This window comes from Rahnella sp. PAMC25617 (assembly GCF_050606005.1).
Lineage (GTDB): Bacteria > Pseudomonadota > Gammaproteobacteria > Enterobacterales > Enterobacteriaceae > Rahnella > Rahnella variigena.
This window is the reverse complement of record NZ_JBOCUM010000006.1, coordinates 704201-761871: the sequence shown is the minus strand read 5'-3', so window position 1 is coordinate 761871 and position 57671 is coordinate 704201. Positions and strand designations below refer to the sequence as shown.

The window sequence follows — 57671 nt, the reverse complement described above, 5'->3', positions numbered from 1 at the left end:
GCACCGATGCGGTAAATTTTGTCTTCCCAGATAAATTCGAACTGATTGATTTCACTCACCAGTTTCGAGAGGGTGTTCAACCCCTGTTCCACCGGACAATCAAATAAGATCAGCGCAAACTCATCGCCGCCCAGCCGCGCGAGGCGGTCACTGTTGCGCATGTGTTCCTGCATCAGCGTACTGATCTGACGTAACAGTTCGTCACCGGCGGCGTGCCCGGCCGTGTCATTAATCGCTTTGAAATGATCCAGATCGATAAACGCCAGACAGTGCGACTGACGCGCAGTGGCTATCAGATTCAGTGCTTTTTTCAGGCTGGATTCAAAACTGCCACGGTTCGACAATCCGGTCAGTAAATCGTGGGACGCGCTGTAGCTCAGCCTGCGCATCAGCTCGCGCGATCTGCTGACGTCCTGCAATACCAGCACGATGCCGATCGGTTCATCTTTCAACGTACGCAGCGGAGACACCGCCAGCTGGACATCAAACAGACCGGTATGATGGCCATGCAACACCAGTGAACGCTCAACGGAAGAGTGAAGATTTTCGTTGATATCAAAGTGCAGCAGATTATCGATAAGCGGGCCATCCTGCCCTTTGCTGATGAGTACAATGCGGTTCACCGGCTGGCCCTGCGCCTGTTCCTCTGTCCATCCGGTCATTTTCTCCGCCACCGGATTCATGAACGTGATATTCATATTCCGGTCGGTGGAAATCACCGCCTCGTTGATGGAATTGAGGGTGATGTGCATGAGTTCTTTCTCTTCATGCAGCGCTTCCGAAAGACGCTTATTGGTCATTTCGGTATGTTTGAGCTCGTTGATATCTTCAATCTGAGAAATAAAATACAGCGGATTGTGTTCTTCATCGCGCACCAGCGACACGGCGAGTAATGCCCATATCACTTCTCCGTTACGGCACAGGTAGCGTTTTTCCATGGTGTAGGTCTGGATTTCATCGTTAAGCAGTTGCTCCAGCATCGCCAGATCCTTGCCCAAATCCTCCTGATAAGTAATTTCCTGGAAGGTCAGCGTGGTGAGATATTCCGCCTCATACCCCAGCAGATTGCACAGCGATTTATTGACCTGCAGCAGCCTGCCTTGCGGGGATACCAGCGCCATGCCGATTGCCGAGTATTCCATCGCGTTGCGAAAACGATTTTCACTTTGCGTGATATGCGATTTCTCTGCCCGCAGGGCGTGCATCGCCATCGCCATGGCGTTTGCCGGAGTCAGGATCAGCAGCAGTGGCAGGAAAATCAGCCCCTGAGGAATTTGTACGACGGTATGCGGCTGCACGGAAACAATGCCGCTGGTGTGCAGTAAAGCAATCATCAGCGTCATGCACAGGAAAATAATGAACGCTTCGATGCGGGGTAAACGAATGGCGCACCACAACAGTGGAATGGTGATAAAGGCGAAGGTATAAGGCAGCCATTTGAGCGCCAGAAAACCCGCCGCCAGCGTGATGATGAGCGTCAGAAGCAATCCGAAAAAACGCCCGGAAGTCAGGTTTTTCCTGAAATAACCGCGCTGATAAACCAGCCCGAGCGGGGTAAGCGCCAGGATTGCGACAGCTTCAGACATGAACCAGGTGGCAAAACGACTTTGCAATTCCACCGGCGATTGAATGTGCAGGATAAACAGCATCATGATTAATGAGCTGACCAGCGGACAGAAAATGACCGCAACCATTAGGAATCTGACCCAGTAACCGAGGCCGGTAAGGGGATCCTGCTCCGGCAACAATCGCCGCAACAATGCCGCGCAAAATGCGGCTTCAAAAAGATTGTTAAGCAGGTAAGGCAGATAGCGCAGGAAAGGCGTGCCCAGAACGGTATGTGCGGCAGCAATGCCCAACGCGCTGGCACACAGTAACGGCAGCCAGTCGCGGTAGCGATGGCGAAACAGAACCGGGATCATCAGCGCTGTTGGCAGCCACAAGCCTGCAAGGCTGGACGATTTCTGGATCACGCTCATACAGGCGAGCGCCAGCAGGCAGACAGAAATGCCTAACAGTACGTGAGATGTCCAGTTCGCCCGGCTTATTGTGATCGGGGGTGGTTTGCTTTTTTCCACGGTGAAAACCTTTTTCTGACTGGTGTTTGGATCCAGAACAGTTGCAGTGATGGTCGTTTTTGTATTTTTTTATCACTCAGGCGTCACCATGAGCACAAACGATGACACGTACTCTCAGTATCGTTATCAGTATCGGAAAAGCGTGACTAATTATTAATATAAATTTTACGTTACGTTGGAATAGTTGACGAATATTCCGGCCGGATGGCCGGAATAAGAGGGTCAGAGCAGGAAAATGGTGGCGAGGCCGAGGAAGATAAAGAATCCGCCGGTATCTGTCAGGGCAGTTATCATCACGCTGGAACCGACCGCAGGGTCGCGCCCCAGACGCACCATGGTCAGCGGAATGACCACACCCATCAGTGCTGCCAGCAGCAGATTCAGCACCATCGCCAGCGTCATTACGGCGCCCATTTCCCAGTCGCTGTACAGCAGCCAGGTCACCACGCCCATCAGTCCGCCCCAGACGAGGCCGTTAATCAGCGCGACGCCCAGTTCCCTGAACATCAGGAACTTCAGGTTACCGAGCTGGACATGGTGCAGGGCCAGTCCGCGGACAATCATGGTGATGGTTTGATTGCCTGTATTCCCGCCGATGCCGGCAACAATTGGCATCAGGGCAGCCAGCGCCACCAGTTGTGAAATCGTATGTTCAAACAAACCTATCACGCGCGATGCAACGAAGGCCGTACACAGATTGATCGCCAGCCACGCCCAGCGATTACGCACCGCTTTAGTGACCGGTGAAAAGACATCCTCTTCCGGGCTCAGCCCGCCCATGCGGCGTAAATTGCTGTCGGTGTCGTTATTGACGAAATCGACGATTTCTTCCACCGTCAGACGTCCCATCAGCTTGCCTTTTTTGTCCACCACCGGCGCAGTGATCAGGTCATAACGTTCGAACGCACTGGCGGCGTCTTCGGCTTTATCTTCTGGCTCAAAACTGGTGAGATCGGTGACCATGACGTCTGAAACCAGCGTATGCGGCGGGTTAAGCAAAATCGCCGTCAGCGGCAGTTCGCCTAATAACGTGTTTTTACGGTCAGTGATAAACAGCTTATCGGACGCTTCCGGGATGGCTTTATTCAGGCGCAGAAAGCGCTGCACGGTGCCGAGAGAAACATCAGGGCGAACCGTCAGCAGCTCGAAGTCCATGATCCTGCCGACGCACTCTTTATTGAATTTCATCACCTCGCGCACTTTATCGCGCTGACGCGGATCCAGTGAGGTAAGCACGCGGCCCGTCAGGTCACGCGGCAGATATTCGGCCAGATAGACCTGATCATCCACATCCAGCAGAGACATGGTTTTCAGCAGGTCTTTGTCGCTCATTTCCTCAATGAGACTGTCCCAGACGGTTTCAGAGACTTCGACCAGCGCCTTACCGCGGGCAGCGGGTTCAACCAGCCGCCACAACGCGAGGCGTTCGTGAATGGGTAACGCTTCCAGCACATCCGCCACGTCAGCGGCATGGAGTTTCTGCACCCGCGAGCTCAGCTCCGCGGTGTAATCCATCAGCCTGGCGCGGGTGGCATCATCAACGTCAATTTCTTCACCGAGAATGCTGTCAGCAAGATCATCGGTGTTAAGCAGGAGATCGAGGATCCGGCCACGACTCTCGGCGAGTTTTTGTCCGTAACTTTTTGGTTTTTCGGCAGACATTCGGGATCCTTAGTCCTTATGGTAGCGGCAGGTCTTGAGTGTGCCGGTACAAGTTTTGTCGGAAGTCGGTTCCTGAGGTGCGACGGTTTGCCCATCTGTTTGCTGTTGTTTTTGGTTCTGATGGTGGGAATACGCGCCGATACCGGAATAGACCAGACGTCCTAACAAAATAATGAAGCTGATCGATAAAACGATTTTCGTCATTGTGATGTTGGTTTTTCGAGACATAATTTGATCGCTTAAGTAAATCGTTGCTCCGGTGGAAGGATGAAGAACTGCAAATGATAACGTTTACAATATATAACACATCTAAACGAGCAGCCAGATAATCAAATAAAAGCGAATTTCCGTAACGTCCATTTTTGTAAACGAGTAATTTTCCTTTTTCCTCGGATTATTCTATATCACTGGATATAAAAACCATTCTGTTAGTCACGCGATGAATTTGTTTAAGATGATTTTTACGTTAAAACACAAAGATTGTGTTTAATGATCTGCATCAAGGGATTTAAGATAAGTGACATTAGAATTCAGTCTTATTTTGAAGCGTTGTACTCTGACCTCCGCTGTATTCTTTTTTCTTCAGTTATTTTGTGTGAAGTGACGTTTTTACTACGATAATTTTAGACGACGTCTGCAACTGCGGTTGTCAGCCAGCTTGTCTGGCGTCCGTTACACGATGAATCACTCACCGCGGCATGAAGTTCATGCGCAAAACTTAGATGGACTGAATGCGTAAAATTTTTTCCTGGCATGAGATTCGCCATAAATGGTGGGGACTTCCCGTCATTTGCGCGCTGGTCTTGATCCCCGTTACCTCATGGCTTTCTCCGATCATATTTTTGCCTGAAGGTCGTACCTATCTGATTTATATGCCGTTGGCGACGTGTGTTGCGCTGCTGATGGTATTTGACTGGGCTGCATTACCCGGGATCGTCCTGACGTTGTTCCTGCGTTATTATTTCAGGGTCGGCGCAGAAATGGCGACGTTGCTGACGGTTATTTATTTCACCTCGCTTTTTCTGGCCTGGCTCGGATACCGCTGGCAAGCAGGAAATCGCTGGTCAGCGCCATTAGGTCTGATGAATCTGGCGTGGATGCGTGTCGGCTGGTTGCTGGTGTTCCTCACTGTCTTCTTCATGACTGTATTGCAGATTGTGGTGGAAAGCGGGTTGCTGCCGGGTTATCTGGGGCTGGTCACGGCTGATTTTGTGACGTTGCGGACACTCATCAATTTGCAGGCGATGATCATCGGCATTTTGCTCAATTCGCACGTCATTTACCTGGTGATCCGCATGATTCGCCAGCCACGCTACTGGCGCGTGTTGCGGATGATGTTGCGTAAGCAGCGGGCGCCGGGCGTGAAAACCACCGAAATGGTGGTCTGGTTTCTGGTCATGGCCACCATGGTCACGCTGCTCAGCGTGCCCAGTATAAGCGAGCCGTTCACAAAAATTTTGCTGAGTGATTACACTCTGACGCTGCTTTTCCCTGTGATGCTGTTCGGGGCGTTACGCTATGGCTATTACTTCATCAGTATCGTATGGAGTATTACGCTCACTGTATTATTCTACAATTATCAGGGGTTTATCTCAGAAACCGGCTTTGTTCATAATCTGGTCTTTGTTTCTGCGCTGATGCTGGTTTACACCATTACGCTGTTGCTGATGTCGGCGCTTTCTTCGCGCCAGCGACTGCTGATGAAAAAATTCAAATCAGCCGCCCTGCTGGATCCGGTGTTTGGTTTGCCTAATCTGCGTGCCTTTAACCGCGATTTAGCCCGCCATCCGCGTTCCATGCTTTGTTTCATCCGCGTGTCGGATATGGACGTTCTCAGCCGTAACTACGGGATGCAGCTGCGGATCCAGTTCAAACAGCAACTGGCGGTCGGGCTCAAACCTTTCCTTCAGTCCGGCGAGCGTGTGTATCACTTACCCGGCTATGATCTGGTTCTGCGCCTGAACTGTGAAGATGCAGATATGAAATTGCAGGGGCTGCATGATTATCTCGAGGATTTCCGCCTGCTCTGGAACGGGTTGCCGTTGCATCCCAACATTGGTTTGTCGTACTGCACGGTATATTCGCCAGTCGAGCATCTGCCTATTTTACTGGGTGAACTCAGTGGTATTGCGGAAGTTTCACTGACCACCGGTCAGCCTGAGTCGAACAAAAGCGACCACAGTCAGGTTCAGCTGGAGATCAGAGACAAAGTTGACATGCTGCACAAAATTCAGCGTGCGTTAGATGACGACCGCTTTGTGCTGATGGCTCAGCCGATACTGGGTGTTCGCGGCGACAGCTATTACGAAATCCTGCTGCGCATGTTTGATGGTTCGCAGGATACCCTGATCACGCCGGATAAATTCCTGCCGGTGGTTCACGAATTCGGCCTGTCTTATCAGATGGATATGTGGGTACTCCGGCATGCGCTGATGTTTATTAATCAGAACCGTGTACGTCTGCCGAGCCTGCGTTTTGCCGTGAATTTCACGCCATCGACGTTATGTCGTCCGACGTTTACCCGCGATTTTAAATCGCTGATGCTGGAATATGAAATTGAGCCGTTCCAGATCGTTCTGGAAGTCACCGAATCGCATCTTTTGCAGAATATGAAATATGCCGACTTCGCGATGCGGGAACTGCGTGCTTATGGCTGCCGGATTGCAATAGACGATTTCGGCACCGGTTACGCCAGTTACGGACGTCTGAAAGCTATTCAGGCCGACATCCTGAAAATTGACGGCAGTTTTGTGCGCAATATGCTCACAGATTCACTGGATGCCTACATTGTGCAATCTATCTGCCAGGTCGCACGTATGAAGCACCTGTCTATTGTGGCGGAGTATGTGGAGACGGAAGAACAGAAAGCTGCGCTCCATGCGCTGGGCGTCGATTACATGCAGGGATATCTGGTGGGTAAACCGGAGCCACTGGCCACATTGCTCGATTTCCCTGCTACCTGATTTCGCGGGTGATTGGGGCATAGAAAATAAAAAGCCCTCTGAGCACATTGTGCCGGAGGGCTTTTTTATAGCGACAAACGAATTAGTCTTCCGCTGCGCCGTCTTCTTCTTCGAGCATCAGTTTCCAGCCCGTGACGTCATCCCAGTAGCTTTGTTCTTTTTCAAAATCCAGCTGAACCAGGTTGTTCTGCGCCAGATATCCGGCCGGGAAACGCAGCGTCCAGTGATTATCATCGGTAGATAACCGCAGGGATTCCGGCGTGGTTGTGGACTGGCGCTGGTTATTGAGTAATGCGCCAAGACGCAGCAGCTGAATAAGAGGAATGTAGTGTTTCTTCTTAAACAGATTCAGGCGTGGCAATTCTTCCAGCTTGATGGCTTTACGATGGAAACGTACCAGCGTCGCCAGCAGCGTTTGCTGTTCCTGATTAAAGCCCGGCAAATTAGTGTTTTGCAGGATATAAGAAGAGTGGCGATGCATTCCGGAGTGGTTAATGCTCAGACCCACTTCATGCAGCATGGCGCTGAATTTCAGCAGTGATTCCAGCTGCGGCTGCACCAGTTTAGTATTTTGTGCTAACCACTGGCTGTAAAGCTGCTCGGTGGTTTCCAGCACGCGGCGCGCCTGTTCCCGGTCGATATTGTAATGGTCGGCCAGACTTTTCGCGGTACGCGTGCGGATGTCCTGGTGACGGAAACGACCTTCCATCTCATACAGCACACCTTCACGCAGCGCGCCGTCTGAAAGACGCAGCTCTTTGACAGCCAGCGCATCAAATACGCCACGCAAAATCGCCAGTCCCGGCACAAACACTGACTGACGGTCTTCCGATAAGCCCGGTAAATCCAGATCACTGAATTTTTTGAAATTCAGCACCGCTTCGGTCAGCATTTCCAGACGCTCAGGGGTGATCAGTCCGTCTTTCTCCCCCATTGCGACCAGCACTTCGTAAGCCGCTTTGATACTGCCGGACGCGCCCAGCGCATACTGCCAGCCTTGCAGACGGTACTGCCAGGCCAGTGTTTCCAGCTTCTGCGCGGCAGCGAGTTGCGCACGTTTGAAGTTGCTGCGACTGATTTCGCCTTCCGGGAAAAACATCTGCGCAAAACTGACACAGCCCATACGGCGGCTTTCTGCCAGCAAAGGTTCGAAATCTTCGCCGATGACCAGTTCCGTAGAACCGCCACCGATGTCGATGACCAGCTTGCGACCTTTTTCCGGCTGCGTGTGTTCAACACCCATAAAAATCAGACGTGCTTCTTCCTGCCCGGAAATAATTTCAATCGGGTAGGGGATCACTTCTTTCGCACGCCTGAGGAACTCCTCGGCGTTCACCGCCTGACGCAGGGTATGCGTGCCGACGATGGTGACGTTGCTGTCCGGAAAACCTTGCAGACGTTCTGCAAATAAAGCCAGGCAATCCAGCCCACGTTGCATGGCTTCTTCACTGAGCACACTTTTATTGTCGAGACCATCGGCCAGATGAACGCGTTGTTTCAGGCGACCTAAGACCTGCATCGCGCCGTTAACCACGCGCGCGATGACCATATGGAAACTGTTCGATCCGAGATCGATAGCCGCAATTTCCTGTGGCTTGGCGTTCATTGGGCTGTTTTTAAGGGGCATAGTTGTGTAGCGCTCCAGAGATTCAGGCTTGCTGACTTTGTTGTTCCAGATCTTTCAGATATTCGTAAATCGCCAGCTGCGCACGCACTTTGCGACGATTTCCGCGTGGAACATACCGGTTGCTCAGTTCTTTATCAATCACTCTGGCTTTTACCGTGTCACTAAACAGCAGTTCTAGAATATCCAGAACGCGCTGTTTAAGGCGTGGATCGAGCAGGGCGACAGCAACCTCAATTCGGTAATCGATATTACGGGTCATCCAGTCAGCAGAAGACAGGAATACTTTGGTATCGCCACCATTTTCAAAGACATAAACACGGTCGTGCTCAAGATAGCGGTCAATAATACTGGTGACCTGAATGTTTTCGCTAAAGCCCGGTAAATTCGGGACCAGCGAACACATACCGCGGATCAGGAGACGGATTTTCACCCCGACGTTAGACGCGACGTACAGGCGGTCGATCAGTCCTTTATCCACCAGATTATTGATTTTCAGCGTAATACCGCCTGTGCCGCCAGCCTGTACATTGGCAATTTCTTTGTCGATCAGGCGATACAGCATGTCGCGCGAGTTTTGCGGTGACACCATCAGATGCTCGAAAGAGACCGGCCGGTACGGGTTCTCAATAAAGTTAAACACCCGGCGGACTTCGTTGGTGATGCGCGCATCCGCCGTGAGCAGCGAATAGTCGGTATAAAGGCGGGCGGTTTTCTCGTTAAAGTTACCGGTCCCAATATGAGCATAGCGGACAATTTCATCGCCTTCGCGGCGGGAAATAAGAAAGAGTTTTGCGTGAATTTTCAGGCCCGGCGCAGAGAAAATAACGTGTACACCGGCTTCTGTCAGACGTTTCGCCCAGTGAATGTTGGCTTCTTCATCAAAGCGCGCCTGAAGTTCGACGACGACGGTCACTTTCTTGCCGTTGTGCGCCGCGTGGATCATCGATTCGATGATGCGTGAATCTTTCGCAACGCGGTATATATTGATTTTTATGGATAAAACGTTCGGATCGAACGACGCCTGGCGCAGCAGTTCCAGCACGTGTTCAAACGTATGATACGGATAATACAGCAGCACATCCTGCTCGCGGATCGCCGCAAAGCCATTGCGGAATTTATCGAACCATAAATGGCGCAGACGTGGCAGCGGGCGGTTGACCAGATTGGCTTTACCGACATTCGGGAAACTGATGAAATCTTTAAAGTTATGGTAACGGCCACCGGCGATCACAGAATCATAGTTCGAGATACCCAGCTTGCCGCGCAGCAATTCCACCATTTCATCGGGCATATCGCGCTGATAAACAAAACGCACCGGCTCGGCGGTCAGACGCTGTTTCAGGCTCGATGACATCAGTTCCAGCAGGCTCGATTCCATTTCCGTGACCAGATCGTATTCGGCGTCACGGGTCATTTTCATCGAATAGGCATTCAGCGCGTCGTAATCAAAGAAGCCTTTGAAAATATCGTCCAGGCAATAACGCAGAATGTTATCAAGCAGGATCATTGGCTTGCGGCGGCGCGGAGCTTCCGGCGGCAGATTGACGAAGCGCGGCACTTTATCTGAGGGGATTTCCAGCAGCGCATAGTGAATTTCTTCGCCACGGATAATTTCGACCGCCAGATAGGTGTAATCGTCTTTAAGGAACTGCACCAGATTGGTGTCGTGATTAATCAGAATGGGCGTGATGTGCTGGCGCAGATGATGTTTGAAATACTGACGCAACCAGGCTTGCTGATTCTCAGAAACCTGCCGTTCGTTAATCAGGAAGATCTGATTACGCGCCATTTCCAGCAGCAAATCGTTGTAAAGGCTGTCAAATTCCTGATCAATACGCAGAACTTTCGCCTGAATTTTTTTCAGTAAATGACGGGAGGCACCCAGAAAGCCTTGTTCTTCACTGATGAGGATCCGTCGCTTTAAATCGGCAAAACGGACTTTATAGAACTCATCCAGGTTATTGGAGTAGATCCCTAAAAAACGCATCCGTTCGATCAGGGGATTGCTTTTGTCTGCCGCTTCCTGCAACACGCGCTCATTGAAGGACAGCCAGCTTAGTTCTTTCTCGATATAAAGCTTTTCCTGACCCATTTTCACTCCGTTCATTTAGCTTGCAACCTGGCCCATACAGGCAAATTTGCCCGAAAACACCGCAATTTAGCTCAGCTTATTCCTCGTGTTACGGGCCGTTTTTTCAGGTCAGCGTAACAGGAAGCTGTCAGTGAGAGGGGCCTAGTGTCTGCTATCAATATTGCGAAAGATTGACAGGAAAGTCCAACATAACTGGGGATGATTTCAGGAGAGTTTATATCAGGGGAACAAATGAGAGAAAAAGGCGGGAAAAGTCTTACCGGTGAAGGAGTTCTTTTCCCCTCACCGGTAATTTATGGCCTGATTTTTAACGCGCTAAACTGTACAGCACTAAACTACACCGCGCTGGCGCCAATCAGTGATTCAGTTTTGACCTGAACCGGTTTGGTTTTGTACTTCGCCAGGAATTGCGGCTGGAAAATACACATGCGGATGGCACTGCGGTATTCGCCGTTCACAAAGAATTCCTGTTTCAGTTCACCTTCGATCTCAAACCCTAATTTGCTGTAAATGTGGATCGCCTTTTTATTTTCTTTATCGACGATTAAATACAGTTTGTAGAGGTTCAGAACTGAGAAGGCATAATCCATCGCCAGACGCACGGCATCACCGGCAAAGCCTTTGCCCTGATGTTGCGGGTCAATGATTATCTGAAATTCCGCGCGGCGGTGAATATGATTAATTTCCACCAGCTCCACTAAGCCGACCGGTCCGCTTTCGAATTCTATAATAAAGCGGCGTTCGCTCTGGTCATGGATGTGTTTGTGATACAAGTCGGTCAGTTCGACGAAAGCCTCGTAAGGTTCTTCAAACCAGTAACGCATGATGCTGGCGTTATTATCAAGACGGTGAACAAACGACAGGTCGTCCTTTTCCAGTGGACGTAATCTGACGCTGTTATGGCTAAACATGGGGTGTTCCTCAACTATAAAAGCCGTTTTATGAGGGTAACCTTCGTAAATATGAGGTCTGAAACAACTGTGTTTCAGATGAAGGTCGGCGCACAAACGACGTTTAAACGTGCGCCGGGATGTGCATTATATCGGGTAAAATGTAAACAAATGTCAAATGATGGAAAATAAAAAACCGGCACGTGGCCGGTTTATAGTGAAATCGTGAGGCAAGTACAGATTAATCTTCTGCGTATCCGCGTTCAGAAAGCGGTTTGTTATCCAGAAACGCCTGACCGTTTTGCAGTGATAAACGTCCGTCAACAAACCAGCTGACCACCAGCGGATAAATGCTGTGTTCCTGCGTTTGCACGCGGGCAACCAGCTCTTCTTCCGTATCCTCAGCAAAAACCGGCACTTTAGCCTGTAAAATTACCGGGCCACCGTCGAGTTCTTCCGTCACGAAATGTACGGACGTGCCGTGTTCAGCATCCTGATTTTCAATCGCCTGACGGTGAGTATGTAAACCCGGATATTTCGGCAGCAGGGAAGGGTGGATGTTAATCATGCGCCCTGCAAAGCGCTGAACGAATTCGGCGCTCAGGATCCGCATGTAACCGGCAAGAACCACCAGAGAGGGCTTAAAGGTTTCAATAGCATCAGCCAGTGCAACGTCAAAGGCGATGCGGTCTTCGTAAGCTTTTACATCCAGCGCATGTGCCGGAATATCGGCTAAACGGGCTCTTTCAAGCCCGTATGCAGCGATTTTATTACTGAAGACTGCACTGATTTCTGCGTTGATTCGTCCCTGCTGGCAGGCATCGATCAGGGCCTGTAAGTTGCTTCCCTCGCCCGATACCAGAACCACAATCCTTTTCATATCCCTACCTGTCGTCTTCAGTGAATAGAGTGACCTGACTGATTACTCAATAACGACGCGCTCAGCGGAGTCAGAGGCCTTAACATAGCCAATTTTCCACGCTTTTTCACCCTTGTCATTCAGTAACGCAATCGCCTGGTCGGCACGTTCTGCCGGAAGTGCGACCACCATGCCCACGCCACAGTTAAAGGTGCGGTACATTTCGTGACGGCTGACGTTACCGGTAGTCTGCAACCAGGTGAAGACGTCCGGCCATTCCCAGCTGGCTTCTTCGATGATGACCTGAGTGTTTTCCGGCAGTACGCGCGGAATATTTTCCCAGAAGCCGCCACCGGTCAGGTGAACGATACCGTGAACGTCCACGTTTTCGATCAGATTGAGGATCGACTTCACGTAAATTTTGGTTGGTGCGAGCAGGTGATCAGCCAGGGATTTGCCTGCCAGTGTGGTGGTTTCCGGGTCAGTGTTGCTGACTTCCAGAATTTTGCGCACCAGGGAGTAACCGTTGGAGTGCGGGCCACTGGCGGCGAGGCCGATCAGCACATCGCCGTCAGCTACTTTGCTGCCGTCGATAATTTCTGATTTTTCCACTACGCCAACACAGAATCCGGCGACGTCGTAATCTTCGCCGTGGTACATGCCCGGCATTTCAGCGGTTTCGCCGCCGACTAACGCACAGCCAGACTGTTTACAGCCTTCTGCAATACCGGTGATCACACTGGCGGCGATATCGACGTCCAGTTTGCCGGTGGCGTAATAGTCGAGGAAGAACAGAGGCTCAGCGCCCTGAACGATCAAATCGTTGACGCACATCGCGACCAGGTCGATACCGATAGTATCGTGGCGTTGTAAATCCATCGCCAGACGCAGCTTGGTGCCAACGCCGTCGGTACCCGAAACCAGCACGGGTTCACGATATTTTTGCGGCAGCGCGCAGAGAGCACCAAAACCCCCTAATCCACCCATAACTTCCGGGCGACGGGTCTGTTTTACTACACCTTTAATGCGATCTACCAATGCGTTACCGGCATCGATATCTACGCCTGCGTCTTTATAGCTGAGAGAGGTTTTGTCGGTCACTGCGAAGTCCCCACGGCGGTTTGGGTTGGTGGTTGAAGAATAAAGCGGGGCAATTCTAACAGTGGAAGCAAACGTTTGCGAGCGCCTTATTCAGAGTCACTATCTATACTTAAAGATACAACACTTAGCCGAAGTCATTGGCGTTGCAGCAAGGCAGCAAACGAGCGAATCCCGACGAGCTGACTTGAGTCAGTGATTCGGGTGAGAGAGGGCCGCTAACGCCGCTGCGGCTTCAATGAAGAAGGATAAGTTGATTTGGATCAGGCTAATTGGTATGGCGTTCAAAAAAAATGGCGTTATAATCTCGCGATTTTTTTTTGCAGCTCAACCACCTTAGGAGAATAAATAATGAAGATCGTCGAGGTGAAACACCCGCTGGTGAAACACAAGCTGGGCCTGATGCGTGAAAACGACATCAGCACGAAACGTTTTCGCGAACTGGCTTCTGAGGTGGGAAGTCTGCTGACGTATGAAGCGACTGCCGATTTAGAAACTGAAAAAGTCACCATCGAAGGCTGGAATGGCCCGGTGGAAATCGATCAGATCAAAGGCAAGAAAATTACTGTCGTGCCAATCCTGCGTGCCGGTCTGGGCATGATGGAAGGCGTACTGGAGCACGTTCCGAGTGCGCGTATCAGCGTCGTCGGCGTGTATCGTGATGAAGAAACCCTGAAACCTGTGCCGTATTTCCAGAAGCTGGTTTCTAACATCGAAGAACGTCTGGCGCTGGTCGTTGACCCGATGCTGGCCACCGGTGGTTCTATGATTGCCACCATCGACCTGCTGAAAAAAGCGGGCTGCCAGAGCATTAAAGTGCTGGTGCTGGTTGCTGCTCCGGAAGGGATCGCCGCTCTCGAAGCCGCGCACCCGGACGTTGAACTCTACACCGCCTCGGTGGATCAGGGACTCAACGATAAAGGCTACATCATCCCGGGGCTCGGCGATGCGGGCGACAAGATATTTGGTACGAAGTAAGCAATTAGCAATAAGCCGACTAAGCAGTCGGCTTTTTTTTGCTCGTCATACTTCAGGCTGCAGATGCGTTGGCTGCGCCCGTTCACCCCGGTCACATAGTTATCTATGCTCCCAGGGACTCACGGGCTTGCCGCCTTCCTGCAACCCGAATTATTTCGAGCAAAGGGTTTGGTTTAATACAACATCACACCATTGAGAGGATCACATTCATGACCCGTCGTGTCATCGGGGTAAGCGAACGTCCGCCATTGCTGCAGACAATCCCCCTGAGTTTCCAGCATCTGTTTGCCATGTTTGGTGCCACCGTTCTGGTTCCCATTCTGTTTAAGATAAACCCGGCGACGGTGCTGCTGTTCAATGGCATAGGGACTTTGCTGTATTTATTTGTCTGTAAAGGGAAGATACCGGCGTATCTCGGCTCGAGTTTCGCGTTTATTTCACCGGTGCTGTTGCTGTTGCCGATGGGGTATGAAGTGGCGCTGGGCGGATTTATTGCCTGCGGTTTACTGTTTTGTCTGGTGGCGCTGATTGTTAAGAAAGCCGGTATTGGCTGGATCAACGTGATGTTCCCGCCCGCGGCGATGGGGGCAATCGTGGCCGTCATCGGGCTTGAACTGGCCGGTGTCGCAGCGAATATGGCCGGACTGCTGCCTGCCGATGGCGCAGCGGTAGACTCTACCACCATCACCATTTCACTGGTGACGCTGTCGGTGACGATTCTGGGTTCCGTACTGTTCCGCGGTTTCCTGGCGATTATCCCGATCCTGATTGGCGTGCTGGTCGGTTATGCACTCTCGTTCTTCATGGGCGTAGTGGATGTTTCTGCTATTGAAAACGCACACTGGTTCGCGCTGCCAACTTTCTATACGCCGCGTTTTGAATGGGTGGCTATCCTCACCATCCTGCCTGCGGCGCTGGTGGTGATTGCTGAGCACGTCGGGCATCTGGTCGTGACGGCGAACATTGTGAAGAAAGATTTGCTGCGGGATCCGGGTTTGCACCGTTCGATGCTGGCGAACGGCCTGTCGACCGTACTGTCCGGTTTCTTCGGTTCTACGCCAAACACCACCTACGGCGAAAACATCGGCGTGATGGCGATCACCAAGGTTTACAGCACCTGGGTTATCGGCGGCGCGGCAATCCTGGCTATTCTGCTTTCCTGTATCGGGAAACTGGCGGCGGCCATTCAGGCGGTGCCGGTACCGGTGATGGGCGGGGTTTCGCTGCTGCTTTACGGCGTCATTGGCGCTTCAGGGATCCGCGTGCTGATTGAATCGAAAGTTGATTACAATAAAGCGCAGAACCTGATCCTGACTGCGGTGATCCTGATCATCGGCGTCAGCGGAGCGAAGATCCACATCGGTGCGGCTGAGCTGAAAGGCATGGCGCTGGCGACGATCGTCGGTATCTTCCTGAGCCTGCTGTTCAAAGTGATTGAGATTTTCCGCGGCGAAGAGCAGATCATTGACGTGGAAGATGAGCGGGAAAATCCGCCAGTCTGACCGTGATCATTCCTGACCGTCAGGCAGCTGCTTGCCGGTCAGGTGCTCGGATCGCAAGCGGTTGCACCGGGTACAGTTCATTTCACGACGGATCCTTGCTAGAATTCGGCAGTTCCTTTTATTGACGTGACAACATCTGCGGTCTTTATGCCGCTTCGGTTGAGGTGCTTCTGAATACGCCGGCACAGCTTTCCCTGCCACTTTATCTACCCGATGATGAAACCTTTGCCAGTTTTTATCCGGGGGAAAACACTTCTCTGCTATCTGCCATTCAGAGCGCATTGCATCAGGAACACGGCACCTATATTTATTTCTGGTCACGCGAAGGCGGCGGCCGCAGCCATCTGTTACACGCAGCTTGCGCAGAATTATCGCAGCGCGGCGAAGCGGTAGGGTATGTGCCTTTAGACAAGCGGGCTTATTTCGTGCCGGAAGTGCTGGATGGCATGGAGCATCTGGCGCTGGTGTGTATCGATAATATCGAAGGCATTGCCGGTGATGATGAATGGGAAGCCGCTGTTTTCCATCTTTATAACCGCATTCTTGAAACCGGTCGCACGCGTCTGTTTATTACCGGCGATCGTCCTCCGCGTCAGCTGAATCTCAGCCTGCCGGATCTGGCTTCCCGTCTCGACTGGGGGCAAATCTACAAACTTCAGCCACTTTCCGACGAAGAAAAACTTCAGGCATTGCAGTTACGCGCCAAACTGCGCGGCTTTGAACTGCCGGAAGACGTGGGCCGTTTCCTGTTAAAACGGCTGGACAGGGAAATGCGTACGCTGTTTATGACGCTCGATCAGCTCGATCGCGCATCTATCACCGCGCAACGCAAACTGACGATCCCGTTCGTGAAAGAAATTCTCGGGCTGTAAGCGGAAGGCTTTACTGGGAAAGGACAGCCGGGTTCGTAAACCGAACCCGAATGTAATGGCGGGGGTTATAAAATCTCTTTCACCTGTTCCGGCGGACGACCTAAACGCGCTTTGCCGTTGGCAACCACAATCGGACGTTCAATCAGCCGCGGATGATCCGCCATTGCCTGTAACAGTTGTTCCTCGCTCAGGTCTTTGTCTTTAAGATTCAGATCCTTATAAATCTGCTCGCCTTTGCGCATCAGTTCCCGCGCTGAGCTAAAGCCCAGCAGCCCCAGCAGTTCTTTCAGCTTATCCACCGACGGCTGAGTTTCCAGATACAAAATCACCTGCGGCTCAATGCCTTCTGCTTCCAGTAATTTCAGGGTCTCACGGCTTTTTGAACACGCCGGATTGTGGTAAATCTCGACATCATGTGGCATTAACATTTCTCCATTCTGGCGCTGAAATCAGCCTTTCTGATACTGACGGAATCGCCCCTGCAACTGACGAAGCTGGTCGATGCGTGCGTCGTAACGGGCCTGTTCCAGACTGCCTAATTTTTGTAATGCGCTGGCGTTGCTCAGCATTTCAATCGCCTGATCCAGACGGCCGATTAACGCCATGCTTTCCGCTCTGGCGGCCAGTTCCTGCGCACGCAAACCCTGAGCCGCAGCGGCCTGAGATAACAGATCCCAGCCATTCGGATCACCCGGGTAATTGAAAGTATAGCGGTTGAGGATCTTCATGGCATTGGCCGGTTTCGCCCCTTCGAGGTAAGCGTTGGCCAGATTGAGCTGAAGTACCGGATTTGAACTGGTCGCCGCACCCGCCTGTTCCAGACGCGCAATAGCCTGCGGTGCACGTTTGCTCTCGATATCGGTATCGGTCGCTAAATCCAGCAGCCATTCGTTGCCCGGATTTTGTGCCAGCAGCGGCTCGAGGATCGCCCGTGCCTGATCGTATTTCTTAGCTTTGTAGAATTGCAGCGCATGGCCGTATTTTGCCGCCAGTTGCTCACGGATATTGCCGTTGCTCAGCTTCAGTAAATAGTCATCGCTCAGCGGGAAACTGTCGGAACCGTACATCCCCAATATGCGCACTTTCGCCATGGTGTAATCTTGTGAAGATTGCACAATCGGGTGCGGCATCTGGTTGGCGCGGTTGCGGATATCGGCCAGACGGCTGTCGGGTAACGGGTGCGTCAGCAGCATTTCCGGCGGGCGGGTCGAATAGCTGGCCTGATCGGCCAGTTTTTGCAGGAAGGCGGGCATGGCCTGCGGATCAAATCCGGCACGCTGCAAAACCTGAATGCCGATACGGTCCGCTTCCTGCTCATTGCCTTGCGTGAAGCTGATCATGCCTTGCTGCGTTCCCGCCAGCGTACCGGTCAGCGCTGCCATGCCCATTTGCGGGCTGGCCATCGCCAGCAGGATAGAGCCTAGTGCGCCCACCCAGGTCAGCGGGGCGTTGCGCTGTTGATCTTCCATCGCGCGCGCCAGATGGCGCTGGGTCACGTGGGAAATTTCGTGCGCCATAACGGAAGCCAGCTGGCTCTCATTATCGGTATAACGGAACAGGGAAGAGTGGATCACCACGTTGCCGCCAAAGAAAGCAAAGGCGTTCAGTTCATCGTTATTGACGATAAAAAAATGAAAAGGGGTACGGACGGAATAAGCGTGAGCTACCAGCCGCTGGCCAAGTTCATTGACGTACTGATTAAGCAGCGGATCGTTAATCAGCGGCGTGCTGGCGCGCATCTGACGGACGTAAAAATCGCCCATCTGCAGTTCCTGATTGATGCTCAGCGTGCCGCCGGCGGTGGTACCGATATCGGGTAACTGATCGCTTACCGGCGGAGCCAGGGGGGAACTGGTTTTGGCAGAACTCACCGGCGTTGACCAGAATGAACTGTCATCCGCACCTGCGGGCAGAATAGAGCCTGTGAGCAGGCTGCCCAGACACAGGGCAATCACCGTTTTTTTCAACCGCATGACCATAAACATTTGCTTCCCAATAAGTGAACCGCGATACCGATGAGCTTTGCGAGCCTTTCTTCCATGATCAGTGAGTCAGACCATTATTTTCTGACGCTTTTCTTTGCGCCTGTCTCTATAGTAGCTATCCTCGTGAGAGTTTAAAACACTGTGCAGCTACAGTGGTATGACAACGAATTTTTTAGATAGTTACTTGTGTCTGAGCGCGCAGGGAACATACAGCGCACACCCGCCAGAACAGGAAACTACAGGAGCGTTCTCTGATGTTGGACATGTTGTTACAGTGGTATCGCCGTCGCTTTACCGATCCCCAGGCCATTGCGCTGCTGGCCATCCTGGTCGCGGGTTTTTGTATTCTTTATTTTCTTAATGGCATTCTTGCGCCGCTTCTGGTGGCGATTGTTCTGGCGTATTTACTGGAATGGCCAACTGTTCGTCTGCAACATGTCGGGCTTTCCCGCACGCTTTCCGTCAGCGTCGTGCTGATTATTTTTGCCGGTATTTTACTGCTCGGCATGTTCGTTATTGCGCCGGTTACCTGGCAACAGGGCGTGAATCTGATGACAGATTTGCCCAGTATGCTTAACCGTTTTTACGATTTTGCAGCCACGTTACCCAAGCGTTATCCGGCGCTGGTCGATGCCGGTATCATCGATATGATGGCCGAAAACATGCGCAGCAAGTTATCGGGGCTCGGCGAGTCTGTGGTGAAATATTCACTGGCGTCGCTGGTAGGCTTACTGACGCTGGCGATTTACCTGATTCTGGTGCCGATGATGGTGTTCTTCCTCCTCAAAGATAAAGAGCAGATGCTCAATGCCGTGCGTCGCGTGCTGCCACGCGATCGCGGGCTGGCCGGACAGGTTTGGGTGGAGATGAATCAGCAAATTACTAATTATATCCGCGGTAAAGTGCTGGAGATGATCATCGTCGGTGTCGCCACTTATCTGGTATTTGTGGTGATGGACATGCGTTACTCGTTGCTGATGGCGGTGCTGGTGGGCGTATCTGTGCTTATCCCGTATATCGGCGCGATGCTGGTGACCATTCCGGTGGTGATTGTGGCGATGTTCCAGTGGGGACTCGGCGCGGATTTCTGGACGCTGATTGTCGCGTATCTGGTCGTTCAGGGACTGGATGGTAACGTGATTGTGCCGCTGCTGTTTTCAGAGGCGGTAAACTTACATCCGCTGGTGATTATTCTGGCGGTTGTCGTGTTTGGCGGGCTGTGGGGATTCTGGGGTGTATTCTTTGCAATACCGCTGGCGACGCTGGTCAAAGCCGTGGTTCACGTCTGGCCGGATGAATCACTGAACGAAACGGTCTGATTCTTTCTGCTACCGTACCCAATAAAAAAAGCGCGTCTGCGCTTTTTTTTATGAACGTTTGTCAGGCGTGAGAGATCAGGCAGACTTCTCGTTCAGATAGGCCATCACGATGTCATGGTGGTTAGTGGTTTTAAAGTCGTCGAACACTTTCTCGACCTTGCCATTGCCGTCGAGCAGGAAGCTGATGCGATGGATGCCGTCATAGGTTTTACCCATAAAGGATTTTTCACCCCAGACGCCAAACTGCTCGCAGACCTGATGATCTTCATCGGAAAGCAACGTGAAGTTCAGCAACTCTTTTTCAGCAAAACGCGACAGTTTTTCTGGCTTATCTGTGCTGATCCCCAGCACTTCGACGCCTGCACTTTTCAACTGATCCATGTTATCGCGCAGTCCGCAGGCCTGTACCGTACAACCCGGGGTCATGGCTTTTGGATAAAAATAGACCAGGACACGCTGTCCCTGGAAGTCGGCCAGATTAATTTGTTCACCATCTTGATCGGGTAAACTAAATTGCGGCGCAGGATCACCGGCTTTCAGTGGGCTCATTGTCTTTCTCCGTATCTTTCAGCTGTTACTGCAGTTTATTTTCATTCTCAGAATAACTAACGACGTTAATACTGCCTTGCGCTTTCAGTTCTGTACATAGCTGATGAAACGCCTGCTCAATAATTGCCGGATCGGTATTTGCCGCGCTGTGCGCCGTGATCTGAATAGAAAGCTGCGCGGGCAACGTGGCGTCCGCCGGACGGGTTTTTGACGCAAGTTCGGCGATATTCATCTGATGCGTATCGAATAAATCGGTAAAACGCTCAATCAGATGCGGCGAGTCTTTGACTTCCACTTTCACCCACACGGTGGCAGGCATCGGCGGGCGTTCATGGGCGCTGGTGCGTTTCATCACAATCAGCAACTCAAGCTCCGCGCCTTTTTGCGGCAGGGTGGATTCAATCAGGGTGATGGCGTTCCAGCTGCCTGAAAGCAGCATGATGAACGTAAACTCATCGCCCAGCATTGCCAGCCGGCTGTCTTCGATATTACAGCCGCAGCTGCTCACCTGACGGGTAATAGTGTTGACGATACCAGGGCGATCGGCACCCAACGCGGTGATGACCAGATAATGTTGTTGTGGCTGCGGCAAAATGGGTCTTCCTGTCGTGCTTTGGAGTATTCCCAAGGTAAACATAAAAAAAACCGCCGGACAAGCGGTTACCGCTCGTTGATTGCTTGCTTTTGCAGTGGTGTCAAAAGTACCATGAGTGACCTGTTTGTGGAGGGGAAGGTCAATGTTTACGGGAAGTATTGTTGCACTGGTTACGCCGATGGACACCAAAGGTGCCGTCGATCGCGCAAGTCTGAAAAAACTGATTGATTATCATGTGTCCAGTGGTACTGCGGCGATCGTTTCCGTTGGCACAACCGGCGAGTCAGCAACGCTGAGCCACGAAGAGCATGGTGACGTGGTCTTACAAACACTGGAACTGGCCGATGGCCGCATTCCGGTGATCGCAGGCACAGGTGCAAATGCCACCGCTGAAGCGATTTCTCTGACGCAACGTTTTGAAAAAAGTGGCGTTGTTGGCTGTCTGACAGTCACCCCTTATTACAACCGTCCGACTCAGGAAGGCCTGTATCAGCACTTCAAAGCTATCGCTGAAAACACCTCCCTGCCGCAAATTCTCTACAACGTGCCTTCACGTACCGGCTGCGATATGCTGCCGCCGACCATCGCGCGTTTAGCAAAATTGAAGAATATTGTTGCTGTTAAAGAGGCAACAGGGAACTTAAGTCGTGTTAGTCAGATCCAAGTGCTGGTTGATGATGAAGATTTCATTCTGCTGAGCGGCGATGATGCCAGTGGTCTGGACTTTATGCAGCTGGGTGGCAAGGGCGTTATTTCCGTTACTGCTAACGTCGCTGCCCGTGAAATGGCACAACTTTGTGAGCTGGCTGCTCTTGGCAATTTTGCCGAGGCGCGTCGCCTGAATCAGCGCCTGATGCCTTTGCATCAGAATTTGTTTGTAGAAGCAAACCCAATCCCGGTGAAATGGGCCTGTAAGGCACTGGGTTTGATGGCAACCGATACGATGCGTCTGCCTATGACGCCGTTAACAGATGCTGCCCGTCCGGTCGTGGAAGAAGCATTAAAAAGCGCCGGTTTGCTGTAACTCTTAGGAAGATTTGATGGCCTCTTTATTTGACAAGAATAGTTTCCAGATGACCCGATTGCAGAAAACAGCCGTAGCAAAAGTCGTGGGTGTTTCCCTGATTATGCTGCTGGCTGCATGTTCCAGCGACCAGCGCTACAAGCGCCAGGTGAGCGGTGATGAAGCCTACCTGGATGCGCCCGCGCTGCATGAGCTGAAAGCACCATCAGGCATGATCCTGCCTGTGCAGAACGGTACTTATGATATTCAGCAAGGCGCAATGCAGGGCGCGGTAGGTAAGCAGCTCGACATTCGTCCACCGGCCCAGCCGCTGGCGTTGCTGAACGGTTCCCAGACTCAGTTCTCCGGCGACACCAGTACCGTGCTGCTGGAAAACACGCCGCAAAACCGCGATTTGTGGAACAACGTCGTTAAAGCTGTTGAGCAAAATAAATTCAAAATTGCCAACCGTGATGACGCGAACCAGACGCTCTCCACTGATTTCGTTGACTGGAATCGTGCGGATGAAGACTTCCAGTACCAGGGCCGTTATCAGATCAGCGTGAAACAGCAGAGCTACCAGCTGGCACTGACCGTGAAAACGCTTGAGCTGAAACAGCAAGATAAAGCGGTGACGTCTACTGCCGAAATCCAGCGCTACAACAGCCAGATGATGAACGCCATCACGGCGAACCTGGATAAAGTGCAGCAGGATACTCAGGCGCGTCTCGATAACCGTCGCGTAGGTGAAATCGACGTCCAGAGTGGCGCTGATGATACCGGCTTACCGGTGCTGATCGTCCGTTCATCTTACGGCGTGGTCTGGGATCGTCTGCCTAATGCCCTGGCGAAAGCCGGCATGAAAGTGACCGACAGCAGCCGTCCGCAAGGCACAATGTCTGTGACTTACAAACCGCTGAATGACGATGCGTGGCAGACACTTGGTGCGAAAGATCCGGGCCTCAGCTCCGGTGATTACAAACTTCAGGTTGGCGACCTCGACAACCGTAGTAGCTTGCAGTTCCTTGATCCGAAAGGACATGCTCTCAGCCAGTCGCAGAACGACGCGATGGTGGCGGTCATGCAGGCCGCGTTTAGCCAGAGCAGCGCAAAATAATACCAAGGGGCTCCGGCCCCTTTTTACATCTGTTTTTTCCACTGGAGTAAGTAAAGATGCAAAAGTTAGCTGAGTTGTATCGCGGCAAGGCGAAAACCGTCTACACCACCGAAAACCCGGACCTTCTGGTACTGGAGTTCCGTAACGATACGTCAGCACTGGATGGTCAGCGTATTGAGCAGTTCGACCGTAAAGGTATGGTTAACAACAAATTTAACCATTTCATCATGGCTAAGCTGGAAGAAGCCGGTATTCCTACGCAAATGGAACGCCTGTTGTCTGACACCGAAGTACTGGTGAAAAAACTGGATATGGTCCCGGTTGAATGCGTTATCCGTAACCGTGCTGCTGGCTCGCTGGTAAAACGTCTGGGCATTGAAGAAGGTCTGGAGCTGAACCCGCCGTTGTTCGATCTGTTCCTGAAAAACGATGCGATGCACGATCCGATGGTCAACGAGTCTTACTGCAAAACGTTTGGCTGGGTGAACGAAGAAAACCTCGCGCGCATGAAAGAGTTGAGCTACAAAGCCAACGACGTGCTGAGCAAACTGTTTGATGATGCGGGTCTGATCCTGGTCGATTTCAAACTGGAATTCGGTCTGTTCAACGGTGAAGTGGTGCTGGGTGATGAGTTCTCACCAGACGGCAGCCGCCTGTGGGATAAAGAAACCCTGAACAAGATGGACAAAGACCGTTATCGCCAGAGCCTCGGTGGCCTGATTGAAGCCTATGAAGAAGTGGCTCACCGTATTGGTGTGAAACTGGACTAAGCGGCGCGTTATTTTTTTAGCCAGACTGCGCAATCGTTTACGCGGTGCGCACTTAACGGGTGATGGTCTCCGTCACCCGTTCTCTTTCCTGCATTTAATTTTCCTGTTTTCACACTGATTCCTTTCATTTAATCCCTTCGTCACTAAAATTACGTCCTTTCGCAGATGGTATTAACTGCATGTGCTGGCTAGTCTTAAAAAAAACAGGTTGGAGGTATCTATGCGTTGGCAAGGGCGTCGCGAAAGCGACAATGTAGAAGACAGACGCGGACAGGGATCAAACGGAGGTGGCGGTTTAGGTGGCGGGGGAATGCGTCTGCCTATCCGTGGCAAAAGCGGCATTGTGATCATCATTGTGGTGCTGGTTGCCGGTTATTACGGTATCGACCTCACTCCGCTGATTGACGGCGGGCAGTCCGGCGGTATGCAGCAACAGACACAGTCGCAATCCATCAGCCCGAAAGATGACGAGCAGGCCAAATTCACCTCGGTGATCCTTGCCTCAACGGAAGACACCTGGAAAGAGATTTTCCAGAAGCAGGGCATGACTTATCGTGAGCCGAAACTGGTGATGTATCGCGGCGCAACCCGTACCGGTTGCGGTACCGGCCAGTCGGTGATGGGCCCGTTCTACTGCCCGGCGGACAGCACGGTGTATATCGATTTGTCTTTCTATCAGGAATTGCAGAACAAACTCGGCGCGGGCGGTGATTTTGCGCAGGGCTATGTGGTCGCGCACGAAGTCGGTCACCATGTGCAGAACTTGCTGGGTACTGAGCGTAAGGTTCGCGAGATGCAGCAGGGCGCATCGCAGACGGTGGTGAATCAGCTGTCGGTGAAAATGGAATTGCAGGCTGACTGCTACGCCGGTGTCTGGGGACATGCCATGCAGCAGCAAAACGTTCTCGAAGAGGGCGACCTGAAAGAAGCGCTGGATGCTGCGCGTGCCATCGGCGATGACCGTTTACAGCAGCAAAGTCAGGGACGCGTTGTGCCGGACAGCTTCACACACGGTACGTCTGAACAGCGTTATACCTGGTTCAAACGTGGATTTGATACCGGTAATCCGGATCAGTGCAACACCTTCGCCAGCCGCTGATTAACAGGCAATAAGCGCTGGTCTGCTGCCAAAAACTGTTCAATAATCAATGACCGCTCCAGAGAGGCTCAGTGAGCCTCTCTTTTTTCCTCATGTTGAACCGCTGGGAATGCCATGGCTTTTCTCGATCCAACCCTTTTGATTTTACTTGTCTTCGCCGGTCTGGGCATCATCAGCCACAACAGCGCCGTCACCATCGCAATGTTCTTCCTTCTTACGGTCCGCATTACGCCGCTGAACAACTTTTTCCCGTGGATTGAAAAATACGGTCTGACCATCGGCATTATTATTCTGACCATTGGTGTGATGGCGCCGATTGCCAGCGGAAAAATCAGCGCCAGCACCGTGGTGCATTCGTTCTTTCACTGGAAATCCATTGTCGCCATTCTGGTGGGCGTGCTGGTGTCATGGCTTGGCGGACGCGGCCTGACGCTGATGGGTACGCAGCCGCATCTGGTGGCGGGTTTGCTGGTGGGCACCGTGCTGGGCGTGGCGATGTTTAAAGGTGTGCCGGTCGGGCCGCTGATCGCTGCCGGTCTGTTATCGATGATTGTTGGGAAAACCTGATATGTCAGTCACTTTGCCACAGCAACAGATGCAGCGGCTGGGCGTCCGGCGTTTGCTGGTGTTCAGTGGCGACGCGCTGTGGTGTGAACAACAGGCCATTCAGTTCTGCGCACAGAGTGCCGGTGACTGGCTCTGGCTCAGTGATTCCCCGCCTGATGACGTGAACGCCTGTTCGCCGTCAGCGGCACACATGCTGCTCGGGCAGGATATTTTTCACGGCGTGTTTGATGCCCGCCATAGCCTGAATGTCGAGGCGCTGGCGGCATTTTCCGGCGCATTGAAAGCCGGAAGCTGGCTGATTTTACTGGTGCCGGAATGGAGCGTCTGGGCTGACACGCCGGATGCCGATAGTCTGCGCTGGAGCGAACAGCCGCAGGCGATCCCGACGCCGCGCTTTATCCGCCGTTTCCAGTGTTTGCTTGAACAAGACCGCAGCGTCACGGTTTGGCGGCAGAATCAGCCTTTTGAGCTCGCGCCGTTGCCCGTTGCAGCAGACTGGCTGCCACCCGACGGTCAGCCTACCGCTGATCAATCGCAAATTTTACAACAACTGATGCAGGCTCAGTCCGGCGTGTGGGTGCTGACCGCGCCGCGTGGTCGGGGTAAATCGACGCTGGCGGGCATATTGATCCGTCAGTGGGCGGGCAGCTGTTGGGTGACCGCACCCGCCAAAGCGTCGGCCAGCCAGATACTAAATCAGCCAGCTGAATCTGCTCATTTTTTCGCGCCTGATGCGCTGCTGTCGTTATGCCGCGAAGGCGCTGTAACCGGCGCTGACTGGCTAATTATCGACGAAGCTGCCGCTATTCCGGCACCGATGCTTTCAGAGCTGGTTGCGGCTTTCCCGCGTGTGTTGCTGACCACTACGGTTCAGGGTTATGAAGGCACGGGGCGCGGGTTCTTACTCAAATTCTGTGCGTCTTTGCCGCAGTGGCATGACCTGCGTCTCAATGCGCCGGTCCGCTGGTCATCCGCCGACACTCTTGAGCCGTTCATCAGCGATTTATTGCTGTTTGATGAGCATCTTCCGGTTGCTGAGCAGACGGACGGCACATCAGAAATAGTCCCGGTTAATGCTGGAGACTGGCTGAGTGAACCGGCGTTGTTGCAGGATTTCTACGGCCTGCTTACCAGCGCGCATTACCGTACGTCACCGCTGGATCTGCGTCGTCTGCTGGATGCGCCGGGCATGACCTTCAGCGCATCGCGGATGCACAACACGCTGACCGGCGCGTTATGGCTGGTGGATGAGGGCGGGCTGAATGCGGAACTGGCGCAGGAGGTCTGGGCGGGCAGGCGACGTCCGCGCGGTAATCTGGTCGCACAATCACTCGCGGCTCACGCGGGTTTCCCCGAAGCCGCCGTATTACGTTCACGGCGCGTCAGCCGCATTGCGGTACATCCCGTGTTTCGCCGTCGGGGTATTGCTCGCGATTTGCTGGCGAAACAGCAACAGCGTGCGCAGCAGGCGGGGCTGGATTTCCTGTCGGTGAGTTTTGGCTACACATCAGATCTGGCGTCATTATGGCAGCAGGCCGAATTTCGGCTGGTGCGTATCAGTATGCAGAAAGAAGCCAGCAGCGGATGTTATGCCGCGATGGCGATATTACCGCTCAGTGCAGCAGGGCAGGCGCTGGCAGAGAGTGCAGAATCTCAGCTTAACCGTGACTGGCGCTGGCTGGCGCCGCAGATGGATCTGGTGTTACCGCTAAACAGCCCGGCAGACACGCAGCCTGACGACGCGGACTGGCGCGAACTGAACGGATTTGCTTTTGCTCATCGTCCGCTGGAAAGCAGTTTACCGGCGCTCAATCGCCTGCTTTTACACAGTGCTTTGCCGCTGACCGCGCTGCGTGCTCATCTGCAACAGGGGCAGAGCGTGGCAGAAATCGTCACGGCGCTGAAACTTTCCGGCCGTAAAGCCTTACTGACCCGCTGGCGTCAGGAGACACAACAGGCACTGAAAGACGCGGGAACTGCGGAATAAGTCACCGGTTTCATTGCAAAAAATGGAAAGACTCGTTCAATAAAACCCGATTTCACTGACCGGCAGGCGGCGTATAGTGAACCCATTAATCGACAACGGGAGAGAGCAATGAGCTCAGAACAGATTATCGTCCAGCAGCCGGAAGAAATAGCTAACCAGCTGATTTTATTGTTTCATGGTGTGGGTGATAACCCGATTTCAATGGGCGAAATCGGTAAGTTTTTCGCTGTTTCATTCCCGAAGGCGCAGGTGATCAGCGTCGGCAGTCCGGACATTTGTGATTTTGGCCGCGGCTTCCAGTGGTTTTCCGTACAAGGCGTGACCGAACAAAACCGTCAGCCACGTGTGGATGCCGCAATGCCGGCTTTCGTACAGATTGTCCGTGACTGGCAGCAGAAAACCGGTGTCACGCCGGAGCACACCACGCTGGTGGGCTTCTCACAGGGCACCATCATGGCGCTGGAATCGACGAAAGTTGAAGAGCATCTGGCATCACGCATTGTCGCCTTCAGCGGACGTTTCTCGTCTTTGCCGGAACAGCCGATTGCCGCCGGTACGGTGGTACATTTTATTCACGGCGAGCAGGATCCGGTGATCAACCCGTTCCAGTCGAAAAGTGCAGCAGAACGTCTGAAGTCTCTGGGCTGTGACTGTACTCTGGATTTGCAGGCCGGTATGGCCCACGGACTGGATTCGCATATGATCAACACCGCCATTGCTCATTTACAGAATTACGAGCCGAAATCGCACCAGCGCTGATTTTGTCGAGATTTTAAAAAGAAACGCCCCTGGCTGCATGACAACCGGGGGCGTTTTTTATGTCTGCCTGATGGCGATTATTTGCGGTTTTTACGCATGAAATCATCCATAAAGTTTGTCAGCTTTTCAGCCGCCGGCAGCGAAAGGGCGTTATAGATTGACGCACGGATACCGCCGATGGCGCGGTGGCCTGACAGACCCGAGAAACCTGCTTCATGGCTTTCCGCCAGGAATTTCTTCTCCAGCAATTCATCCGGCAGTTTAAATGCCACGTTCATTTGTGAACGGTCCGCTTTGCTGCTCCAGCCGTTATAGAAACCGTCGCTGTTATCGAGCATCGCGTACAGCAGTTCCGCTTTGTGGCGGTTGGTCTGTTCCATATTGTCCAGACCGCCGACATCATTGAGCAACCAGCGCGTGACCAGCAGCACCACATAAATCGCGAATACCGGCGGCGTGTTGAGGTTGGAATGGGATTCCACCTGACGGCGATAATTCAGGAACGAGGGCAATTCGTCAGACGACGCTTTCACCACGGTGTCGTGCACCAGCACGATAGTGACGCCAGCCGGGCCGATGTTTTTCTGCGCGTGGGCATAGATCACTGAGAATTTATTGGCATCGCAGGGTTTGGACAGGAAATCAGAGGACATATCGCAGACACGCGGTACATCGTCACGTCCCAGAACGCGCTGGAATTGCAAGCCTTCCACTGTTTCATTAGAAACGTAATGCAGATACGGCGCGTCAGGCGAAAACGCCAGTTCGTCATCCGCGGGCAGGCGGTTAAACCCGCAAGATTCACCGCTCCACAGCACTTTCACCGGCCCTTCGCGACGCGCTTCGGTGACGACTTTGCTGCTCCAGTAACCGGTATCCAGATATTCTGCGGCATGTTTCTGACCGCGTAACAGCGTCATCGGCACCATCGAGAACTGCTGCGTTGCGCCGCCCTGCAGGAACAGGATATGGAAATCTTTCGACAAGCCGAGCAGGGTGCGGATGTTATTTTCGGTTTCTTCAACAATGGCGGCAAACCAGTCAGAGCGATGGCTGATACCGAGAATGGACAGGCCAACTTCCGGCACTTCTTTAATCGCCGCTTCAACTTGTGCGAGCACGACTTCCGGCAATGCGCCGGGACCACCGGAGAAATTAAGGGCGTTACGTGAAATCATGATTATTCTTTTCCTTCTGGCGCATCAGCCGATGCACCGCTGTGCGCAAAGGCACGGGATAACAGCAACTCTCGGCATGCTGTTTTAACTTTATTCATATGAATTTGTTTGTGCGGGAACATCACTTCCAGATCCATCGCGTGGACGACCATCGCCGGATCGATTTCAAAGACCAGCAAACTGCCGTCCGGCGCTTCGCTGCAATCAATCCCCAGATAATCGAGCTGCGTGGCCTCAAAAATAGCCTTCAGCGCCTGCTGATGACGGGCAACGAATTCATGGAAGTTATTCAGAAACGCGGCTTCTTCTTCGCGTTTTTTCTGATCTTCATACATGAAGGCGTTGACGTAATGCACCATCCAGTGCGACGAAATCGCCATATGACAGGCATAAGGCACGCCGTCGATCAGCGAAATACGGTATTTACGGAACTGACCATCAGCGTTGCTGTAATCAATGAACTGCGAAAGGAAATAATCTTCCACCTGCACACGGGTCAGATAAACGGCCAGCTCTTCCGGACTGGTGATTTTTTCCAGACCGTGACCGCCGTGTGAACCGGCAGGTCGCAGGATCACCGGAAAATCACTGCCGGGCAATGCGCTGCTCAGGGAGATGTTGCCTTCCGCTACCGCAGATAAAGCCGAGAATGTCACCGGATGCGCCTGCGCAATGGTTAATCCCGGTTGATTTTGCAACAACGTGCTGGCGTTATGACGCTCGGAATTGGGAATATGTTGCGGCGCATTGATGACCGGCACCGGCCACTGGCGGGTGATACTTTCCAGCTGCTGTAACAGGAACAGGTTTTCAGTGGTGGCGCTGATGGCGACCATCAGCACATCATGCTCAGGGATCGGCGCTTCAAACGGCGCTTCGGGCGTGATGTAGTAGTAAATCAGCTCGATATCGCTGTTTTCCAGCAGGCAATCCAGCGGCACATTGGCCGATAACGTGCCGGGAACCATCAGCATCAGCAGGCGCATTTTCGCCGGTTGTTGTGCGGCATTCAGGGTATAAACCTGCTGCATAGCCAGCGCCTGATCCTGAATAGTCAGCCCGAGATCGGTGCGCTGCAGGCACAACATGACGGTGGACAGGTTCATCCACAGCACGGCGTCATCAGGGTTTTGCTGCGCGCGGGTCACCAGCTCCTGTGCGATGTCAGTACACTCATCACCGGCGATGCTCATACGTAAAAAAGGAGCCAGTCCCAGAAATTGCGTGGCGTCAAAATGCTCAGACGCAGCCTGAACAGGGTGGGAAATAGGTAGTGTTTGCAAAGGACGTGTTCTCTCCGTGCATCGGTTTCACGTTGCATGTTACCGGCAGGGGAGAAAGTCAATCGGCGGAGAATCGCTAGATTATCCGCCGACTAATATTGATTAAAGATGAAGGGCTACCGGATGGAAATTACTTTTTCTTCGGCCACTCGTCATCTTTATCCCATTCCGCATTGTTGTCGCGGTGCGGTGGGATCTCCGGTTTGTCTTTCAAAAACTTCTTAACATCCACGCGGTTCAGCTCTTTGATCCCGCTGATTAACATCCCGACCAGTATGATCAGAACGATCCACCAGTAATCTTTAAGCCACTCCATGGTGTGCTCCTTTAAGGGGTGAGAGGGCGATAAATCGCGGAAATATTTCCGTCATCTGACCGGCTAACCAGTCTGCGGCGGCCACTTCCTGTCCTGTCCAGGCGCTGATGAGAACGTGCGGTGTAAGCAATTTCTCGCACTCCTGCGCCAGCGGACGGTAACTCAGATGCCAGGGTTCAACGGCGACACCACCGGTATCTTCTGCGTACGGTCGATAAAAACCAAATTCCGCCATATGTGCTGAAAGCCACTGATTCAGCGGATAAAAATAACCGCCTTCCTCGTATTCCCATGGCTCCAGCTGCAACTTTTTATCAGCCGGTAACAGAGAAGGATCGTACACATCCAGATCACTGCCCCAGTGATGGCGGCTGGCACCCGGCAGCGCCGACCAGCGTAAAATCAGCTCACAACGTTCCGCTGTGGTTAACTCACTGATATCCACCGGCTGGCTGTTCTTATCTAATACTGGTCGCTCGCCGCGAAATTTGCCATTCCAGATCGCCAGCTGGCGACTGAAATCACGAAAAGTGCTGGCCGGTTGCAGATCAAAACCGGCAACACTGGCGGCCTGGCGCATTTTTTCAAATGCCTGCGCTGCCTCTTTCTGCAACCGGTGCGGGCCTTCGCCCAGCGTCACCAGATGCTCAGCGGAGCGGCCGGTCAGCATTTCATGGCTGATCATGCGACTAACTGTTCCATGATGCGCTGATACATACGGCTCAGAACCTGCAAATCCGCCGCGTGAACGCATTCATTAATTTTGTGGATGGTGGCGTTGACCGGCCCGAGTTCGACCACCTGCGCGCCCATCAGCGCGATGAAACGCCCGTCAGAGGTGCCGCCGGTGGTTTGCAGTTCCGGCGTGATTTCACTGTAGTGACGTACAGCGTTAACCACCGCATCGACCAGCGCACCGCGTGAAGTCAGGAACGGCTGACCGGAAACCACCCAGTTCAGGGTGTATTGCAGGTTATGTCGGTCCAGCAGTTCTGCCACGCGCTGTTTGATGATGGCGTCAGTCAGTTCGGTGCTGAAACGGAAATTGAACTGCACATACAGCTCGCCAGGGATCACGTTATTGCTGCCGGTACCGGCGTTGATATTGGCGATTTGCATGCTGGTCGGCGGGAAGAACTCGTTGCCGTTATCCCACACGGTGGCGACCAGTTCATTCAGCGCAGGCATGGCGCGATGCACCGGATTGTCCGCCAGATGCGGATAGGCGACATGTCCCTGAACGCCGTGTACGTGAAGATTAGCCGTCATCGAACCGCGGCGGCCATTTTTCACAATATCGCCGACGCGCGTGGTGCTGGAAGGCTCGCCGACTAAGCAGTAATCGAGGCGCTCATTGCGTTCCATCAGCGCGTTGACCACTTTTACGGTGCCGTTGACGGCGCTGGCTTCTTCATCTGAGGTGATAAGAAACGCCAGACGGCCCTGATGATTCGGGTTTGCGGCAACGAAACGTTCCGCCGCGACCAACATCGCCGCCAGCGAACCTTTCATGTCTGCCGCACCGCGACCATATAACATTCCGTCGCGCAGCGTAGGCTCGAACGGACCGGTCACCCACAGCTTATGATCGCCGGTCGGCACGACATCCGTATGACCGGCAAAGGCCAGCGTTTTACCTTCGCCGCGAGTGGCCCAGAAATTCAGGGTATCGCCAAAATGCATGGGTTCCACGTGAAAGCCAGCGGCTTCGAGGCGGGCAATCATAATTTCCTGACAGCCAGCGTCATCCGGGCTGAGGGAAGGGCGGCGGATTAACTGTTGGGCTAAATCGAGAACCGGACAACTCATGTTACTTCACCTGTGCGAGAAATTGCTGATAGGTTTCTGGTTTGAATCCCAGCAGGGACTGACCGTCGGCGGCCAGCAAAAATGGACGTTTTATCACCGCAGGCTGTTCGAGCATCACCGCTTTGGCGCTGGCTTCGTTATCACAGGCTGCGCGCGTGGCTTCATCAAGTTTGCGCCAGGTCGTTCCGCGCGTATTGAGCATGGCTTCCCAGCCTTGCTTATCCAGCAGGTTCTGCAACAACGCATCATCCAGCCCTTCGACACGGTAATCATGAAACTGGTATTCAACCCCGTTTTCTTCCAGCCAGCGGCGGGCTTTTTTCACGGTATCGCAATTTTTTATGCCGTAGAGAATAAAAGAGGTTGGAGCGGAAGTCGTTGCCATAGAAAAACCTAACCTGTCAGTAAAATAAGAACTTTTTACCCGCATAAAAACGGACGTAAGGATGGAACACATAATGAGGCAAAACGGCTGCAGGATCCAGACGGGGCGGGATTGTGATCGCGCTTAAAAAATAATGAAGGCCTTTTTACATGGTCAAAAAATAGACGTATAATCCGTCCGTCCAATCAAGGGGAGTAAAATGTTAGAGCAAGAGTTAGGCCACTGGAAAGACTTTATCGACCGTATGTTGAAAGCGTAATTGCCGCATCGTTACCGTTAAAGCAAAGAAAAGATTTATTCTCAGTGCAGTACGTCATTATAAAAAGCGTTTGTTCTTGAAGACCATTACGTCCGATTTAGCGACGATTCTCACAGCCAGTAAATCATTAATAAAAAAGGCGTTAATTCACATTAACGCCTTTTTTGTTGCCTGAAATGCAGCGCCGTTATTTGTGATCTGCGGGCACTGTCTTAGCAATATCGGCAATCACGGGATGCGCGGTTTTTCCGGGAAACCGGCGGCGGATCAGCACAAAGAACAGCGGCACGAAGAAGATGGCCAGGATCGTCGCGGAAATCATCCCACCGATGACGCCGGTACCGACCGCGTGCTGGCTGCCTGAACCTGCGCCCATGCTGGTCGCCATCGGCAGAACACCGAAAACAAATGCCAGCGACGTCATCAGTATCGGACGCAGACGCATTCTCGATGCTTCAAGCGTGGCCTCCAGCAATTCCTTGCCGCGAACATTCAGGTCATTGGCAAACTCGACAATCAGAATGGCGTTTTTCGCCGACAGGCCGATGATGGTCAGCATCCCGACCTGGAAGTACACATCGTTTTCCAGCCCGCGCATCCAGGTGGCAATCACCGCGCCGAGTACGCCGAGCGGAACGACCAGCATCACCGAGAACGGAATGGACCAGCTCTCATACAACGCGGCCAGACACAGGAACACCACCAGCAGGGAAATGGCATACAGCGCCGGAGCCTGCGAACCAGACAATCTTTCCTGATACGACAGACCTGTCCATTCGAGACCAATACCCACCGGCAATTTCGCGACCAGTTTTTCCATGTCATCCATCGCCGTACCACTGCTGATGCCCGTTGCCGGTTCACCCACAATTTCCAGTGCGGAATAACCGTTGTAACGTTCCAGACGCGGTGAACCGGTCAGCCATTTTGAGGTGGCGAAAGCCGAGAAAGGCACCATGGTTCCGGCAGAATTTCGCACATACCAGCGGTTGATATCGTCCGGTAACATGCGGTATTGCGCTCCGGCCTGCACATAGACTTTTTTAACACGGCCACGATCAACGAAGTCATTGACGTAGGTCGAGCCCCACGCGGTACTTAACGTGCTGTTGATATCAGCGATCGCCACGCCCAGCGCCTGTGCTTTCACCTGATCGATGTCGATCTGCAACTGCGGGCTGTCATCCAGACCGTTGTGACGTACGCGGGTCAGATTGCTGTCTTTGGATGTCATTTCAAGTAACTGATCGCGCGCCGCCATCAGTGCGTCGTGACCCAGACCGGCGTGATCTTGTAATTCCATATCAAAGCCAGTCGCGCTGCCGAGGCCGTTGATGGCGGGCGGGCTGCTGGCGATAACGCGGGCTTCGGTTATCTTGTTAAACGCTTTGGTCGCCCGTTCAATCAGAGCAAAAGAAGAATCGTCTTCACCGGTGCGTGCATCCCACGGCGTCAGTCGTACGAACATACGCGCCACGTTTTGCCCGTTACCGCCGGGGCCTGCGCCGATGGTCGAGAATACCGAAAGCACGTCTTTCTTATCTTCTTGCAGGAAATACTTCTCGACCTTTTCCACGACTTTTTGCGTCTGCTGCAATGTCGAACCCGGTGGCAACTGGATCTGAACGGTGAATACCCCGCGGTCTTCCATCGGCAGGAATGAGGTCGGCAGTTTGATAAACATGACGGCCAGCAAGGCGACCAGCGCCGCATAACCGAGCATGTAGCGCACGCTGTTACGCAGCACGCGTGCCACGCCGTTTTCGTAGCGACGGGCATTGCGGTCGAACATCCGGTTAAACCAGCCGAAGAAGCCGCGTTTACCGTGATGATGTCCCTGCGCGATAGGCTTGAGAATGGTGGAGCACAGCGCCGGTGTCAGCGTCAGGGCGACGAACACTGACAACACCATTGCGGAAACAATCGTGATGGAGAACTGACGGTAAATTGCGCCGGTGGTGCCACCGAAGAAGGCCATCGGCACGAACACCGCCGACAGCACCATGGTGATACCGACCAGCGCACTCTGAATTTGTCCCATCGATTTTCGCGTCGCCTCTCTGGGGCTGAGGCCTTCTTCGCTCATCACGCGCTCGACGTTTTCCACCACCACGATGGCGTCATCCACCAGCAGGCCGATGGCGAGCACCATCGCGAACATCGTCAGGGTATTGATGCTGTAACCGAACTGATGCAGTACAGCGAATGTTCCGAGCAGAACCACCGGCACGGCAATGGTCGGGATAAGCGTGGCACGGAAGTTTTGCAGGAACAGATACATCACCAGGAACACCAGCACGATCGCTTCAAACAGCGTTTTCACCACGTCGGTGATCGCCGCTTTGACGAATGGCGTGGTTTCGTAGGCGATTTCGGCTTTCAGCCCGTGCGGATAATAATGAGAAAGCTCTTCAAGGCGCGCACGGACGGCCTTGTCCGTTTGCAGTTCGTTGGCACCGGACGCCAGTTTCACACCCATCCCGGACGCGGCCTGTCCGTTATACCGGCTGAGCAGGGCGTAGTTTTCCGCGCCGAGACCGATGGTTGAGACATCACCAAGTTTAACCTGCGAACCGTCCTGATTCACTTTCAAGGTGATCTGGCGGAACTGTTCAGGCGTCTGTAACTGAGACTGCGCGTTAATGGTGGCATTCAGCGCCTGAAAATCCACAGAAGGCGCACCGCCGAGCTGACCGACGGCCACCTGACTGTTTTGCGCTTTAATCGCGGTGACCACATCGGCGGTAGTCAGTTGATAATTATTCAGCTTGTCCGGATCGAGCCAGATACGCATAGCGTACTGCGAACCGTACGCATCAATGCTGCCGACGCCGGGCACGCGGCTCAGCGGATCCTGAATATTGGACGCCACATAGTCGGCGATATCCTGCTTATCCATGCTGCCGTCTGTGGAAACAAACGCCACCATCATCAGGTTGGTATCACCGGTTTTTGAGACGGTCACGCCTTGCGTCTGCACGTCCTGTGGCAGACGTTTCAGCGCCTGTTGCAGCTGGTTTTGCACCTGCTGGAGCGCTTCGTTCGGATCCGTACCGGCAGTAAAGCTCAGGGTTATCTGCGACTTACCGTCGTTACTGCTTTGTGACGACATGTACATCAGATTATCAAGGCCCGTCATGTTCTGTTCGATAATCTGGGTAACGGTATTTTCTAATGTTTGTGCTGATGCGCCGGGATACGTTGCAGAGATCCTGACGTTTGGCGGAGCCAGATCAGGGTACTGCTCAACCGGAAGAAAATAGATCGCGAGTGCGCCGGTCAGGGAAATGATGATCGCTAAAACCCAGGCAAAAATCGGGCGATCGATGAAAAAGTTAGCCATGCTTCAGGAACCTCGTTGTCACTCTGGCGTGAGTGACTAACATCAGCAAACAAACACAATGCCAGTAATCTGACAAAAAAATCCCCTGAGCATTGTCTTCATAGAAATTGTCTTTTCAGAAGAGGTCTCAGAGGCGGTACTGTCCCGGCGGGACGGAGCGAGTGTTAGAGTGGTGTTCTACGCCTAAGCACTTTACCTGTTCATATGGCATAAAACGTGGAGAAATAAAGGAGATAATGTAAAAAATCCTCCCCGTACACAGGGTTATCTCTCAGCGATATTCGCTGAAACAGTCTACTCTTTGGCTATCTTCATTTTTATGACATCCCGGCAGGAGCTGTCCAGATGAGTTTGCTAATTAATTCCGTCTTTGCCCGTCGTTTATATCTTTGCTGGTTGATCAGGAATGAACAAAAACCGAATGTGCCAAAGCTGATGGAAATTACCGGCTGGCCACGGCGCACTTTGCAGGATGTGCTGAAAGCTCTGCCCGGAATGGGCGTCGGGCTGGAGTTTGTACAGCAGGGCGTGCGCAACAATGACGGTTATTATCAGCTCTCGAGCTGGGGGCCGTTAGATCCCCAATGGATTGAACGTCATAGCGAGCAACTTCTGGCCGCGATTGAGCACGGTTGACGGTAGCGGCAGCCGATGAATCCGGCTATGCTGTCTGGCTTCTCTCACAACTTCTGAGCGGGGGCACGCAATATGTCATCTCATGACAAGTCATCCAGAATCGAAAACGTCCGGAACCAGTTACTCTCTGATAACTGGTATGTTCTTCGCAAATACACCTACGACTTAATCAAGCGCAACGGCGAACGCCAGCCGCAGTCCCGCGAAGTGTATGACCGGGGAAACGGAGCGACAATCCTGCTTTATAACCGGCCTAAAAAAACCGTCCTGCTGATCAAACAGTTTCGTATGCCGACCTACGTCAATGGCAATCCGACCGGCATGCTGCTGGAAACCTGCGCCGGTTTACTCGACAACGATTCGCCTGAAGATTGCATCCGTAAAGAAGCGATTGAGGAAACCGGTTTTGCGGTGGGCAAGGTAGATAAACTGTTTGAAGCCTATATGTCGCCGGGAAGTGTGACGGAGATTGTTCACTTTTTTGCCGCAGAATACGATGAGTCTCAGCGTCAGAACGCCGGTGGCGGTGTGGAAGATGAAGATATCGATGTGCTCGAAGTCCCGTTCACCGACGCGCTGGCGATGATCAAAGATGGCCGCATTAAAGATGGCAAGACCATTATGCTGTTACAACATGCGCAAATTCAGGGCTGGCTGGCATAACGTTTCCGCCTCTCAGCTTCAATGAAATGAGCTTCAATGAAATGAGCTTTAATAAAAAAGGCACCGACGGTGCCTTTCGTCTTTTAGTGTTCCTGACTGATGGCGACGCTACCCGCGTGACCTTTCATCGCAGACCACGGCAGAACCGACCATTCCGGACCTTCGCATGAACGCAAAACGCGGGCGAACGTCGGGTCAAAATACAGTCCTTTCTTCGTGAAATACCACGCCGGGAATTGCCAGACAGAAGTATCCGAGTAATCACAATCATCATCACTTTCTTCGGTCGGCTTTTTCATTTGCTCCGGATACGCCGCCGTCAGCTGCTTCACCAGCCACGGCGCCCATTTCTTATCGCGATAATCCGCAAACGTATCAAAATCCACGTCATTTTTGCCCGTCAGGGTACGGTCTTCCGCATTCAGATAATGGAAAGGCGCGCCTTCGCCAACCCATACCACATCTTCCAGCGTCAGTGTTTCTGCGGTTTTGGCATTGAGGTTGACCGGCGATTCGCCGAAATCAGGATGCGCACCGCCACAATCATACGAGGTAAACACGCTGACACTGACGATTTCATCACTCAGGTATTCCGGTGTGACGGTCTGCTGATATTCACCCTGACCAAACCGGCTCGCGCCCAGCATACAGGTATGCCAGCCGCTGACTTCCTGCCACAAGCGGGTACGCAATTTCTGGTTAATCGCCTGTATTTCCGTTTCCGGATAGCCTGAGACAATTTCAAAGAAGCTGATTTTCGACTGCGGCTCCGTCCACCATTGCAGCTGGTAGCCCATGAAATTCTCGTTTTTACCCGCTTTGAGTTGCAGCGCAGATAACCGCAGATACTCGTAAGGATCGGTATGAATAAGCGCGCTCAGGTAGCCGTCGTCCGTGGCTGCTGCGGGCATTTGCACCGGTTGCAGTTTCACCGGCAATGTTTTTCCTTGCGGATTGGTCCAGTTACCTTGCCAGCCGCCATTCTCATCTTTCGTCAGGGTCAGCTCAGGACGTGGCGTATCGTCAAAATCGTCCAGACCTTCCTGAAGTTTCAGTTCCTGACCATCCAGCGCACCGTTGAGGGGTAAATCTAAATGATATTTCTGATAGAAATACCGGCCAGTGACTTCGTCTGGTTTATTTAAATCCAGTTCGAGCACAATGCTGGTTTTACCCAGCGTGCCGGAGTACACCACCGGCGGCTCTTCAGCCAGCGCAGGCAGTGAAAACACGGCTATCAGCCAAATCCATAACTTCATCTGAATCTCCCGGAGAAATGAAAGTCATCCTTTACGCCATTATTTTTCGTTATTGGCTTTGCCAGTGTACTGAATGTTTCGTTACGTCACCATTACGTGATTTCATATCCGGAGAAAAATTATCCTCTGTAAAAGCCCGATCGGACGGGGTATCTCTTTCTTATTTCGAATAAAAAATGCTGCATTGTTGGCAGTCTCTTGCCGGGTGTTACGCTATTATCAGAAAGATAAATCCAAACAGAGTTGAAACTCATAATGTGCAGATGGATAACCGCCCCTTTATGCCTGCTGGGCACGCTGCTGGCTTTTAGCACGCAGGCTGAGCCCTTACAGGCCATTTATAGCGACTGGCAGGTCAGTTGTGACAACCTTAACCACTGTGTCGCGCGCAATTCTCAGGACGGCCAGGAACTGGTGATGAAAATCAGTCGTGAAGCCGGACCGGAAGGAAAATCCTCCGTCAGCATTGATTATCAGCGTAACAGCGATGAACAAAGTGCAGATGCGCCGGTTGCCGGACGCCTGCAAATGAACGGCAAAACCCTGAGCTTTAATCACCGTGAATGGGATGTCAGTAAAAAACATCTTTCCACAAATAATCGTCTGGTAGTGAATGATTTTATCGCCGCCATTCGCGAAGGCAGCGCAATTTCGCTGGCGGGTAAAGCGGATCCGGCACAACCGGTGCCTCCGGTGATTTCCCTGAAAGGCATAAAAGCCGCATTACTGGCGATCGATGCCCAGCAGGGGCGCGTCGGTACTAAAACGGCGTGGGCTAACCGCGGCACAAAACCGGTAAATACCGTACCACCGATCCCTTCCGCGCCGGTTCTGCCGCATTTCAGTGAACCGCAGGCGTTAACCGAATCTGAAATCTCAGCCATCACGCAAAACGCGGCGACCACGATTGAGAATAACGATTGCAGCCTGGATCCTTCTGAACGTGAGGTGCATATTTTTGCCTTGAGCAGCGACAAGGCCCTGATGACCGTCAATTGCGATATGGGTGCGTATAACCTCTTCGCGCTGGGTTTTCTGGTGAACCGGCAGGCGCCTTATAAGATGGACGATCTGGCGCTGAATATGCCGTTTAAACTGGGCGAGGATGAGGGATCACCTGAGCTGATCAATGCAGATTTCGATCCTAAAACCGGCACGCTTTCGACCTATGACAAAGGGCGGGGTATAGGGGATTGTGGTGTTTCATCGCGCTGGATATTTGATGGTAAAGCGTTCCGTCTGGCGGCGTTTGCTTCTGAACCCAGCTGCGACGGGTACAGCAGCGGCGGAGAATGGCCGGTACTTTGGGTGACTCAACCGTAACCCCGGCACAAACTGAGAATAAAAAAATGCCCTGTGAGCTTTCGCTTGCAGGGCATTTTCTTTTGCAGTGTTACGTCGCCGGAAAGTTTATTCGGACGCTTTCACCACGACTTTGTTGCTGGCGAACTCAACGTTCATATCAGCAACGATTTTGCAGCGCTTACGGGTTTCGACTTTGCCGTTGACCATAACCTGGCCTTCAGCAATCACTGCTTTCGCAGTACCGCCGCTGTCACACCAGCCCATAAATTTGAGCAGGTCGCACAGTTCTACGTGCGGGTGTTTTTCGAGAAAGAAAGTTTCCATGTGTTCCTGACTTTTTGTGTAGTGCGAATTGTTTAAGGCTTACTGGCGCTGATGTCGTGATATTCCTCGCACGCCTGCAAGGTATTCTGAATCAGCGTCGCGACCGTCATCGGGCCAACGCCGCCCGGCACCGGTGTGATAAAGGAAGCGCGCTCAGCGGCGGCATCATATTCGACATCGCCGACAACTTTACCACTTTCCAGGCGGTTAATACCGACATCAATGACAATCGCGCCCGGTTTAATCCATTCGCCGGGAATAAAGCCCGGTTTACCGACCGCGACAACCACCAGATCGGCATTCTCAACATGATGTCGCAAATTTTTGGTGAAACGGTGCGTAACGGTGGTGGTGCAACCGGCCAGCAGTAATTCCATACTCATCGGACGCCCAACAATGTTGGAAGCGCCGATCACCACTGCGTTCAGACCGAAGGTATCGATACCGTAACGCTCGAGCAGCGTCACGATGCCACGCGGCGTACAAGGGCGCAGCGTTGGCGCGCGCTGGCACAGACGGCCAACGTTATACGGATGGAAACCGTCGACGTCTTTGTCCGGATGAATGCGTTCCAGCACTTTAATGTTATCGATACCGGCGGGCAGAGGAAGTTGCACCAGAATGCCGTCGATTTCGCTGTCGTTATTGAGCTTTTCAATCAGATCCAGCAACTCGCCTTCGGTAGTGGTTGCAGGCAAATCGTAAGACCGCGAGATGAACCCGACCTCTTCACACGAACGGCGTTTGCTGGCGACATAAATCTGCGATGCCGGGTTTTCACCTACCAGCACCACAGCCAGACCCGGCGCACGTTTTCCTTCGGCCAGTCGTTGTTGAACACGCGCCGCAACTTCGCTTCTGACTTGCTGCGCAATCGTTTTACCGTCAATAATCTTTGCTGCCATCAGGGAATAAATCCATCAATTAATAAATGCAGGGGGATGCGCCTATTTTGTCAGAAGCGGCGGGCGCTGTCAGGCGTTGAATGCGAATAACTTGTTTAAACGGGTGAGAATTGCGGGCGAGAATTTAACCTGAGACAGTGGCGAAAAAAGTGTCTATTTTAGATATGACTCTTTTTAAATCATAAGGAAAGAAACAAATGACACGCAAAGTGGGGATCATCGGTGCCGGTCATGTGGGCGCTGATGTTGCATTCTCTCTGGTCACGCAGGGGTTGTGTGACGTGATTGTTTTGCTCGATGAGAACGAACCTAAAGCGGCCAGTCAGGCGCTGGAGTTGCGTGATATGGCGTCGCTGACCGCTTCACGCGTGCAGGTCATCGCCAACGATTACAGCGAACTGGGTGATGCCGACGTTTTAGTCATCGCCGTCGGCCCGAAAACCTTACTGCGTGAAGATCGTCTGGAAGAACTCGCTGAGACCCGCGCCGCCGTGCGTGAAGTTATCCCGCGCGTGATTGCCAGCGGTTTCGGCGGCGTTATCCTGAACATCACCAATCCGTGCGATGTTATAACGCAAATTGTTCAGCAGACCAGCGGATTCCCGGACACGCAGGTGTTCGGCACCGGCACGTCGCTGGATACCGCGCGCATGAAACGCGTGGTCGGCGAGTTTTTTGGCATCGATCCGAAAAGCGTGACCGGCTATGTCATGGGTGAGCACGGCGAATCGCAGTTTGTCGCCTGGAGCACCGTGACACTCGGCGGCCGTCCGGTGGCAGAACTGGCGGGCGATCGTGACGTCGACTGGGCAAAAATGAACGATGCCGTGCGCGGCGGTGGCTGGGAAATCCTGCAAGGGAAGGGCTGGACCAGTTTTGGTATCGCCACCGCGACGGCGCGACTGGTGGATGCGATCTTGTCCGATGCGCGCAGCGTCTGGCCGGTTTCGGCCTGGGACGAAGAACTGGGTGTTTATATCGGCCAGCCGGCGGTCATCGGCAAAAAAGGTATTGTGCAAACGCTGCAACCGGAACTGACTGCTTACGAAGGTGTGGCATATCACGCTTCTGCCCGCGTTATCGCGGCAGCGCTGAAATCTGAAAAATAGCCAACACCCGTCACATAACGTTGCAAGGCGGTCCGGGAATATCTGCAAATTGTTCAGGCATTAAGCAGAGAGTTCGAAAGCCATTGACTCATCCCGGTCTGCCCGTATAATCCGAACCCGCAACGCTCCCGAAAGGGACAAGCAATGCGCCCTTAGCTCAGTTGGATAGAGCAACGGCCTTCTAAGCCGTAGGTCACAGGTTCGAGCCCTGTAGGGCGTACCATTTCAAAGAAATAAATCCTTCATCAGCCAGCTCACACCCGCCACTACCACCAGATTCACTATCACACTGATGGCGAACCAGGTTTTAAAAGGCTGTTTTTTCGTTTTATGTCGAAAAAGCTGCTGGCCAACAATCGCTCCAATCCAGCCACCGGCAAAACCAGGCAGCAGCAAGGTGAATTCAGGAACTCTGCTCGTCGCGTGACGGGCTGCTCGTTTGTCCACACCGTAAAAGACCAGCGTCAGCAGATTGACGATTAAGAACCACATCACAAAAGGGTGGGGGAAACAGGCGCTGCCAGCCGCTGCGGCTATCAGCAACAGATAGCTTAAATGTTTAAAATTCATAGTGTTGACTGCATAACTACGCCTTCAGCCTGTACGCCGGAATGCGCCTTGTCGTCCCGGTCAGCGTATCAAATACCTCGACTTCAGCTGTTGCTATCGCCATTCCCGTTTTTCTCAGCCGTAAAACATCAGCCGCAATACGCTGAAGTCCGAACCAGAACAGTCCGTCCAGCGGATTGACCTCCAGCCCGGCTTCCAGTGCTAACCGGAGACGATCGCGTGGCACTTTGGTTTGTTGCGCGATTTCCCGGTAAGTGGCTTCCGTTGTTCCTGTCGCATCGATGCGCCGGATACGGGTCGTAAGACGGTATTGAAACTCATCGGGTATCCCGCCCAGATCCATTTTGAGACTGTAGACGCAGCCGAAGCGTTTGCCATTAAACAGGACATTTTTCTGACTGAGTTGCAATTCATCGCGCACGCTGTCAATGAGCTGGGGCGCGCGGGTAAGCAAAAGCCGGAAAGGCAGCTCAAAGCTGGTGACATAGTCCACATTGAGCAGGGCGATACGCAGGCGCTCTGCGGCGCCCGCCTTATTTTCCTGACATTCGGCAATCACATCTTTCCATTGCTGGATAAGGCGAGGGGATTCTGCCGCTTCAGAAAAATGGTATTTTTCAATCTGGTAGTCAATGCGTCCGGTCACACCAAATTCCCTTCTGGTCACATTTAAGTATCGGTTGATTACTTTATACCAGCGACAGGTCATCACCGGAAGCCTTCACGAAGGCCTCACTGCGAGGACAGAATATGTCTCCGGAACGCATCACGCCATTTCCTGCTGGCTTAGAAATACTGCCTTAGAAATCGAGTTCCAGCGCAAAACATAAATAGGCCATCAGTGGCGCACAATGCCTGAACTGTTCTGCACAAAAATCGACAACATCTGGTTTGCACAAGTCTTCAAAGGCGATATTTTTGATCGCGATATAATCTTTGCGTTTTAATTCAGCTAACAGCGGGTGGTTATTGTCGTAGCCTCTTGGCGGACGGATCAGGCTGTCGCCATCCATCGCAAACCCGTTATCGTGCAATGTCTTAAGGGCTTTTTGATAGGCATTCGGGTTCTCGTCAATGCACGCCCGGATGGCGTTTAAGGCTTTCGATTCCGGATGCCAGATCCCCGCCGCAATAAAACAACCGTCTTCGGCGATGTGCAGATAGAGGCCGGGAGCGTGAACGTCTTTGCCCTGAAAATGACGAAACTGAATGCCGACATTGGTTTTGTAAGGCGTTTTATCTTTGCTGAACCGGCTGTCGCGCTGCGGGCGCATCAGGCTGCCACCGACTTTCTTAGCGACGGCAGTCAGCCTCGGAGAAATGGCGACAATCTCAGGCTGCATCTGTTCGATAAAGTGCAGCGCTGGCGTTCTCAGCGTGTTCTCGTATTCGTCCTGATTAGCCTTAAACCAGTCCCGGGTGTTGTTCTGCGCGAGTTTATTCAGAAATTGCAGACCGGCGGCGCTAAAAATTGTCCCTGCCGCAACCGGTGTGTTAGGTGTCAGAGTCGTCATTATCGATAAGCCTTTATCACTGCCAATGGGAAATCAGGGTAAATCCTGACGCCAGACCGGACTCAGTGCAAACTGAAAAGTAAAATATTTTTCGGATTAAAGGATGTAGGGAGGGGGTAAAACCCTCCAAAATAGTAAAGAAGCAGGCTGGTTTTATTTACAGGAGGTTGTATTCAGATTTGGAAGACGTTGCGCAAAATGTTGCGAATACATCTCGATTATTTCAATTGGAACGTTTCCGTTTATTGATGCGGGAAAATAAAACAGAATTATTGCTTAGCGCCTACTTTTCTGCGGCCGCTGCAGGTTAATCCACTCAAATATTTGAGCATTTTAACTGGCCGCATTTTTACGAGACATTAACCAAAAAAGCAACTGTGCTCATCCATCCGCACAATCTCAAAACCCTCATTCAGCGTGTCGACTTCCGCATACGTTTCCCATTTTAAGGTTGCACGCATCCAGAAGATTCTCCACAGCTTCTGCGTGCGGACATACGTCATTTTAACCAGTGGGGTTTCTATCCTTTCCGTTGAACCTGACCGCCATGGAGCGCGGGAAGACACTATTACGATTGACTGATCTTTGATGTGACAAAGATAATCGAGTTTTTCCCGCATGAGTTCTGGTGGACGAATCGTTTCGATGAAATTTTGGATTTCCGTTTGGAATCGTTGAGCTTCGGAATCTGTAAAGGCCATAACTATTCCTCTATTTGTTTATTTGATTTTGAGCACCGGTATCGACGACGCAAGCGTACATCAGGGGAAGCCGCCAGTATTTTAGTGATATTAACGCTCAATTTTTTGCACGTTCGGTAGTGCGAAAGAGAGCTCATGCTGAAGTGCCTCCAGACTCTTGACATCGCCATGAAGTTGCTCAAAAAGAGCCTCTAATTGAATAATGGATGAATTGAAATGAGGTCTGTCAGCTTCCTTTGCCATAAGCCTTAGCTCCTTAGAATATGTGTTGGCCAATATCGTTATATGGACAGTATTGCAGCCATTCTTGCTTCATCATTAGCATTCTCTCGCTTGTTAATTGCCCAGATTACTCGATTTATTGACCTTGGTCGTAATGTTGCATTGATTATGGTATTTGGCGCTTGTGCTGCTGCTTTATCAGGCTATTATTTTGCGATCTACCTCTCAGGTTCAAGCTTTCGTGATTAAGACGATTGTCATCCTGCGTCCTTTTTTACGGATGAGTTTTAGCCCGACACATCAAAACAAGAACATTGTTAAAATCATAGGTAAATTTCAGTTAAGTATCCTCGTAGTTTTGCCGATAAGTAATCAATAACTTTGGGTAAGGGCTTTAAATGGAATGGCTTAATTCATTATTGGTCATGTTGACGTCAGTGCAACCTGCCTACGTACCGTTCACGGTTTTTTGCTTTGTCATGGTGGCATTGTTCTTTTTCTTCGTGTTCTACCTTATCCCGGCTTTCAACATTGTCCGCCAGCTGAAAAGTAAGGCAAAAGTGATCGCAAGCTGGACGGAGGAATCACCTGCTAACAAGTTGAAAAATCTGGGTGAATTACTCGTTTATAAAACCATGAAACATTCATGGAGCGAATTTAAAGAATCCCTCCATTCACAAAAAAAAGAAATCGACGGAGAATATAAACTTCAGGAAGTCCGCGCTACCGCACCTGCCGCGGCCTACTTTACCGATCAGCAACAAGTCGACATTCCTCTTAATACCGAATTCTTTAAACATCTTCCGGGTATTTTGACCGGCATCGGGATTATCGGGACGTTTTACGGTTTGATGATTGGCCTTAATCATTTTGATCCCAGCAGCCCGGAACAGGTGAGTGAAAGCGTTAATGCATTATTGAAAGATGTGCTGTACGCATTCCTGGGTTCCGCATTTGCGATATTCGCTTCCATTGTCGTCACCTGGTTTGAAAAATTTTCTATCGCGAAATGCTATAAGCATCTGGAAAGATTCAACTCTGAGATTGATAGCCTGTTTGAAAGTGGAGTTGGTGAAGAATATTTAGCTGAGCTGGTGAAATCGAGCAATGAAAGCGCCACTCAGGCACGTCAGCTAAAAGACGGTCTGGTGACAGACCTGCGCACTATGCTGCGTGAGTTGGTCGAAAAACAATCGAGCGAAAACGAAAAACTGGCGCAAACCCTTTCTTCCACTTATCGCGAGACGGGGCAGCAATTTGCTGAACAAGTCAGTGGCGCCATAGAAACCAGTCTTAAAGCCCCCCTCGATAAAATTGCCGGTGCAGTACAAACGGCCAGTGGAGATCAAAGCGGCCAGGTTCACACCATGCTTGAGGATGTACTGACCGCTTTTATGTCGAAGCTGGATACGACCTTTGGCAAGCAGTTTGAAAATATGCACGACATGATGGGGAAATCCGTCGGCGCTATTGAGTCCATGCAGTCTGGATTCTCAACGCTGTTACAAGACATGCGCAGTGCCAGCGAAGAAACAAAGCAGGGCAGCGCTGATTTAATGGCGGATTTGCTCAGGGAGATGAAAGCAGGGCAAGTGGCGATGCAGTCCGGAATGAGCGATATGCTCAACAGCTTACAATCTTCTGTCGAAAAAATCGGCGCAGAAGGTGAGGGTGCCGGTGAACGCATGGCCCGGCAGCTTGAAAGAATGTTTGCTGACAGCGAAGCGCGTGAAAAAGCGATGGCTGATCAGATGAAGGAATTTATCGCATCTATTCAGCAGACCTCCCAGCAAGGCCAGAACGAAACCATGCAAAAAATGGCCTCTTCCGTCGAGGCGTTAGGGGAACAATTAGGTTCTCTGTTTACACAACTTGAGCAGGGCCAGCAGCAACTCAGCAGTCATCAGCAGGAGACACAAACCTCCCTGCATCAGGAAACTCAGCAAATTGTTTCTGGTTTTGAAGAACAGGTCAAAACCTTGTTGGGTGCACTGAACGATCAGCAGGAAGCAACTGAAAACACGCTGCGCAAACTGGCCGAGCAAACCACAACCCATCTTCAGGATATGAATACCGGCGCAGACAAAATGCGCGTTGCCGCTGAACGATTTGAATCTGCTGGCGATAAAGTCAAAGAAGCTAACCATCTGACCGCTGAAGTACTGAATAAAGCGCAAGAGGCAGGGAATGAGCTGGGACTGGCAAGCCGTGAACTCAGTACGGTGGTTGCAGACTATCGAAATAACCGTGATGCAGTGGCGAAATCGATCACCTTGCTTGAAGGCATTGTGGCGAATGCTCAGGCGGAGCTGGCAACGCGCACTCAGTTCCTCAAAGACCTCAAACAGCATAGCGAAGGGCTTCAACATTATAATCAGGATGCCAAAGAGTTCCTGGTACATAGCGGACAAGTGCTCGCAAATGGCTTCAATCAGTTCTCTGACAGTATGCGAACCAATCTCGATAAAACATTGGGTGCTTTGGATTCTAATCTCGATACCGCTGTTAAACGCCTGGGCAGCGGGATTGAAGAACTGAGCGAAAGCATCGAAAGTCTCGAAGAAGTTCTGTCGAAAACGCCAGCATGAGGAGCGCCTGAATCATGTTTGGTCAATCATTTCGTGTAAAAAGTCGTCGGTCCGATGAAGCGGAGAAACCCTTCTGGATTTCCTATGCTGACCTGATGACAGCGATGATGGTGCTTTTTTTAGTGGTGATGGTTGCCTCGCTGAGTTCTGTCACTCAGCGAATTCAGCGTGTCGAACAGGGAGAGAAATTGCGCGGACAGGATATTACCCGCCTGTGCGAGCGTCTGGAGTTACACGCTAAAAATCTGAATAAAACCATTGTGGTAGATTGCCGCGATAACCGCATCAGTTTTGGCGAAGCAGGTCGTTTTGATCATAACCGATTCTTCCTTAATGCAGACGGGCAGAAGGCCTTGCAGGATGTCGTTCCCCTGGTGCTTGACGCGGCGAACAGTGATGAAGGCAAGAAGTGGTTTAAACAAATCGTGATCGAAGGTTTCACCGACACTGACGGTTCATATTTGTATAACCTTCATCTTTCGTTACAGCGTTCTGAATGGGTGATGTGCAGCTTGTTAGACAGCCGAAGCCGGCTTCAGCAGCAGATCACACCGGTGGAACAAGAACAGATCCGTAAGCTATTTTTAGCCGGTGGCGTTTCATTTAACAATGCGAAAGAAAGTAAAGAAGCCAGCCGCCGTGTTGAGCTTCGGATGCAGTTTTTCGGTCTTAAAGATGAACATGAGAAACCCGCCGTTGATGTAGAAGGTGTGGCTGTGCCGAATGCAGAGAAATGCCAGCTGGAGATGCCAATATGACGTCCATCCTCAGTCTGTTATCGGCAGGTATTTCATCGACATTGCAACGTCATAGTGGTGCTGAGGCGCCGCAGTTCACTGAGTTCCCTAAGCTGAAAGCAGCAGAACAGCTTTTAGCCAAAACGATGGAAAAAAGTGAGAAGACGCTGGTACCACCGCTCGAAAAAAGACTGCAGGCTATTCAGGCGCTGCGCCAACTTAAGGTGCTAAGTTTGCATGACTGGCGCCTGATTTTTGCTGGCTTATCGGATAAAGATCCTGATGCTACCTATCCTGTATTGCTTGACGATGATTCGTTATATAGCCGTGTAGAACAAGAAATACAGAAACGTATTGATAAAAGAACGCTGAAGCGGCGTGAGTGGAAATTTCTTTGCAGCAGTTATTTTGGTTATCACGAAAAGAAACCCGAGGAAAATAACAACTGGTGTTCTTTGCGGGAACATCTGCGGATTGGTTATGCCCTTCTGAAAAGTAAAGTCATTCGCGAGAAAAGTTGGATGCGGGTGATAGATCAGTACCGCGATTTATTTACATCTTCAGCGGGCGAACTGCTGGCAGAAAAAATGAGTTCAGGGGAGATTGTTGATTTCTCCGCACTGGAGACGATTGCTCAGATCCCTGATAACAGTTGGCTCTGGTACCGTGCCTTTGTGGTGCTTTTAAGGCATGTGAAGGATCTTGAAGAAGATGAGTTTAAACGGCGTATCCCTCATCTTTTGAGACTGGCACAGGAACGTGATCGTTACCGGGATATTATTATCCGGGCCTGCCTGACCCAATATTATCGTTCCTCGTTTAGAGAGGTTTCTCACCCTCAGTTAAAACAGATGGCTCTCGATAACTGGGGGAGTCCGCAATTACGCAGTAAAGAAAACGTATGGCTGACACATTTAAAAGACCCGGATTCTTGTGAAAAAATTTGCGGCATGGTGCGAAGCTGGCTGGCAAAAGAAGATTTGACGCACTTTTTCCAGTTACTTAAAGGAAATGGGGATGTTGATCAGGCTCGTCTTTTTTATTGGTTAAGGTTTGCCAATCAGATGGGTTTTACCCGAATTGTTATGGGGCCTGATGCCTGGGATAATAACGCTGCTGATTTCATGTCTTTCAAAGAAAAAAATAAAGGGCGGTTGAGTCACTTAATCGGTGGCAGAAGCTGGGATAACGCCATGATCATGCAAATTGGCGAGTATTTCTTTGTAGAGTTCTCCGGTACAGGGAATGCGATGTTCGTCTACCGTGTTTCTGATAATGAATTCAAGCCTGAAAGCGAATATTTGCATATTACAAATATGCTCAAGAAAAAACGTGGAATTGTAGCCAGGATGCCCCATTCTTCCCCGGTGCATCGTCTTGACCTGCGTTATATCCAGGGATGGATGGCTAAATTTGACGAAAAGCTGAATGAATTAGGGATTTTTTATCAGTCTGATGTCATTACGTCTGTGCCCAAAGAAAAACCGATTCCAGATTCAAACAGGACAAATCCTTCCCGTGAAGAATCCATCCGGAGGGTAACCGATTCTATTCAGTGCACCGTTACCGACAAACGAAACCTGGGCGGTGCTCTGCACGTTCGTTTAACCCATCGTGACCCCGACGCTATCACAAAACTATTACGCCTTGGCTTCGCAGAGAAACATGGCGACCCACTGTTGTTCTGGAGTAAATAATGCTTAAGCGTCTGCTCAGTAAATTTAAGGGTAATCATTCATCCGCTGAACAGCTGATAAGTCATCAATATAGAACAGAAGAAGCCGGGTTATCGTTCTCTTTCGCGCTGGCTGATGATGATGCGATGTGGCCTCTGGTCGCTTATATGGAGCAGCTTTCTGAGGAGGATTTTGTTTCCACACTCTCTGACCGTTGGCTGCTCACATGGGATGAACTATACCGTCTTGCTGAAGACGCTGAACATCAGACCAGCCTGCCCTTACTGGGTATCCCAGACGTTATTTCATTGCGGGTGAGTCTCAGTGGTAATGGCAATCTGAGTGATGACAATTTCGGTCTCTACATTAAAGAATGGAAAGAAAATCCATCAGGCCGTGTTATTGAGTTTGAGCGCACAGGCGCAGTGATTGAAACCTCTCAGGGGCATTTCCTGCTGAGTAAAAATAACTGGCAGTTATTATCGGCCTTACAGCAATTTCGTAAAGAGCAGGAAACGTCCCATACCGAAATAACACATCAGTTGGGCTGGGCTAAAATCAGACGGCTGGCCAAAAAAGCCTCTGCAGAATTAGATGACTATTTAACGAAAACCATTGTTGTAAAACCTGAGTCGCTCAAACTCAAACTTCGCAAAGTAATGATTCAGGATACTTCTGTCATCGAAATAGAACCCTCTTTCGACGATCAGCCGAAGCAGTGGTTGAATAACTTCGACAGCATTCGTCTGGTTCAGGATCAATACCGTATCCCCGGCGAAGATGGTTCACTGAGCCATGTCATTATTTCCCCGGAGGTCAAAGAAGTATTGTCTTCTGTTCATGCGATCACGGGCAGGCGTGTTGCGGGTGACGATGCCATGTCTTTTATCCGCAATCCTTATTCGTTTATCGGGGAAGATGCTGCAGCGGTTGTTTCTCCGGAGCAACATGAAGAAGCATTACAAAACGCGCATATATTTTTCCATCGCTTTAATCTTGAACCGCGATTAAATACTGAAAATACGAAAATAACGTCAGTATTGCTGACCCTTAAAGCGCTGGCTGCTGTACCCCAGCCACCTGTGACTTTTGAATTCGTCAAACCTTACGAGCTGGATAAATTTGTTCAGGAACTTGCGATTAAACTGGCTTCAGGTTTACCTGCCGGTATCTGGCAAGGCTATGAGCTGGAGCTGAGTCAGTTTACGTTCGGCCAACTTCAGGAATACCAGACACTGCTCGCCCGCTGGGAACAGGAGTCTGCAGGTGCAGAGTTTGAAGATGTTTTGGACTTAAAAAAATATGGGGATCGCGTCATTGGGATTGGTGAATTTGAGAAAGTGACATCCCCATTTTTAGTGAAAAGCGACAGTGAAAATTGGTTACCCAGTGAACTGGAACAGGATTCGCTTTCTGAGGATTTCTTTGAAGGGTGGGATCAAAAAAGTCAGGATCAGCTGGAGGCACTCGATGAAAGGATTGAGTTTGCTGAACAACAACAAGAATCCTCTGTTTCAATGCCCTGGAATGAACACACTTTACCGGTAGACGATGCCAAATCCTTCCTCAAAGAGTGGCAGAAAAAAATTGAAACCACTACTCAGGATGAGAAAGCAAACCCATCCGTGCAGGATAAAAGGGCCGTTTTGCAGGTTGAACAGAACATCGAAAATGTTGCGTACATTAAGCAGCGGCGAGATGCACTTTTAGATGCAAGAGGCGCGGAGCCTGTTCTGCCTGGTTTGCTGAAAGAACATATTCAACTGCGCGATCATCAGCGGCAGGGTGTTGCCTGGTTGCAGCAACTTTTTCTGAAATCCCCTGATCAGGTTTCCGGGTGTTTGCTGGCGGATGACATGGGGCTAGGTAAAACACTACAAATCCTAGCGTTCCTGATGTGGTATATCGAGCAAAATCCTGAAGGATTACCAACGATGATCGTTGCTCCTGTATCACTGTTAGATAACTGGGAACGGGAACTTGATAACTTCTTTTATACTGCGGGGGTAAAGGTTCTTAAACTCTATGGGGATGCAGTCAAAGCGGTAAAATTCCACAAGGATGAAATTCCGGCGGAATTAAGAGCGCAGGGGATTAAAAATCTATTACGACCAGGATGGGTGGACAATGCGAAAATTGTTTTGACCACCTACGAGACATTACGCGATCAGGAGTTTTCTCTTGGTCGGCAGAAATGGGCAATCATGGTCTGTGATGAAGCGCAAAAAATAAAGAATCCTGCGGCGTTAATTACTCACGCAGCCAATGCTGTTCAGGCGCAATTTAAAGTCGCGTGTACGGGCACGCCGGTCGAGAATACTTTAGTCGATCTCTGGAGTCTTTTCGATTTCGCACAGCCGGGATTGCTGGGTGCGCTTAATGATTTTGGCCGTGAATTCCTGCGCCCCATTGAAGGCGGTGAACAGCGTGACAACAGTGCATTAGAACTATTGCGTCAATTGATCGAGGCTCAAACTCTCAGGCGAACTAAAGAAGAAGTGGCAAAAGATTTGCCGAAGAAACTGGAAGATTCCTCATGCAAACAACTGACTATGTTGCCATTGCAACGTGACCTCTATATTTCTTCCATCGCATCTTATCAGAACAAACAAAAGCTGCAGGATGAGCTTGAGCAGGCTGGCATGGGTATGCTCGGCTTATTACACCGGCTTAAATTAATTTGCGCCCATCCCTACAGTGTCAAGCCCGATAGCCGGTTCCGTGAGAACTCGCCAAAGATGGCATGGATGATGAAAAAGCTGACGGATATTCAGGCTGCCGGTGACGATAAAGTCATTATCTTTACGGAGCTACGGGACATTCAGCGTGAATTGCAATATGCCGTTTCACAGCGATTTGGTTTCAAACCTTATGTGATCAATGGCGATACCAGTACGAAAAGCTCCAGCGCATATAGTCGGCAAAAGCTTATTGATAATTTTCAGGAGCAACCCGGCTTCGGCGTGATTATATTATCGACAGTTGCAGTGGGTTTTGGCGTTAATGTACAAAAAGCAAATCATGTCATTCACTTCACTCGCTGCTGGAATCCAGCTAAAGAAGATCAGGCCACCGATCGTGCCTATCGTATTGGTCAGACAAAAGATGTGTATGTTTATTACCCAACTGTTCGTGATGCTGCCATGCCCACATTTGAAGAGACACTCGATGAATTGCTGCAAAAACGTCGGGCATTAGCAAGAGACATGTTATGTGCAAAGGGCGACCTTAATACTGATGATTTTAATCAGATTTTAAATACGCAATGAAGAAGAGCGGGGATTTATTTTAATCAACGCAGAATCGATACAATAAGCAGGGAATTTATGCACACTAAAATGTGGATGACTCGCGGTGATAGCGGGAAGCTTTATGATGATTTTCGTGAACGGGGTGTGGTGGCAATTGGTTGGTCATTACTGGCACCTTATGTAAAACCCCACATGACACGTGCTCAGCTTACAGAGCGTTATCTGGAAATGGAACCACAAACGAAATCCGGAACAGTACGTTCTGGTGTTTCTCAGGTATGGCGTTTTATCAATGAAGTTAAACAAGGAGATTGGGTCATCACCTATTCTCCTGCCAACCGAACTTATCTGGTGGGTAAAATCGTTTCTGATTTTGAATTTCATCCTGAATGGATGGAAGAGGGAATGGGCATTGCCCGGAGAGTGAAATGGAATACTGAAGAAGTATTTCGGGATACGCTGAGTATAGCCAGCAAAAATACACTAGGTTCTACGCTCACCGTTTTCCAGCTACCCGAAACCGTTGTGGCTGAATTGCTAAAAGATAAGTCCGTAACCGTCAGCCCATTATCTGTTATTGACGATGTAAAAGATGTTGATGAAGATCCATTGTTAGGTATGGAAGCGTTAGCATTTGAACGTATCAAAGATAAGATTAATTCTCTGGACTGGGATGAAATGCAGAACCTTGTTGCCGGCGTACTGCGCAGTATGGGATATAAAACACAAGTTTCTCCCGCTGGAGCAGATCGTGGTAAAGATATAATTGCCTCGCCGGATGGTTTTGGTTTTGAGAACCCACGAATTGTAGTGGAGGTTAAACACCGTAAGGCGCAGATGGGAAGTCAGGAACTTCGAAGTTTTATTGGCGGCCGGCATAAAGATGATCGCGGTTTGTATGTCAGCACCGGTGGTTTCACGAAAGAAGCACGGTATGAAGCAGATCGTTCAACGATTCCTCTAACGTTATGGTCTCTGGATGATTTAGTACGTGCACTGATTTCGAATTACGATCAGGTTGATATTGAAACGAAATTGTTGGTCCCATTGAAACGAACTTATTTACCGGCCTGATATTATCATACGGTGGTCAGACATGTTGATTACCGCCTCAATGCTGAAAAACATGGCGGGTACTGCCGAGCCAGTGATCCCGATCACAAAAAATCCGGCGCAGCAGGATGGTGTATAGATGCGCCTTTCCTGCTCTTACTCTGCTGGAAACTTTCGGTTATCGTAATCGCTGAATACTTTCAGGGAGCAGCTAATGCGTGAATTAGAAAAAATGATCCAAGGTTTGGATTACCAAATCAATGATGCGGAATTACGTGAAATTCGTTATCAGACCCGCGATAAAGTGGATGAATTTAATGCGCTGAGTGCCCGCCAGGCGCCTGAGAAAGATGCGCTGATAAGAACGATTTTTGGTGAGGTGGGAAGCAATGTTCATTTCGAAAAAGGCATGCGCATTGATTACGGTATCAATACCACGCTCGGCAATAATGTTTTCATCAATTTCAATTTTGTTCTGCTCGATTGCGCACCGGTCACGATAGGAAATAACGTTTTCATCGGGCCTGACGTGCAGATTTATACCGCACAACATCCGCTGGATATTGATCTGCGGCGTGAACATATTGGCAGCGCACAGCCGGTGAGTATCGGGAATGATGTCTGGATTGGCGGCGGTTGCATAATTTTGCCTGGCGTGACGCTGGGTGATGGTTGCACGGTCGGCGCTGGCAGTGTGGTGACCCGTTCTGTGCCTGCGGGCGCAATCGCCTGTGGCAACCCGTGCCGGATAATCCGTGATAATGTGCAGGGGGCTGACTGACTGTTCAGTATTTCAGGGGCAGTTTATGTACTTTTTTGAGAATGCCGTTTTCCAGGGTGACATAGCCACCTTGTTTTAACTGGGCGAGCATTTTCATGATAGTACTGCGGGAAAGACGTGTCTTTTGCTGAACATAGGTTACGGCGACGGTAATATTACGAATTTCCTCTGGTTCATTCATCAGTTCAATCAGATGAAAACGAATGATTTCATAAGATGAATTACCGGTGAGCAATACACCTTTGGTGAATATACTGCCGGTCATTCTGAAAATATGTTTTGATAACATCTCCCATAAATCAAGCTCATTAATTAACGCGTGCATTTCTGGAACGGTAGTCATCGCCACTTCTGATTCTACCTTCGATTCAATATATAAACCCGCTGATTCCGGTATCGCACCGCCTATACCGATAATGCCCGGTAACTGTAATGTGCCAAGTAAAACAGGATCGGCACTGTGATGAATACTGAACCAGCCATTGCGGACGAAATAACAATATGACGTACCGTTTTTGAATAAATCAAAGCGCGTCTGCGCAGGAACTATATTGAATTCCAGATACGGGCTGAGTTTCTCAAACAGTGCAGCCGTCGCATAGAGCAGGCTTGTATCGTGTTCACTTTTCAGCGTCGTAGGGTCTTTCATTGCAAGTGCCAGGGTGACAGAGAATTCTTTTAAATTTAGCACAATTCTCTGCAGGTCGGGGCACCACTGCGCCAGTGGCTTTAAACGTTACTGATAAGTAAACGTCATGAGCATCACGCTGTTAATATCCCCCGAACCGGCACTGCCCGCGGGGGCGATAACCCGTCCGGCCAGGGCGAAAATGGCGTTGTGCTGAACCGGATCAATACCGACCGTCATTGTACTGCCGCTGCCTTTTACGCTGGATTTTGTGGCGTCATCCACCACCTGAATCGCCACATTGGCGGCAGAACCGCTGTTTAGAAAGAGTGTCGGATCGCCCGGATATACTGCGCCGCTAAAGGTGGCGGTTGCACTGAGGGTGGTCGCGGGACAATTGTTCAGTCTGACCTGAAAGGGCTTCCAGTCCGAAGCGGCGCCCGCAGTACGTAAATCTGTTCCGAGTAATTGCCCGAAGTTTACTGTCCGGCTGACCGAACCGGTATCGACGGAGCAGGGCGCGGCAACGATATTCCCCGTGACGTTGATATTCACGAGATCGGTAGCCCTTACCTGATTTGAAAACAAAATCACGGGTAATGCACAGCCGGCTGCGAGTAAGATTTTAAATCTCTGCAGGTTCATTTTCATTATTGATACGCCAGTGTGACAGTGGCGGAGGCATTAGCTTGCCCCGGGATCACCGTATCTGAGACCTGATAATAGCGGGCAGTAAATGCCGCGTTCAGCGTGCCACCTGAATTTGAAATAGCACCAGCCTGAAAATAATTATCAAACGTCACCG

At 51.3% G+C, this 57671-nt stretch carries 53 protein-coding genes and 1 tRNA gene (2 of these 54 running past the window's edge); 24 read left to right on the top strand and 30 right to left on the bottom strand.

The window, feature by feature from the left end; all coding sequences use genetic code 11:
* The 3 genes from ACM615_RS09620 to ACM615_RS09610 form a co-directional block, all read right to left on the bottom strand.
* Positions 1-2078, bottom strand: the 5' portion of a protein-coding gene (locus ACM615_RS09620; RefSeq protein ID WP_431011810.1) for a PAS domain S-box protein. It extends 184 nt beyond the left edge of the window; 2078 of the gene's 2262 nt are visible here — the first part of the coding sequence; it begins with the start codon at positions 2076-2078; its stop codon lies off the left edge, out of view.
* Between the two features lie 222 nt (positions 2079-2300).
* Positions 2301-3740: a magnesium transporter gene (mgtE, locus tag ACM615_RS09615; RefSeq protein WP_120164065.1), complete on the bottom strand. Its 1440-nt coding sequence runs from the start codon at positions 3738-3740 to the stop codon at positions 2301-2303.
* Positions 3741-3749: 9 nt separating this feature from the next.
* On the bottom strand, positions 3750-3968 hold the full coding sequence (locus ACM615_RS09610; RefSeq protein WP_112287568.1) for a YfgG family protein: 219 nt from the start codon (positions 3966-3968) through the stop codon (positions 3750-3752).
* A 503-nt stretch (positions 3969-4471) separates the two neighbouring features.
* Here ACM615_RS09610 and ACM615_RS09605 point away from each other — a divergent pair.
* Positions 4472-6703 carry a sensor domain-containing phosphodiesterase gene (locus tag ACM615_RS09605; RefSeq protein ID WP_113876105.1) on the top strand — a complete coding sequence of 744 codons (2232 nt, stop codon included), beginning with the start codon at positions 4472-4474 and terminating at the stop codon, positions 6701-6703.
* Between the two features lie 82 nt (positions 6704-6785).
* On the opposite strand, the gene ppx is transcribed toward ACM615_RS09605, so the two are convergent.
* The 5 genes from ppx to purM form a co-directional block, all read right to left on the bottom strand.
* Positions 6786-8330 carry an exopolyphosphatase gene (ppx, locus tag ACM615_RS09600; protein WP_112287570.1) on the bottom strand — a complete coding sequence of 515 codons (1545 nt, stop codon included), beginning with the start codon at positions 8328-8330 and terminating at the stop codon, positions 6786-6788.
* A 22-nt stretch (positions 8331-8352) separates the two neighbouring features.
* The gene (gene ppk1 / locus ACM615_RS09595) at positions 8353-10422 is read right to left on the bottom strand and encodes a polyphosphate kinase 1 (protein ID WP_112287571.1); all 2070 of its coding nucleotides are present in this window, start codon (positions 10420-10422) and stop codon (positions 8353-8355) included.
* Positions 10423-10757: 335 nt separating this feature from the next.
* Positions 10758-11333 (bottom strand): spermidine N1-acetyltransferase, encoded by a 576-nt coding sequence (gene speG, locus ACM615_RS09590; RefSeq protein WP_112287572.1) that lies wholly within the window; start codon positions 11331-11333, stop codon positions 10758-10760.
* Between the two features lie 220 nt (positions 11334-11553).
* Positions 11554-12192, bottom strand: coding sequence for a phosphoribosylglycinamide formyltransferase (purN, locus tag ACM615_RS09585; protein ID WP_113876104.1), 639 nt, complete (start codon positions 12190-12192; stop codon positions 11554-11556).
* A 42-nt stretch (positions 12193-12234) separates the two neighbouring features.
* Complete coding sequence (gene purM, locus ACM615_RS09580; protein ID WP_113876103.1) at positions 12235-13272, bottom strand: phosphoribosylformylglycinamidine cyclo-ligase; 1038 nt, start codon at positions 13270-13272, stop codon at positions 12235-12237.
* A 348-nt stretch (positions 13273-13620) separates the two neighbouring features.
* Here purM and upp point away from each other — a divergent pair, with 348 nt between their 5' ends.
* The 3 genes from upp (at position 13621) to hda (ending at position 16621) form a co-directional block, all read left to right on the top strand.
* Entirely contained in the window at positions 13621-14247 is a 627-nt protein-coding gene (gene upp, locus ACM615_RS09575; RefSeq protein ID WP_013576561.1) for a uracil phosphoribosyltransferase, read from the top strand.
* Between the two features lie 209 nt (positions 14248-14456).
* Positions 14457-15749, top strand: a complete 1293-nt coding sequence (uraA, locus tag ACM615_RS09570) for a uracil permease (RefSeq protein WP_112287575.1) — start codon at positions 14457-14459, stop codon at positions 15747-15749.
* A gap of 164 nt (positions 15750-15913) precedes the next feature.
* Positions 15914-16621, top strand: coding sequence for a DnaA inactivator Hda (hda, locus tag ACM615_RS09565; protein WP_431011809.1), 708 nt, complete (start codon positions 15914-15916; stop codon positions 16619-16621).
* Positions 16622-16686: 65 nt separating this feature from the next.
* On the opposite strand, the gene arsC is transcribed toward hda, so the two are convergent.
* A complete protein-coding gene (gene arsC, locus ACM615_RS09560) occupies positions 16687-17043 on the bottom strand; it encodes an arsenate reductase (glutaredoxin) (protein WP_113876102.1) in 357 nt (118 codons plus the stop codon).
* Positions 17044-17070: 27 nt separating this feature from the next.
* A complete protein-coding gene (locus ACM615_RS09555; protein WP_165929022.1) occupies positions 17071-18600 on the bottom strand; it encodes a beta-barrel assembly-enhancing protease in 1530 nt (509 codons plus the stop codon).
* Positions 18601-18860: 260 nt separating this feature from the next.
* Between ACM615_RS09555 and ACM615_RS09550 the strand changes: the two genes are divergently transcribed.
* Positions 18861-19925: an AI-2E family transporter gene (locus tag ACM615_RS09550; protein WP_112287578.1), complete on the top strand. Its 1065-nt coding sequence runs from the start codon at positions 18861-18863 to the stop codon at positions 19923-19925.
* A gap of 75 nt (positions 19926-20000) precedes the next feature.
* Here the strand turns inward: ACM615_RS09550 and bcp are convergent, their stop codons facing one another.
* Positions 20001-20474 carry a thioredoxin-dependent thiol peroxidase gene (gene bcp, locus ACM615_RS09545; RefSeq protein WP_112287579.1) on the bottom strand — a complete coding sequence of 158 codons (474 nt, stop codon included), beginning with the start codon at positions 20472-20474 and terminating at the stop codon, positions 20001-20003.
* Between the two features lie 25 nt (positions 20475-20499).
* Positions 20500-21066 carry a glycine cleavage system transcriptional repressor gene (locus ACM615_RS09540; protein WP_112287580.1) on the bottom strand — a complete coding sequence of 189 codons (567 nt, stop codon included), beginning with the start codon at positions 21064-21066 and terminating at the stop codon, positions 20500-20502.
* A gap of 145 nt (positions 21067-21211) precedes the next feature.
* On the opposite strand from ACM615_RS09540, the gene dapA reads away from it, so the two are divergent.
* The 7 genes from dapA (at position 21212) to ypfH (ending at position 28371) form a co-directional block, all read left to right on the top strand.
* Entirely contained in the window at positions 21212-22093 is an 882-nt protein-coding gene (gene dapA / locus ACM615_RS09535; protein ID WP_095925033.1) for a 4-hydroxy-tetrahydrodipicolinate synthase, read from the top strand.
* Positions 22094-22109: 16 nt separating this feature from the next.
* A complete protein-coding gene (gene bamC, locus ACM615_RS09530) occupies positions 22110-23189 on the top strand; it encodes an outer membrane protein assembly factor BamC (protein ID WP_112287581.1) in 1080 nt (359 codons plus the stop codon).
* A gap of 56 nt (positions 23190-23245) precedes the next feature.
* Complete coding sequence (purC, locus tag ACM615_RS09525; protein WP_015698209.1) at positions 23246-23959, top strand: phosphoribosylaminoimidazolesuccinocarboxamide synthase; 714 nt, start codon at positions 23246-23248, stop codon at positions 23957-23959.
* A 220-nt stretch (positions 23960-24179) separates the two neighbouring features.
* A complete protein-coding gene (ypfJ, locus tag ACM615_RS09520) occupies positions 24180-25058 on the top strand; it encodes a KPN_02809 family neutral zinc metallopeptidase (protein WP_112287583.1) in 879 nt (292 codons plus the stop codon).
* A 114-nt stretch (positions 25059-25172) separates the two neighbouring features.
* Positions 25173-25625 carry a DUF441 domain-containing protein gene (locus ACM615_RS09515; RefSeq protein ID WP_112287584.1) on the top strand — a complete coding sequence of 151 codons (453 nt, stop codon included), beginning with the start codon at positions 25173-25175 and terminating at the stop codon, positions 25623-25625.
* Position 25626: 1 nt separating this feature from the next.
* The gene (locus ACM615_RS09510) at positions 25627-27612 is read left to right on the top strand and encodes a tRNA(Met) cytidine acetyltransferase TmcA (RefSeq protein ID WP_431011808.1); all 1986 of its coding nucleotides are present in this window, start codon (positions 25627-25629) and stop codon (positions 27610-27612) included.
* A 108-nt stretch (positions 27613-27720) separates the two neighbouring features.
* Entirely contained in the window at positions 27721-28371 is a 651-nt protein-coding gene (ypfH, locus tag ACM615_RS09505) for an esterase (protein WP_132965105.1), read from the top strand.
* Positions 28372-28448: 77 nt separating this feature from the next.
* On the opposite strand, the gene ACM615_RS09500 is transcribed toward ypfH, so the two are convergent.
* From ACM615_RS09500 to acrD, 7 genes are all read right to left on the bottom strand, one after another.
* Positions 28449-29549, bottom strand: a complete 1101-nt coding sequence (locus tag ACM615_RS09500) for a phosphoserine transaminase (RefSeq protein ID WP_129638345.1) — start codon at positions 29547-29549, stop codon at positions 28449-28451.
* A 2-nt stretch (positions 29550-29551) separates the two neighbouring features.
* Positions 29552-30832 carry an ATP-grasp domain-containing protein gene (locus ACM615_RS09495; protein ID WP_113876097.1) on the bottom strand — a complete coding sequence of 427 codons (1281 nt, stop codon included), beginning with the start codon at positions 30830-30832 and terminating at the stop codon, positions 29552-29554.
* Between the two features lie 130 nt (positions 30833-30962).
* Positions 30963-31148, bottom strand: a complete 186-nt coding sequence (locus ACM615_RS09490; protein WP_112287588.1) for a YpfN family protein — start codon at positions 31146-31148, stop codon at positions 30963-30965.
* Complete coding sequence (locus ACM615_RS09485; RefSeq protein ID WP_181955506.1) at positions 31135-31818, bottom strand: M15 family metallopeptidase; 684 nt, start codon at positions 31816-31818, stop codon at positions 31135-31137. The genes ACM615_RS09490 and ACM615_RS09485 overlap by 14 nt, the downstream gene beginning before the upstream one ends.
* An 11-nt stretch (positions 31819-31829) precedes the next feature.
* A complete protein-coding gene (gene dapE, locus ACM615_RS09480) occupies positions 31830-32957 on the bottom strand; it encodes a succinyl-diaminopimelate desuccinylase (protein WP_431011807.1) in 1128 nt (375 codons plus the stop codon).
* A 1-nt stretch (position 32958) separates the two neighbouring features.
* Positions 32959-33342: an ArsC family reductase gene (locus ACM615_RS09475; protein ID WP_112287591.1), complete on the bottom strand. Its 384-nt coding sequence runs from the start codon at positions 33340-33342 to the stop codon at positions 32959-32961.
* Positions 33343-33788: 446 nt separating this feature from the next.
* Positions 33789-36944, bottom strand: coding sequence for a multidrug efflux RND transporter permease AcrD (acrD, locus tag ACM615_RS09470; protein ID WP_113876094.1), 3156 nt, complete (start codon positions 36942-36944; stop codon positions 33789-33791).
* A 351-nt stretch (positions 36945-37295) separates the two neighbouring features.
* On the opposite strand from acrD, the gene ACM615_RS09465 reads away from it, so the two are divergent.
* Together ACM615_RS09465 and nudK are read left to right on the top strand one after the other, a co-directional pair.
* Positions 37296-37580 (top strand): winged helix-turn-helix domain-containing protein, encoded by a 285-nt coding sequence (locus ACM615_RS09465; protein ID WP_181955505.1) that lies wholly within the window; start codon positions 37296-37298, stop codon positions 37578-37580.
* 72 nt (positions 37581-37652) lie between these two features.
* On the top strand, positions 37653-38243 hold the full coding sequence (nudK, locus tag ACM615_RS09460; RefSeq protein ID WP_120160283.1) for a GDP-mannose pyrophosphatase NudK: 591 nt from the start codon (positions 37653-37655) through the stop codon (positions 38241-38243).
* An 83-nt stretch (positions 38244-38326) separates the two neighbouring features.
* On the opposite strand, the gene ACM615_RS09455 is transcribed toward nudK, so the two are convergent.
* On the bottom strand, positions 38327-39502 hold the full coding sequence (locus ACM615_RS09455) for a hypothetical protein (protein ID WP_431011806.1): 1176 nt from the start codon (positions 39500-39502) through the stop codon (positions 38327-38329).
* 255 nt (positions 39503-39757) lie between these two features.
* Here ACM615_RS09455 and ACM615_RS09450 point away from each other — a divergent pair, with 255 nt between their 5' ends.
* Positions 39758-40825 (top strand): DUF1176 domain-containing protein, encoded by a 1068-nt coding sequence (locus tag ACM615_RS09450; RefSeq protein WP_112287596.1) that lies wholly within the window; start codon positions 39758-39760, stop codon positions 40823-40825.
* A gap of 87 nt (positions 40826-40912) precedes the next feature.
* Here the strand turns inward: ACM615_RS09450 and ybcJ are convergent, their stop codons facing one another.
* Positions 40913-41131 (bottom strand): ribosome-associated protein YbcJ, encoded by a 219-nt coding sequence (gene ybcJ / locus ACM615_RS09445; protein WP_112287597.1) that lies wholly within the window; start codon positions 41129-41131, stop codon positions 40913-40915.
* 32 nt (positions 41132-41163) lie between these two features.
* Positions 41164-42036, bottom strand: a complete 873-nt coding sequence (gene folD / locus ACM615_RS09440; RefSeq protein WP_095925051.1) for a bifunctional methylenetetrahydrofolate dehydrogenase/methenyltetrahydrofolate cyclohydrolase FolD — start codon at positions 42034-42036, stop codon at positions 41164-41166.
* A gap of 197 nt (positions 42037-42233) precedes the next feature.
* Here folD and ACM615_RS09435 point away from each other — a divergent pair, with 197 nt between their 5' ends.
* Together ACM615_RS09435 and ACM615_RS09430 are read left to right on the top strand one after the other, a co-directional pair.
* A complete protein-coding gene (locus ACM615_RS09435) occupies positions 42234-43145 on the top strand; it encodes an L-lactate dehydrogenase (RefSeq protein ID WP_431011805.1) in 912 nt (303 codons plus the stop codon).
* 146 nt (positions 43146-43291) lie between these two features.
* A tRNA-Arg gene (locus ACM615_RS09430) sits at positions 43292-43368 on the top strand.
* A gap of 2 nt (positions 43369-43370) precedes the next feature.
* Here ACM615_RS09430 and ACM615_RS09425 read toward each other — a convergent pair.
* The 5 genes from ACM615_RS09425 to ACM615_RS09405 all read right to left on the bottom strand — a co-directional run bounded on the left by ACM615_RS09425 (position 43371) and on the right by ACM615_RS09405 (position 46173).
* On the bottom strand, positions 43371-43715 hold the full coding sequence (locus ACM615_RS09425) for a DUF1294 domain-containing protein (RefSeq protein WP_431011804.1): 345 nt from the start codon (positions 43713-43715) through the stop codon (positions 43371-43373).
* 16 nt (positions 43716-43731) lie between these two features.
* Positions 43732-44361: a DNA-binding protein gene (locus tag ACM615_RS09420; RefSeq protein ID WP_120160292.1), complete on the bottom strand. Its 630-nt coding sequence runs from the start codon at positions 44359-44361 to the stop codon at positions 43732-43734.
* 154 nt (positions 44362-44515) lie between these two features.
* Positions 44516-45229: a DUF2461 domain-containing protein gene (locus tag ACM615_RS09415; RefSeq protein WP_159282400.1), complete on the bottom strand. Its 714-nt coding sequence runs from the start codon at positions 45227-45229 to the stop codon at positions 44516-44518.
* Positions 45230-45588: 359 nt separating this feature from the next.
* Positions 45589-45930, bottom strand: coding sequence for a DUF3024 domain-containing protein (locus ACM615_RS09410; RefSeq protein WP_113876087.1), 342 nt, complete (start codon positions 45928-45930; stop codon positions 45589-45591).
* A gap of 90 nt (positions 45931-46020) precedes the next feature.
* The gene (locus ACM615_RS09405) at positions 46021-46173 is read right to left on the bottom strand and encodes a hypothetical protein (RefSeq protein WP_167507621.1); all 153 of its coding nucleotides are present in this window, start codon (positions 46171-46173) and stop codon (positions 46021-46023) included.
* Positions 46174-46215: 42 nt separating this feature from the next.
* Here ACM615_RS09405 and ACM615_RS09400 point away from each other — a divergent pair, with 42 nt between their 5' ends.
* The 7 genes from ACM615_RS09400 to ACM615_RS09370 all read left to right on the top strand — a co-directional run bounded on the left by ACM615_RS09400 (position 46216) and on the right by ACM615_RS09370 (position 56238).
* Positions 46216-46401, top strand: a complete 186-nt coding sequence (locus tag ACM615_RS09400) for a hypothetical protein (RefSeq protein WP_431011803.1) — start codon at positions 46216-46218, stop codon at positions 46399-46401.
* A gap of 149 nt (positions 46402-46550) precedes the next feature.
* Entirely contained in the window at positions 46551-48740 is a 2190-nt protein-coding gene (gene zorA1, locus ACM615_RS09395; protein ID WP_431011802.1) for a type I Zorya anti-phage system protein ZorA1, read from the top strand.
* Positions 48741-48754: 14 nt separating this feature from the next.
* The gene (zorB1, locus tag ACM615_RS09390) at positions 48755-49498 is read left to right on the top strand and encodes a type I Zorya anti-phage system protein ZorB1 (protein WP_113876085.1); all 744 of its coding nucleotides are present in this window, start codon (positions 48755-48757) and stop codon (positions 49496-49498) included.
* On the top strand, positions 49495-51174 hold the full coding sequence (gene zorC, locus ACM615_RS09385; RefSeq protein WP_279919702.1) for a type I Zorya anti-phage system protein ZorC: 1680 nt from the start codon (positions 49495-49497) through the stop codon (positions 51172-51174). The genes zorB1 and zorC overlap by 4 nt, the downstream gene beginning before the upstream one ends.
* Complete coding sequence (gene zorD / locus ACM615_RS09380; protein ID WP_431011801.1) at positions 51174-54422, top strand: type I Zorya anti-phage system protein ZorD; 3249 nt, start codon at positions 51174-51176, stop codon at positions 54420-54422. Before zorC ends, zorD begins: the two co-directional genes overlap by 1 nt.
* Positions 54423-54479: 57 nt before the next feature.
* A complete protein-coding gene (locus ACM615_RS09375) occupies positions 54480-55478 on the top strand; it encodes a restriction endonuclease (protein ID WP_113876082.1) in 999 nt (332 codons plus the stop codon).
* A gap of 193 nt (positions 55479-55671) precedes the next feature.
* Positions 55672-56238: a sugar O-acetyltransferase gene (locus tag ACM615_RS09370; RefSeq protein WP_431011800.1), complete on the top strand. Its 567-nt coding sequence runs from the start codon at positions 55672-55674 to the stop codon at positions 56236-56238.
* Between the two features lie 4 nt (positions 56239-56242).
* Here ACM615_RS09370 and ACM615_RS09365 read toward each other — a convergent pair whose 3' ends face one another.
* From ACM615_RS09365 to ACM615_RS09355, 3 genes are all read right to left on the bottom strand, one after another.
* Entirely contained in the window at positions 56243-56887 is a 645-nt protein-coding gene (locus ACM615_RS09365) for a helix-turn-helix domain-containing protein (RefSeq protein WP_112287603.1), read from the bottom strand.
* Positions 56888-56974: 87 nt separating this feature from the next.
* Entirely contained in the window at positions 56975-57421 is a 447-nt protein-coding gene (locus ACM615_RS09360) for a fimbrial protein (RefSeq protein WP_132965121.1), read from the bottom strand.
* Between the two features lie 95 nt (positions 57422-57516).
* On the bottom strand, positions 57517-57671 hold the 3' end of the coding sequence (locus tag ACM615_RS09355) for a fimbrial protein (protein WP_431011799.1). Its footprint extends 853 nt past the window's final position; 155 of the gene's 1008 nt are visible here — the last part of the coding sequence; the start codon falls outside the window, past its right edge; the stop codon is at positions 57517-57519.

Bases quoted from the DNA above. Each gene is read 5' to 3' on its own strand.
- mgtE (WP_120164065.1), bottom strand. From the start codon at position 3,740: ATGTCTGCCGAAAAACCAAAAAGTTACGGACAAAAACTCGCCGAGAGT.
- ACM615_RS09610 (WP_112287568.1), bottom strand. From the start codon at position 3,968: ATGTCTCGAAAAACCAACATCACAATGACGAAAATCGTTTTATCGATC.
- ACM615_RS09605 (WP_113876105.1), top strand. From the start codon at position 4,472: ATGCGTAAAATTTTTTCCTGGCATGAGATTCGCCATAAATGGTGGGGA.
- ppx (WP_112287570.1), bottom strand. From the start codon at position 8,330: ATGCCCCTTAAAAACAGCCCAATGAACGCCAAGCCACAGGAAATTGCG.
- ppk1 (WP_112287571.1), bottom strand. From the start codon at position 10,422: ATGGGTCAGGAAAAGCTTTATATCGAGAAAGAACTAAGCTGGCTGTCC.
- speG (WP_112287572.1), bottom strand. From the start codon at position 11,333: ATGTTTAGCCATAACAGCGTCAGATTACGTCCACTGGAAAAGGACGAC.
- purN (WP_113876104.1), bottom strand. From the start codon at position 12,192: ATGAAAAGGATTGTGGTTCTGGTATCGGGCGAGGGAAGCAACTTACAG.
- upp (WP_013576561.1), top strand. From the start codon at position 13,621: ATGAAGATCGTCGAGGTGAAACACCCGCTGGTGAAACACAAGCTGGGC.
- uraA (WP_112287575.1), top strand. From the start codon at position 14,457: ATGACCCGTCGTGTCATCGGGGTAAGCGAACGTCCGCCATTGCTGCAG.
- arsC (WP_113876102.1), bottom strand. From the start codon at position 17,043: ATGCCACATGATGTCGAGATTTACCACAATCCGGCGTGTTCAAAAAGC.
- ACM615_RS09555 (WP_165929022.1), bottom strand. From the start codon at position 18,600: ATGGTCATGCGGTTGAAAAAAACGGTGATTGCCCTGTGTCTGGGCAGC.
- ACM615_RS09550 (WP_112287578.1), top strand. From the start codon at position 18,861: ATGTTGGACATGTTGTTACAGTGGTATCGCCGTCGCTTTACCGATCCC.
- bcp (WP_112287579.1), bottom strand. From the start codon at position 20,474: ATGAGCCCACTGAAAGCCGGTGATCCTGCGCCGCAATTTAGTTTACCC.
- dapA (WP_095925033.1), top strand. From the start codon at position 21,212: ATGTTTACGGGAAGTATTGTTGCACTGGTTACGCCGATGGACACCAAA.
- bamC (WP_112287581.1), top strand. From the start codon at position 22,110: ATGGCCTCTTTATTTGACAAGAATAGTTTCCAGATGACCCGATTGCAG.
- purC (WP_015698209.1), top strand. From the start codon at position 23,246: ATGCAAAAGTTAGCTGAGTTGTATCGCGGCAAGGCGAAAACCGTCTAC.
- ypfJ (WP_112287583.1), top strand. From the start codon at position 24,180: ATGCGTTGGCAAGGGCGTCGCGAAAGCGACAATGTAGAAGACAGACGC.
- ACM615_RS09515 (WP_112287584.1), top strand. From the start codon at position 25,173: ATGGCTTTTCTCGATCCAACCCTTTTGATTTTACTTGTCTTCGCCGGT.
- ACM615_RS09510 (WP_431011808.1), top strand. From the start codon at position 25,627: ATGTCAGTCACTTTGCCACAGCAACAGATGCAGCGGCTGGGCGTCCGG.
- ypfH (WP_132965105.1), top strand. From the start codon at position 27,721: ATGAGCTCAGAACAGATTATCGTCCAGCAGCCGGAAGAAATAGCTAAC.
- ACM615_RS09500 (WP_129638345.1), bottom strand. From the start codon at position 29,549: ATGATTTCACGTAACGCCCTTAATTTCTCCGGTGGTCCCGGCGCATTG.
- ACM615_RS09490 (WP_112287588.1), bottom strand. From the start codon at position 31,148: ATGGAGTGGCTTAAAGATTACTGGTGGATCGTTCTGATCATACTGGTC.
- ACM615_RS09485 (WP_181955506.1), bottom strand. From the start codon at position 31,818: ATGCTGACCGGCCGCTCCGCTGAGCATCTGGTGACGCTGGGCGAAGGC.
- dapE (WP_431011807.1), bottom strand. From the start codon at position 32,957: ATGAGTTGTCCGGTTCTCGATTTAGCCCAACAGTTAATCCGCCGCCCT.
- ACM615_RS09475 (WP_112287591.1), bottom strand. From the start codon at position 33,342: ATGGCAACGACTTCCGCTCCAACCTCTTTTATTCTCTACGGCATAAAA.
- acrD (WP_113876094.1), bottom strand. From the start codon at position 36,944: ATGGCTAACTTTTTCATCGATCGCCCGATTTTTGCCTGGGTTTTAGCG.
- nudK (WP_120160283.1), top strand. From the start codon at position 37,653: ATGTCATCTCATGACAAGTCATCCAGAATCGAAAACGTCCGGAACCAG.
- ACM615_RS09455 (WP_431011806.1), bottom strand. From the start codon at position 39,502: ATGAAGTTATGGATTTGGCTGATAGCCGTGTTTTCACTGCCTGCGCTG.
- ACM615_RS09450 (WP_112287596.1), top strand. From the start codon at position 39,758: ATGTGCAGATGGATAACCGCCCCTTTATGCCTGCTGGGCACGCTGCTG.
- ybcJ (WP_112287597.1), bottom strand. From the start codon at position 41,131: ATGGAAACTTTCTTTCTCGAAAAACACCCGCACGTAGAACTGTGCGAC.
- folD (WP_095925051.1), bottom strand. From the start codon at position 42,036: ATGGCAGCAAAGATTATTGACGGTAAAACGATTGCGCAGCAAGTCAGA.
- ACM615_RS09435 (WP_431011805.1), top strand. From the start codon at position 42,234: ATGACACGCAAAGTGGGGATCATCGGTGCCGGTCATGTGGGCGCTGAT.
- ACM615_RS09425 (WP_431011804.1), bottom strand. From the start codon at position 43,715: ATGAATTTTAAACATTTAAGCTATCTGTTGCTGATAGCCGCAGCGGCT.
- ACM615_RS09415 (WP_159282400.1), bottom strand. From the start codon at position 45,229: ATGACGACTCTGACACCTAACACACCGGTTGCGGCAGGGACAATTTTT.
- ACM615_RS09410 (WP_113876087.1), bottom strand. From the start codon at position 45,930: ATGGCCTTTACAGATTCCGAAGCTCAACGATTCCAAACGGAAATCCAA.
- ACM615_RS09405 (WP_167507621.1), bottom strand. From the start codon at position 46,173: ATGGCAAAGGAAGCTGACAGACCTCATTTCAATTCATCCATTATTCAA.
- ACM615_RS09400 (WP_431011803.1), top strand. From the start codon at position 46,216: ATGGACAGTATTGCAGCCATTCTTGCTTCATCATTAGCATTCTCTCGC.
- zorA1 (WP_431011802.1), top strand. From the start codon at position 46,551: ATGGAATGGCTTAATTCATTATTGGTCATGTTGACGTCAGTGCAACCT.
- zorB1 (WP_113876085.1), top strand. From the start codon at position 48,755: ATGTTTGGTCAATCATTTCGTGTAAAAAGTCGTCGGTCCGATGAAGCG.
- zorC (WP_279919702.1), top strand. From the start codon at position 49,495: ATGACGTCCATCCTCAGTCTGTTATCGGCAGGTATTTCATCGACATTG.
- zorD (WP_431011801.1), top strand. From the start codon at position 51,174: ATGCTTAAGCGTCTGCTCAGTAAATTTAAGGGTAATCATTCATCCGCT.
- ACM615_RS09375 (WP_113876082.1), top strand. From the start codon at position 54,480: ATGCACACTAAAATGTGGATGACTCGCGGTGATAGCGGGAAGCTTTAT.
- ACM615_RS09370 (WP_431011800.1), top strand. From the start codon at position 55,672: ATGCGTGAATTAGAAAAAATGATCCAAGGTTTGGATTACCAAATCAAT.
- ACM615_RS09365 (WP_112287603.1), bottom strand. From the start codon at position 56,887: ATGAAAGACCCTACGACGCTGAAAAGTGAACACGATACAAGCCTGCTC.